The sequence below is a fragment of the Cupriavidus oxalaticus genome (assembly GCF_004768545.1).
Lineage (GTDB): Bacteria > Pseudomonadota > Gammaproteobacteria > Burkholderiales > Burkholderiaceae > Cupriavidus > Cupriavidus oxalaticus_A.
This window is the reverse complement of sequence record NZ_CP038635.1, coordinates 565930-622120: the sequence shown is the minus strand read 5'-3', so window position 1 is coordinate 622120 and position 56191 is coordinate 565930. Positions and strand designations below refer to the sequence as shown.

At 67.9% G+C, this 56191-nt stretch carries 50 protein-coding genes (2 of these 50 running past the window's edge); 32 read left to right on the top strand and 18 right to left on the bottom strand.

Annotated elements, in window-relative coordinates; translation table 11 throughout:
* Nucleotides 1-586, top strand: the 3' portion of a protein-coding gene (locus E0W60_RS13695; protein WP_135704593.1) for a glycosyltransferase family 2 protein. The gene continues 308 nt to the left of window position 1, outside the view; the window shows 586 of its 894 coding nt (coding positions 309-894); the start codon falls outside the window, past its left edge; the stop codon is at nt 584-586.
* Nucleotides 587-592: 6 nt separating this feature from the next.
* On the opposite strand, the gene E0W60_RS13690 is transcribed toward E0W60_RS13695, so the two are convergent.
* On the bottom strand, nt 593-3286 hold the full coding sequence (locus E0W60_RS13690) for an ABC transporter transmembrane domain-containing protein (RefSeq protein ID WP_135704592.1): 2694 nt from the start codon (nt 3284-3286) through the stop codon (nt 593-595).
* A 171-nt stretch (nt 3287-3457) separates the two neighbouring features.
* On the opposite strand from E0W60_RS13690, the gene E0W60_RS13685 reads away from it, so the two are divergent.
* Nucleotides 3458-4063: a UdgX family uracil-DNA binding protein gene (locus E0W60_RS13685; protein ID WP_135706213.1), complete on the top strand. Its 606-nt coding sequence runs from the start codon at nt 3458-3460 to the stop codon at nt 4061-4063.
* 6 nt (nt 4064-4069) lie between these two features.
* Here the strand turns inward: E0W60_RS13685 and E0W60_RS13680 are convergent, their stop codons facing one another.
* Entirely contained in the window at nt 4070-4375 is a 306-nt protein-coding gene (locus E0W60_RS13680; protein WP_135704590.1) for a hypothetical protein, read from the bottom strand.
* A 263-nt stretch (nt 4376-4638) separates the two neighbouring features.
* Here E0W60_RS13680 and E0W60_RS13675 point away from each other — a divergent pair, with 263 nt between their 5' ends.
* Both E0W60_RS13675 and E0W60_RS13670 read left to right on the top strand, forming a co-directional pair.
* Nucleotides 4639-5049, top strand: a complete 411-nt coding sequence (locus tag E0W60_RS13675; protein ID WP_133093855.1) for a hypothetical protein — start codon at nt 4639-4641, stop codon at nt 5047-5049.
* A gap of 96 nt (nt 5050-5145) precedes the next feature.
* On the top strand, nt 5146-5688 hold the full coding sequence (locus tag E0W60_RS13670; RefSeq protein WP_135704588.1) for a DUF4142 domain-containing protein: 543 nt from the start codon (nt 5146-5148) through the stop codon (nt 5686-5688).
* Between the two features lie 89 nt (nt 5689-5777).
* Here the strand turns inward: E0W60_RS13670 and sodB are convergent, their stop codons facing one another.
* Both sodB and xseA read right to left on the bottom strand, forming a co-directional pair.
* A complete protein-coding gene (sodB, locus tag E0W60_RS13665) occupies nt 5778-6356 on the bottom strand; it encodes a superoxide dismutase [Fe] (RefSeq protein WP_133093854.1) in 579 nt (192 codons plus the stop codon).
* 246 nt (nt 6357-6602) lie between these two features.
* Nucleotides 6603-7988, bottom strand: coding sequence for an exodeoxyribonuclease VII large subunit (gene xseA, locus E0W60_RS13660; RefSeq protein WP_135704586.1), 1386 nt, complete (start codon nt 7986-7988; stop codon nt 6603-6605).
* Between the two features lie 1076 nt (nt 7989-9064).
* Between xseA and E0W60_RS13655 the strand changes: the two genes are divergently transcribed.
* The 7 genes from E0W60_RS13655 to E0W60_RS13625 all read left to right on the top strand — a co-directional run bounded on the left by E0W60_RS13655 (nt 9065) and on the right by E0W60_RS13625 (nt 14569).
* Nucleotides 9065-9685 carry a MotA/TolQ/ExbB proton channel family protein gene (locus tag E0W60_RS13655; RefSeq protein ID WP_133093852.1) on the top strand — a complete coding sequence of 207 codons (621 nt, stop codon included), beginning with the start codon at nt 9065-9067 and terminating at the stop codon, nt 9683-9685.
* Between the two features lie 18 nt (nt 9686-9703).
* Entirely contained in the window at nt 9704-10150 is a 447-nt protein-coding gene (locus E0W60_RS13650; protein WP_133093851.1) for an ExbD/TolR family protein, read from the top strand.
* A 241-nt stretch (nt 10151-10391) separates the two neighbouring features.
* Nucleotides 10392-11501 (top strand): tetraacyldisaccharide 4'-kinase, encoded by a 1110-nt coding sequence (lpxK, locus tag E0W60_RS13645; RefSeq protein ID WP_133093850.1) that lies wholly within the window; start codon nt 10392-10394, stop codon nt 11499-11501.
* Nucleotides 11482-11688: a Trm112 family protein gene (locus E0W60_RS13640; RefSeq protein ID WP_133093849.1), complete on the top strand. Its 207-nt coding sequence runs from the start codon at nt 11482-11484 to the stop codon at nt 11686-11688. Before lpxK ends, E0W60_RS13640 begins: the two co-directional genes overlap by 20 nt.
* Before the next feature lie 39 nt (nt 11689-11727).
* Nucleotides 11728-12537 (top strand): 3-deoxy-manno-octulosonate cytidylyltransferase, encoded by an 810-nt coding sequence (kdsB, locus tag E0W60_RS13635; RefSeq protein WP_135704584.1) that lies wholly within the window; start codon nt 11728-11730, stop codon nt 12535-12537.
* 394 nt (nt 12538-12931) lie between these two features.
* Nucleotides 12932-13597, top strand: coding sequence for an adenylate kinase (gene adk / locus E0W60_RS13630; protein WP_133093847.1), 666 nt, complete (start codon nt 12932-12934; stop codon nt 13595-13597).
* A gap of 213 nt (nt 13598-13810) precedes the next feature.
* Nucleotides 13811-14569, top strand: a complete 759-nt coding sequence (locus E0W60_RS13625; RefSeq protein ID WP_133093846.1) for a 3-hydroxyacyl-CoA dehydrogenase — start codon at nt 13811-13813, stop codon at nt 14567-14569.
* Between the two features lie 14 nt (nt 14570-14583).
* Here the strand turns inward: E0W60_RS13625 and E0W60_RS13620 are convergent, their stop codons facing one another.
* Nucleotides 14584-15501, bottom strand: a complete 918-nt coding sequence (locus E0W60_RS13620) for a LysR family transcriptional regulator (RefSeq protein WP_133093845.1) — start codon at nt 15499-15501, stop codon at nt 14584-14586.
* A 92-nt stretch (nt 15502-15593) separates the two neighbouring features.
* Between E0W60_RS13620 and E0W60_RS13615 the strand changes: the two genes are divergently transcribed.
* Nucleotides 15594-16619: a bile acid:sodium symporter family protein gene (locus E0W60_RS13615; RefSeq protein ID WP_135704582.1), complete on the top strand. Its 1026-nt coding sequence runs from the start codon at nt 15594-15596 to the stop codon at nt 16617-16619.
* Between the two features lie 56 nt (nt 16620-16675).
* Here the strand turns inward: E0W60_RS13615 and E0W60_RS13610 are convergent, their stop codons facing one another.
* Together E0W60_RS13610 and tsaE are read right to left on the bottom strand one after the other, a co-directional pair.
* Nucleotides 16676-18175, bottom strand: a complete 1500-nt coding sequence (locus E0W60_RS13610) for an N-acetylmuramoyl-L-alanine amidase (RefSeq protein ID WP_133093843.1) — start codon at nt 18173-18175, stop codon at nt 16676-16678.
* The gene (gene tsaE / locus E0W60_RS13605; protein WP_135704580.1) at nt 18169-18702 is read right to left on the bottom strand and encodes a tRNA (adenosine(37)-N6)-threonylcarbamoyltransferase complex ATPase subunit type 1 TsaE; all 534 of its coding nucleotides are present in this window, start codon (nt 18700-18702) and stop codon (nt 18169-18171) included. The genes E0W60_RS13610 and tsaE overlap by 7 nt, the downstream gene beginning before the upstream one ends.
* Before the next feature lie 16 nt (nt 18703-18718).
* Here tsaE and queG point away from each other — a divergent pair, with 16 nt between their 5' ends.
* A complete protein-coding gene (gene queG, locus E0W60_RS13600; RefSeq protein ID WP_240745927.1) occupies nt 18719-19945 on the top strand; it encodes a tRNA epoxyqueuosine(34) reductase QueG in 1227 nt (408 codons plus the stop codon).
* On the opposite strand, the gene E0W60_RS13595 is transcribed toward queG, so the two are convergent.
* Entirely contained in the window at nt 19938-20831 is an 894-nt protein-coding gene (locus E0W60_RS13595) for an AEC family transporter (protein ID WP_135704576.1), read from the bottom strand. The genes queG and E0W60_RS13595 overlap by 8 nt on opposite strands.
* A 185-nt stretch (nt 20832-21016) precedes the next feature.
* On the opposite strand from E0W60_RS13595, the gene E0W60_RS13590 reads away from it, so the two are divergent.
* From E0W60_RS13590 to E0W60_RS13560, 7 genes are all read left to right on the top strand, one after another.
* A complete protein-coding gene (locus tag E0W60_RS13590; RefSeq protein ID WP_135704574.1) occupies nt 21017-21694 on the top strand; it encodes a chalcone isomerase family protein in 678 nt (225 codons plus the stop codon).
* A gap of 134 nt (nt 21695-21828) precedes the next feature.
* Nucleotides 21829-22797 (top strand): tripartite tricarboxylate transporter substrate binding protein BugE, encoded by a 969-nt coding sequence (locus E0W60_RS13585; protein ID WP_135704572.1) that lies wholly within the window; start codon nt 21829-21831, stop codon nt 22795-22797.
* A gap of 108 nt (nt 22798-22905) precedes the next feature.
* On the top strand, nt 22906-23397 hold the full coding sequence (locus E0W60_RS13580; RefSeq protein WP_135704570.1) for a methylated-DNA--[protein]-cysteine S-methyltransferase: 492 nt from the start codon (nt 22906-22908) through the stop codon (nt 23395-23397).
* Nucleotides 23394-24350, top strand: a complete 957-nt coding sequence (gene xerD, locus E0W60_RS13575; protein WP_135704568.1) for a site-specific tyrosine recombinase XerD — start codon at nt 23394-23396, stop codon at nt 24348-24350. Before E0W60_RS13580 ends, xerD begins: the two co-directional genes overlap by 4 nt.
* Nucleotides 24351-24384: 34 nt before the next feature.
* Nucleotides 24385-24876 (top strand): Cys-tRNA(Pro) deacylase, encoded by a 492-nt coding sequence (gene ybaK, locus E0W60_RS13570; protein ID WP_135704566.1) that lies wholly within the window; start codon nt 24385-24387, stop codon nt 24874-24876.
* A 155-nt stretch (nt 24877-25031) separates the two neighbouring features.
* Complete coding sequence (plsY, locus tag E0W60_RS13565; protein WP_133094214.1) at nt 25032-25640, top strand: glycerol-3-phosphate 1-O-acyltransferase PlsY; 609 nt, start codon at nt 25032-25034, stop codon at nt 25638-25640.
* Nucleotides 25641-25794: 154 nt separating this feature from the next.
* Nucleotides 25795-27447 (top strand): amidase, encoded by a 1653-nt coding sequence (locus E0W60_RS13560; protein ID WP_240745925.1) that lies wholly within the window; start codon nt 25795-25797, stop codon nt 27445-27447.
* Between the two features lie 215 nt (nt 27448-27662).
* On the opposite strand, the gene E0W60_RS13550 is transcribed toward E0W60_RS13560, so the two are convergent.
* Both E0W60_RS13550 and E0W60_RS13545 read right to left on the bottom strand, forming a co-directional pair.
* Entirely contained in the window at nt 27663-28934 is a 1272-nt protein-coding gene (locus E0W60_RS13550; protein WP_133093834.1) for an ATP-binding protein, read from the bottom strand.
* A gap of 67 nt (nt 28935-29001) precedes the next feature.
* A complete protein-coding gene (locus tag E0W60_RS13545) occupies nt 29002-29745 on the bottom strand; it encodes a response regulator (RefSeq protein WP_135704564.1) in 744 nt (247 codons plus the stop codon).
* Nucleotides 29746-30085: 340 nt separating this feature from the next.
* Here E0W60_RS13545 and E0W60_RS13540 point away from each other — a divergent pair, with 340 nt between their 5' ends.
* From E0W60_RS13540 to E0W60_RS13525, 4 genes are read left to right on the top strand one after another with little or no spacing between them, the layout of a single operon-like run.
* On the top strand, nt 30086-31606 hold the full coding sequence (locus E0W60_RS13540) for an MdtA/MuxA family multidrug efflux RND transporter periplasmic adaptor subunit (protein ID WP_135704562.1): 1521 nt from the start codon (nt 30086-30088) through the stop codon (nt 31604-31606).
* A 9-nt stretch (nt 31607-31615) separates the two neighbouring features.
* A complete protein-coding gene (locus E0W60_RS13535) occupies nt 31616-34738 on the top strand; it encodes an MdtB/MuxB family multidrug efflux RND transporter permease subunit (RefSeq protein ID WP_135704560.1) in 3123 nt (1040 codons plus the stop codon).
* A 2-nt stretch (nt 34739-34740) separates the two neighbouring features.
* A complete protein-coding gene (locus tag E0W60_RS13530) occupies nt 34741-38037 on the top strand; it encodes an efflux RND transporter permease subunit (RefSeq protein WP_135704558.1) in 3297 nt (1098 codons plus the stop codon).
* A gap of 17 nt (nt 38038-38054) precedes the next feature.
* Entirely contained in the window at nt 38055-39596 is a 1542-nt protein-coding gene (locus E0W60_RS13525; protein WP_240745924.1) for an efflux transporter outer membrane subunit, read from the top strand.
* Here the strand turns inward: E0W60_RS13525 and E0W60_RS13520 are convergent.
* Complete coding sequence (locus E0W60_RS13520; protein WP_133093829.1) at nt 39593-40495, bottom strand: LysR family transcriptional regulator; 903 nt, start codon at nt 40493-40495, stop codon at nt 39593-39595. The two genes, E0W60_RS13525 and E0W60_RS13520, sit on opposite strands and share 4 nt — an antisense overlap.
* 113 nt (nt 40496-40608) lie before the next feature.
* Between E0W60_RS13520 and E0W60_RS13515 the strand changes: the two genes are divergently transcribed.
* From E0W60_RS13515 to E0W60_RS13485, 7 genes are all read left to right on the top strand, one after another.
* Nucleotides 40609-41064, top strand: coding sequence for a PACE efflux transporter (locus tag E0W60_RS13515; protein WP_133093828.1), 456 nt, complete (start codon nt 40609-40611; stop codon nt 41062-41064).
* Nucleotides 41065-41201: 137 nt separating this feature from the next.
* Complete coding sequence (locus E0W60_RS13510; RefSeq protein WP_135704556.1) at nt 41202-42455, top strand: flavin-dependent oxidoreductase; 1254 nt, start codon at nt 41202-41204, stop codon at nt 42453-42455.
* Between the two features lie 52 nt (nt 42456-42507).
* Nucleotides 42508-43677 carry an ABC transporter substrate-binding protein gene (locus tag E0W60_RS13505; protein WP_133093826.1) on the top strand — a complete coding sequence of 390 codons (1170 nt, stop codon included), beginning with the start codon at nt 42508-42510 and terminating at the stop codon, nt 43675-43677.
* Entirely contained in the window at nt 43674-44276 is a 603-nt protein-coding gene (locus E0W60_RS13500; protein WP_135704554.1) for a MarR family winged helix-turn-helix transcriptional regulator, read from the top strand. Before E0W60_RS13505 ends, E0W60_RS13500 begins: the two co-directional genes overlap by 4 nt.
* 44 nt (nt 44277-44320) lie before the next feature.
* A complete protein-coding gene (gene dacB, locus E0W60_RS13495) occupies nt 44321-45946 on the top strand; it encodes a D-alanyl-D-alanine carboxypeptidase/D-alanyl-D-alanine endopeptidase (protein WP_135704552.1) in 1626 nt (541 codons plus the stop codon).
* Between the two features lie 191 nt (nt 45947-46137).
* Nucleotides 46138-46953 (top strand): AzlC family ABC transporter permease, encoded by an 816-nt coding sequence (locus E0W60_RS13490; RefSeq protein ID WP_135704549.1) that lies wholly within the window; start codon nt 46138-46140, stop codon nt 46951-46953.
* On the top strand, nt 46950-47273 hold the full coding sequence (locus E0W60_RS13485; protein WP_135704548.1) for an AzlD domain-containing protein: 324 nt from the start codon (nt 46950-46952) through the stop codon (nt 47271-47273). Before E0W60_RS13490 ends, E0W60_RS13485 begins: the two co-directional genes overlap by 4 nt.
* A 36-nt stretch (nt 47274-47309) precedes the next feature.
* Here the strand turns inward: E0W60_RS13485 and E0W60_RS13480 are convergent, their stop codons facing one another.
* The 7 genes from E0W60_RS13480 to E0W60_RS13450 all read right to left on the bottom strand — a co-directional run bounded on the left by E0W60_RS13480 (nt 47310) and on the right by E0W60_RS13450 (nt 55002).
* Nucleotides 47310-48299, bottom strand: coding sequence for an L-threonylcarbamoyladenylate synthase (locus E0W60_RS13480; RefSeq protein WP_133093821.1), 990 nt, complete (start codon nt 48297-48299; stop codon nt 47310-47312).
* Between the two features lie 13 nt (nt 48300-48312).
* A complete protein-coding gene (locus tag E0W60_RS13475; protein ID WP_133093820.1) occupies nt 48313-49557 on the bottom strand; it encodes a 5-(carboxyamino)imidazole ribonucleotide synthase in 1245 nt (414 codons plus the stop codon).
* Nucleotides 49558-49598: 41 nt separating this feature from the next.
* A complete protein-coding gene (gene purE / locus E0W60_RS13470) occupies nt 49599-50096 on the bottom strand; it encodes a 5-(carboxyamino)imidazole ribonucleotide mutase (RefSeq protein ID WP_135704546.1) in 498 nt (165 codons plus the stop codon).
* A gap of 85 nt (nt 50097-50181) precedes the next feature.
* Nucleotides 50182-51090, bottom strand: coding sequence for a phosphoribosylaminoimidazolesuccinocarboxamide synthase (locus tag E0W60_RS13465; protein ID WP_133093818.1), 909 nt, complete (start codon nt 51088-51090; stop codon nt 50182-50184).
* A gap of 104 nt (nt 51091-51194) precedes the next feature.
* The gene (fba, locus tag E0W60_RS13460; protein ID WP_133093817.1) at nt 51195-52259 is read right to left on the bottom strand and encodes a class II fructose-bisphosphate aldolase; all 1065 of its coding nucleotides are present in this window, start codon (nt 52257-52259) and stop codon (nt 51195-51197) included.
* 50 nt (nt 52260-52309) lie between these two features.
* Entirely contained in the window at nt 52310-53746 is a 1437-nt protein-coding gene (pyk, locus tag E0W60_RS13455) for a pyruvate kinase (protein ID WP_133093816.1), read from the bottom strand.
* Between the two features lie 59 nt (nt 53747-53805).
* Complete coding sequence (locus E0W60_RS13450) at nt 53806-55002, bottom strand: phosphoglycerate kinase (RefSeq protein ID WP_135704544.1); 1197 nt, start codon at nt 55000-55002, stop codon at nt 53806-53808.
* Between the two features lie 370 nt (nt 55003-55372).
* On the opposite strand from E0W60_RS13450, the gene E0W60_RS13445 reads away from it, so the two are divergent.
* A protein-coding gene (locus E0W60_RS13445) for a helix-turn-helix transcriptional regulator (protein ID WP_135704542.1) crosses the window boundary here: on the top strand, nt 55373-56191 show its 5' portion. It continues 288 nt past the right edge of the window; the window shows 819 of its 1107 coding nt (coding positions 1-819); it begins with the start codon at nt 55373-55375; the stop codon falls past the right edge of the window.

Sequence of the window (56191 nt, the reverse complement as noted above, 5' to 3'; positions counted from 1 at the left end):
GTGGACGCCGGGCTCGCTCGCCACCGCCTGTGCCATGTTCCGCGACCATCCGCGCGTGGCCGCGCTGACCGCACGCATCCTCGTCGGCGAATGCGCACGCGAGGATCCCGCCTGCGCGCGCATGGCCGACAGCCCGCTGCCGTCGGCCATGCTGCCTGGGCGCGCCATCCTCGGCCTGATGGCTGGCGCCACCGCGTTCCGCACCGAAGCATTCCGCCAGGCCGGCGGCTATCATCCGCGCTTCTTTATCGGCGGCGAAGAAACCTTGCTGGCGCTGGACCTCGCGGCGAGCGGCTGGCACCTGGTCTACGCGCCGCAACTGGTGGTGCACCACCATCCCAGCCCGCTGCGCGACGGCGGCCGGCGCCGCTCGCTGCTGGCGCGCAATGCGGTGTGGGCGGCCTGGCTGCGGCTGCCGTGGCGCATGGCGCTGGAGGAAACGGCGGCTGAGTTGCCGGGCCTGCTGCGTTCGCAGGGGTGGCGCGGCATTGCGGAGGTGCTGAAGGGGATGGCGTGGGTGATGCGCGAGCGGCGGGTGATACCGCGGGAATTGGCCGCGTTGAGGCGGGATTTGCGGGGGCGGTGAAAGCCCTCATCCAGGCTCCTGCTCCGCCCGCGTCGCCAGCGACCTCAGCGCCGCCACCAGCTCGCCGATCCGCACCGGCTTTGACAGATGCAGCTGGAACCCCGCCATCATCGCGCGCATGCGGTCCTGCGGCTCGGCGTGTCCCGATAGCGCGATGGCCGTCATGCGCCGCCCCAGCGGCACCTGCATCTGCGCTTCCAGCCGGCGCACGCGGCGCAGCACGGTGTAGCCGTCTTCCTCGCCGAGCGCCAGGTCGCACAGCAGCACCTGCGGCCACTCGGCCTGCGGCGTCGCCGCCAGCAACCCGATCACTTCGTCGCCGCGCTCCTGCGCGATCGCATGCGCGCCGTAGTCTTCAAGCGCGGCGCTCAGCACCTCGCGCGTGGTTTCGTCGTCGTCCAGCAGCAGCACGCGCATGCCCTTGAGCGCTTGCGTGTCGGGCACTTCGAGCGCCTCGGGCGTGCCGGGCGCCGGGGCGCGCCGCGGCTCCGGCTCCTGCACCGCGCGCATCGGCATCAGCAACTGGCACGCATGAGCGCCGGGATCGGCGGTCAGCGTCACGCCGTGCTCGCCCAGCCATTCGCGCAGTCCCTCCACGTCTTCCAGCGGCCCCTGCTGCGGCGACGCCGACACGCGCAGCCCGGCCTGCCCGTCGTGCCGTTCCAGACGCAGCTCCAGCCGCCCGCCCGGTTCCGTGGTGGCAATCATCTGCTGGCAGAGTTCCCAGATGGCCTTCTGCAGCACGCCGGGATCGCCGGTCACGCGCAGCTCGGCTTCGCTCTGCACCGTGAACAGGTTGACGTGGCGCTCGGCGATGGTCTCACGCAGGCCATCGACCACGCTGGCCACCAGCGTCTCCAGCCGCACCGGCTGCAGCGCCAGGCGCCGCTCGGCGCGCTCCAGTTCGCGCTGCTGCTGCTGCAGCTGCCACATCTGCGTGTAGATGCCGCCGCGCGCCAGCAGCGTGGCGTGCGAGCCCTGCTCGACGATGCGGCCGTGCTCCATCACCAGGATCTGGTCGGCATCGACGATGGTGGAAAGCCGGTGCGCGATGATCAGCGCGGTGCGGCCGCGCGCCACCGCCGACAGCTCCTGCTGGATCGCGCGCTCCGAGCGCGTGTCCAGCGCCGAGGTGGCCTCGTCGAACACCACCAGTGGCGGGCGCTTGAGCATCGCGCGCGCGATCGCCACGCGCTGCCGCTCGCCCCCGGACAGGCGCACGCCGCGCTCGCCGACCTGGGTTTCGTAGCCGTCGGGCAGGCGATCGATAAAGGCATCGAGCTGCGCCGCGCGCGCCGCCGCGACGATATCGGCGCGGGTCGCGCCTTCGCGGCCGTAGCCGATGTTGTAGGCGATGGTGTCGTTGAACAGGATGGTGTCCTGCGGCACGATGCCGATCATCTCGCGCAGGCTGCGCTGCGTCACCAGCCGCAGGTCCTGCCCGTCGATGCCGATGCTGCCGCTATCGGGCTGGTACAGGCGGAACAGCAGCCGCGCCAGCGTCGACTTGCCCGAGCCGCTGCCGCCGACCACCGCCACGGTCTGCCCCGCCTGCGCGCGGAAGCTGACCTCCCACAGGGTCTGGTGGCTGGGGTCGTAGCTGAAGTTGACGCGGTCGAACACGATCTCGCCGCGCGTCACGCGCAGCGGCCGCGCCCCCGGCGCGTCGTCGTCCTCGCCGGGCCTGCCGCGCGCGTCGAGCAACGCGAACAGGCGCTCGACGTTGGTCATGGCGTCGTTCGACTCGCGGAAGATAAAACCCAGCGTATTGAGCGGCAGCACCACCTGGATGATGTAGGCATTGATCAGCACCAGGTCGCCCACCGACAGCGAACCCTGGATCACGCGCTGCGTGGCCAGCAGCATCACCGCCGCCACGCCGAGCGCAATGCATACGCTCTGGCCGATATGCAGCGTCGACAGCGCGTACTGGTTCTCGACGCTGATGCCGACCCAGCGCCGCAATATGTCGGATAGCCGCCGTGTCTCGAACGACTCGCGCGCGAAGAACTTGACCGTGTCGTAGTTGAGCAGGCTGTCGACCACCTTGCTGTTGGTGGTGGCCTCCACCGCATTGACCTTGCGCTGCACGCGCATGCGCCGCTGCGTGTAGTACCAGGTAAAGGCCGAGTACAGCACGAACACGCCCAGGATGATCGCGGCGAACGCGCCGCCATAGGCGCCGATCATGATGGCCAGCACGGAGACGATTTCCATCAGCGTCGGCACGATGGTGAAGACTGCCACGCCCAGCAGGAAGCCGATCGCCGCTGTGCCCTTCTCCAGGTCGCGGATCACGCTGCCGGTGGCGCGCCTGGCATGGAAGCGCGCGCCCAGCGCGTGCAGGTGCGCGAAGGTGCGCTCCATGAACGCTGCCACTGTGCTTTGCGTGACATAGGCGAAGACCACGTCGCGCAGTTCGCTGAAGGCATTGCCCATCAGCCGCAGGATCGCGTAGGCCAGCACCAGGAACACGGGCATGGCCACCAGCCCGAGCCGCGCCGCATCGGTGCCGGCCGCGGCCGGCGCGACTTCGTCGACCACGAGCTTGAGCAGCAGCGGCACCGCCACCGCGCAGGCCTTGGCCAGCAGCAACAGCGATACCGCCACCACCACGCGCAGGCGGAAACGCCATATCGCGCGGAACAGTTCGGCGGCAATGCGGCGGCGGGACGGGGGCGCGATCGGTTGCTGGGGCATGCGTGCTGGGAATCGGCGTTCAGGTCAACGGAGGAAGCGGCGGGACCGGCCGCCTCCGAGGTGTTGGGGCGAGGCAAATTCCGTACCGGTGCGTAGCGCCCGCGGCGCATGGCGCGGAACCTGCTGCGCACCGGCTAGCGGCGCCATGCGTCCCACTGCCAGACATCGATGATGCCCGAGCGCAAGAAGCCACCAGTCAGCCGTGCCGAACTGAACGAATGCCGGCGTTGCCCGCTATGGCGCAATGCCACTCAAGGCGTGCCCGGTGCCGGCGCGGCGCACGCGCGCATCATGCTGGTGGGCGAGCAGCCCGGCTCGCAGGAAGACCTGCAGGGCTCGCCGTTCGTGGGTCCCGCGGGACAGCTGCTGGACGATGCGCTGGAGCGTGCCGGACTGGACCGCGACAAGCTGTTCATGACCAATGCGGTCAAGCATTTCAAGTTCGAATTGCGCGGCAAGCGGCGGCTGCACAAGTCGCCGGGCCAGCTGGAGATCGAAGCGTGCCACCTGTGGCTCGAGCGCGAGCTCAAGCAGGTGGATCCGCGGATCATCGTCGCGCTGGGCGCCACCGCCGCGCGCGCGGTGCTGGGCCGCAAGAGCGTGACGCTGGGCACGATGATGGACACGCCGGTCGAGCACGAGGGCCGGCTCGTCATCGCCACCTATCATCCGTCGTTTGCGCTGCGCCAGCGTTCCGACGACGCGCGCGCGGCCGCATTCGATCGCATCGTGCGCAGCCTGCAAGCAGCCGCGCGGCTGGCGCGCGGCGAAGGCTAGCCGGCCTCAGGAACGGTTCACCGTGGGCGGCGCATCGGGATCGCGGCTGCCCGGGTCGAGCAGGTCGCGCTTGCCGACGCCGGGCGGGAATTCGCCGCGGCCGGGCTTCTCTTCGCTGCGCGGCGCGCGTGGGCTCGAGGATGGGTCCGCGGCCTTATCCTTTCGATGCGAAGCCGCATGCTCCCAGTCCGCAGCGGCGCGTTCGCGCGCACGCTGGTTTTCCGCCGCGTTCTCCCGCAGTTCGCGGTCATCCAGCCCCTGCCGCTTGTCGAGCGAGGGGTTGCCCGACGTGTCGTGCTTGCTTTGCTTCATGGCGCCTCCTGAGCATCAGGCCGCGGCGCGGCCACTCCAGCATGGCGCGCAACTTTCATTCCACGGCGGCACTGCTGCAGCGGGCCGGACACATGCATGCGCCGCGGCACCGCACGCCGCGGGTGACGCCTGTAAGAAGCGCCAGTGCTTGTAGAAAGTGCGATGCAGCGGGTGGCCACGGCGACACGGGCCGTCGTCGTATCCGTGGCCCGGCAAATGCTTTGCACAACAACAGCAGGACAACATCACTCCAGGAGAAACCAATGCGCATCCGCCTTGCGTCCGCTGTGACATCCACTTCCCGCTTTGCCGCGGCCGCCGCGCTGCTGTCGCTGCTGGCCGGCGGCGCGCTGGCCCAGAAGACAGACAGCACCGGTGTGCGCACCGACAAAGGGCCCATCGGCAGCCAGACCATTCCGCCGCCGGGCGCCGCGGTGGCGCCATCCAGCACGCCGGGTGCCACGCCGACCAATCCAGGCGGGCTCGCGCGCGAGCTGGGCGACGTGCCGAAGGAACCGCATACGGCTGGCGGCCTGCCCGGCCGCGACAAGCCCAAGCCGGCATCGGAAAGCGCCGGCAAGGCCGACCGCGATGGCTTGCACGGCAAGCCGCGCACCGGCAGCGGCGGCGCCAGCATCGACCAGACCCGCGTGCCCGATTCCAAGGGACGCTGACATCGATTCGAGCTCGCGGCGGCCTTTTCCGCAGACATCACGACGGCGGGCTGATGGCGTAGAACGGACAACCCAGACAGGATTGAGGAGGCCATCATGACGCGACCGGTCTATAAGACGATGCTGGCGGCGATTGCGCTGCTGCTTGCCACCGGCGCCCATGCGGCGCCGTTGTCGGACAAGCCGGGTACCGCGATGGCGCCGGACAAGGATGCGCTGTTCCTGCGCGACGCGGCCGAGGCCGGCGCGCTGGAGATCGAGGCCAGCAAGCTGGCGCAGACACGCGCAAGCGGCGAAGCGGTCAAGACGTTTGCCGCGCAGATGATCCGCGACCATCAAGCCGCGGACGAGAAGCTGCGTCAGCTGGCGAGGAAACTCGGCATCCAGCTGCCGGCGTCGCCGCCCGAGGTAAAGAAGCAGGAACTGGAAAAACTCGGCAGGCTCAGCGGCGGCGCGTTCGATAGCGCCTACGCCCGCCAGTTCGGCGTCGATGCCCATCAGGAGGCGGTGGCGCTGTTCCGCAATGCCGCTGACGAAGCCAAGGACGACAGCGTCAAGGCATTCGCGCGGCAGACGCTGCCGACGCTGAACCACCACCTCGAGATGGCGCGGCAGCTGGCATCGCAGGCGAAGCAGTGAGCGGCGAAACACACGCGTCAATCAAACGCCAAACAAAAAGCCCCGGAATTTCCGGGGCTTTTTTTTGCTGCTGCAAGGATGACCGGGGCTCAGGCGAAGTTCTTGCCGGCGAAGTCCCAGTTCACGACGTTCCAGAATGCCTCGACGTACTTCGGACGGGCATTGCGGTAGTCGATGTAGTAGGCGTGTTCCCACACGTCGCAGGTCAGCAGCGGCTTGGCATCGGTGGTCAGCGGCGTCGCGGCGTTGGAGGTGGACACCAGGTCCAGCGAGCCGTCGGCCTTCTTCACCAGCCAGGCCCAGCCCGAACCGAAGGTGCCGACGGCAACCTTGGTGAATTCTTCCTTGAACTTGTCGAACGAGCCCCACTTGGCGTTGATGGCATCAGCCAGCGCGCCGGTCGGCTGGCCGCCGCCGTTGGGCTTCAGCGAATCCCAGTAGAAGGTGTGGTTCCACACCTGGGCAGCGTTGTTGAAGATGCCGCCCGACGACTTCTTGACGATCTCTTCCAGGGTCGCGTTCTCGAACTCGGTGCCCTTGATGAGGTTGTTCAGGTTGGTGACGTAGGTCTGGTGGTGCTTGTCATGATGGAACTCCAGCGTCTCCTTGGAGATGTGCGGAGCCAGGGCATCATGCGCGTACGGAAGCGGGGGGAGCTTGTGTTCCATTGTTCTGTCTCTGTGGGTTGGGGTTGTAGGGTCCGGAATTGCCGATTGTAGGGGACTTGGAATACCCGCGCAAACCGCAGGCCTATGCCCCTGCTTCGATGTTAGTTTGTCTGGCGGCGGGTTTCCGGGGCGATTGAGAAAGGCGCCGGTTTGCTCCCGTCTCCCGCTGAGGGGAGAGGGAGAACACCTTGCCTGGGCAAGCTCGGGCCGCTCGGGAGCACCCAAGACCATGCTTTTCTTCGTGCCTCAGAAATCGCCCAGCTTCGCCTGCACGCCGGCAATCGACAGGTCGGCCACGCCCTCGGCCAGATGCGCCTCGACCACGCTGCCCGGGCGGATCTCGGTGGGCGAGCGCAGCGCACGGCCGCGCTGGTCGAGCAGCACCGCGTAGCCGCGCTCGAGCGTGCGCTGCGGTGCCAGCAGCTCCAGCGCACCGGCGGCGCGCGCCAGGCGCTGTCCGGCGCGCTCGTGGCCGCGAGTGGCGGCGGCCTGCAGCCGCTGCCATAGCCGTGCCAGGTCCGCCTGTGCCGCGGCGGTGTCGGGGCGGCATGCGCTCCAGCGCATCGCCAGCACCTGCTGGCGATGCCGCTGCGACACCACGGTGTCGCGCAATGCCGACCGCAAGTGTCGGGCCAGATTGTCGACGCGCGCGCGGCGTTCCTGCAGCTGCGCCTGCGGGCTGCGCACGCGCCGCGCCAGCCAGTCCAGGTGCTGGGCGCGCAGGTCAAGCGCGCGGCGCATCGCCTGCGCCAGCGCGTCGCGGCCGCGCAGGGTCTGCGCCAGCAGGTGCGAGCGGTCGGGGCTGACCAGCTCGGCCGCGCCGGTCGGCGTGGGCGCGCGCACGTCGGCGACGAAATCGGCAATGGTGAAGTCGGTCTCGTGGCCGACGCCGGAAATCAGCGGCAGTGCGCAACGCGCGATCGCATGCGCCACCACCTCTTCATTGAACGACCACAGGTCTTCGATGCTGCCCCCGCCGCGGCACAGGATCAGCACGTCGCAGTCGCGGCGCGCATCGGCCAGGTCGATCGCGTCGGCGATCTTCTGGGCCGCCCCGGCCCCCTGCACCGGTACCGGATAGACCACCACCGGCACATGCGGCGCGCGCCGGCGCAGCGTGGTCAGCACATCGCGCAAGGCGGCTGCCTGCAGCGAAGTGATGACGCCGATGGTGCGCGGGTGCGATGGCACCGCCCGCTTGCGCTCCGGTGCGAACAGGCCGGCCTGCGCCAGCTTTTCCTTCAGCCGCAGGAAGGCTTCGTAAAGGTTGCCCAGGCCGGCGCGGCGCATCGCCTCCACGCCGAGCTGCAGTTCGCCGCGCGCCTCGTACATCGTGACCACGGCGCGCACCTCGACCGCCTCGCCCTCGCGCGGCTGGAAGTCGACATGCTGGTTGCGGCCGCGGAACATCACGCAGCGGATCTGGGCACGCGCATCCTTGAGCGAGAAATACCAGTGGCCGCTGGCCGCGCGGGTGAAGTTGGAGATTTCTCCGCGTACCCAGGCCAGCGGGAAGCTGCGCTCCAGCAATCGGGCGATAGTGTGGTTTAGCTCACCGACAGGAATGACTTCGCGGCCACCGCGGGGGCTGGTGGAGGAAGCGTCACGCGAAAAGCTGGTCAGGTCGGGCATGGCGCACGCCGGTCAAGCGGCGTTGATGGGACATGTCCACAGCATAACTGGTCTGTCAAGGGGGTAGCAGTGATGGGCCGATGCTGCCCGGCGAGCCGCATCACTTCGTACAACTCTTTGATTTCTATGAGATTTATGATTGAAATAAAAATTAGGCAATATAACCAATTCTCTTTTGCATCAACCACTTAGCGGGCGCCAATGGGGCTTGTTCACAAAGTTATCCACAGGATCTCTGGATAAAACGCGCCGTTTACCCGACTTTTTCGCTGATTATTACCTCAAGCGTGGCCGGCATCACGCTGCGGGGCGGCGTAGGCGGCATGTCAAGCCATGCGCCCGCACTGCACCATGTGGAACGTCGAATAGCGAGGCGCCGCCTATTTTTTAGGCAGCGAGCAACGACCCTAATGAAATCAATGGGTTAGCCCACCTCTCCAGACTTTATCCACAGGCCATCCACAATTCTCTCCCTGCCGGGTGTGGAAAAGCTCGGGTATACCCATGCATCGCACCATCGGGCGGTCGTGCAGCACATCAGGAAGCATTTGCCTATTTTTTCAGCAATCACATGCCAGGCTTTTAAAATCAAGGACTTAGGTGGATTCTCCGACACCTGTCCACAACCGCTCCACAATTCTGTCCCGCAATGGTGTGGATGACCGCGTCACATCGTGCGCGATCGCACCGACAAGGGATGCAGCAGCAGCAAACACGCCTTTCTCCGGTGTGCGGCAAGCGTCGCGAGCGCCCGGGACGGACCTGCTTAATTTTTAAGCAGATCCACGCTTCCTCTTGCGAATCAAGCACTTGCATCGCTTGTCCGGCGGCTTTCCACAATCGATCCACAATTCTGTCCCTGCGCCCTGTGGAAAGTCGCCGCCAACATCGGCCGGCACCGATGCGCGCCCGAGACAGCCGGCCCGGCCGTCGCTTGCCGCGCGGCAGGCCGCGGGGTAGAGTTGCGCCTGATTTTTCAGAGCAATGCCGGAGTGCGCTGCCTGCTGACGCGCCTCAAGGCATGCCGACCAGCTGGTTGGGGTTTCTTTATTGGGTTGTCGATCCCGGGGGTCCAATTGTTTTCCATCATTCAAGCGGCCGGCTGGCCGATCTGGCCGCTGTTGCTGGCCTCGGTCCTCGCGCTGGCGCTGGTCGTCGAACGCTTCCTGTCGCTCAAGCGCAGCAAGGTGCTGCCGCCGCGGCTCTATGACGAAGCGCTGGCCGCTGCGCAGCAGCGCCGCGCCACGCCGGAAGTGGTCAACACGATCGAACAGAATTCGCCGCTCGGCCGCGTGCTGGCCGCCGGCCTGCGCCACGTGGTGCTGCAGCCGCACACCTCGCGCGACGCCGCCAAGGATGTGGTCGAGGAAGCCGGCCGTGCGGTCGCGCATGAGCTGGAGCGCTACCTGAACGCACTCGGCACGATCGCCTCGGTGGCGCCGCTGATGGGGCTGCTGGGCACCGTGATCGGCATGATCGAGATCTTCGGCAGCCAGGGCGGCACCGGCGCCAACCCGGAGCAGCTGGCGCACGGCATCTCGGTGGCGCTGTACAACACCGCCTTCGGCCTGATCGTGGCGATCCCGGCGCTGATCTTCTGGCGCTACTTCCGCCGCCGCGTTGACGACTACGTGGCCGAGCTGGAATTCCGCGCCACCGCGTTCCTGGACGCGATCCTGCCGCAGCGCCGCAGCTGATCACGGACCCGCCACGCCATGCGATTCCGTTCCCGCCAGCGGCGCGAAGAGCCGGAGATCAACCTGATCCCGCTGATCGACGTGCTGCTCGTGATCCTGATCTTCCTGATGATCACGACCACGTACTCGCGCTATACCGAGCTGCAGATCCAGCTGCCCACCGCCGACGCCGAGCGCGCCCAGCAGCGGCCGCAGGAAATCGTGGTGTCGGTGTCGTCGCGCGGGGTCTACTCGATCAACAAGAAAGTGCTGGAGCAGAAGGATGTAACCAGCCTCGCCGACCAGCTGCGCGCCGCGTCCGGCCCCGCCGGCGCCGGGGGATCCGGCAATGGCCAGCCGCCGGTGGTGATCGTCAACGCCGACGCGCAGGCCAGCCACCAGGCGGTGGTCAACGTGATGGAAGCCGCGCGGCTGGCCGGGCTGTCGCGCCTGACCTTCGCCACGCAGAGCTCGCAGCCGCGCTGAGCTCCGGCATCGTCGTTGTCCCGCGGAAGCGGGGAACGGCGGCCTTGCCTGCGGGCGCGAAGCCAGCCTGGCCGGGCTTGCCCCATGCGCTGCGCAGTGCCCATAATGGGTGGATCCGCCGGTCCTTGCCGATCCTCCCTTTCGGTCCCTTCCAGTCCCTTTGGGTCCCTTTTCGGGGGCACGGGATCCCGGGCGCACTACAATCCCATCCCATCCACGACCTGAACGACTCGCCGCGTCCATGCCCGCTCCCCGCCATGCCCTCGCCGACTTCGTGACCGCCCAGTGGCAGCGCCGCGGCTGGTTTGCCTGGGTCATGCTGCCGTTCTCGCTGCTGTTCGGGCTGGTCGCCCGCGTGCGCCGGCACGGCTACCGGCGTGGCTGGTTCAAGTCCACGCGGCTGCCGATGCCGGTGGTGGTGGTGGGCAACGTGACCGTGGGCGGCACCGGCAAGACGCCGGCGGTGATCGCGCTGGCCCACGCGCTGACCGAGGCCGGCCTGCGTCCCGGCGTGGTGTCGCGCGGCTATGGCGTCGAGCTCAAGCATCCGCGCCGGGTCAAGCCGACCTCGCAGGCCAGCGACGTCGGCGACGAGCCGCTGCTGATCGCGCGCGCCACCGACGTGCCGGTGTGGGTGTTCCCGGACCGCGCGCTGTGCGCGCAGACCATGCTGGTGTCGCACCCCGGCGTCAACGTGCTGCTGCTCGACGACGGCCTGCAGCACTACAAGCTGCAGCGCGATTTCGAGATCGTGATGTTCGACACGCGCATGGGCGGCAATGGCCTGATGCTGCCGGCCGGCCCGCTGCGCGAGCCGCTGACGCGCCCGCGCGACGCCACGCTGATCAATGATCCCAACTTCCGCGCCACGCCCGACCGCCCCGGCGTCTACGGCATGCGGCTGGAGCTGGAAGACGCCTGGCAGCTGAACGACCCGACCATGGCGCGGCCCGTTGCCGCCTTTGCCGGGCGGCGCGTGCTGGCCGCGGCCGGCATCGGCAACCCCGAGCGCTTCTTCGCCAGCCTGCGCGGCGCCGGTCTGTCGCCGAAGACGCTGCCGCTGCCCGACCACTATGACTTTGCCGAAGACCCGTTCACCGGCAACGCCGACGCGCTCGATGCCGACGTGATCCTGATCACCGAGAAGGATGCCGTAAAATGCGAGCGCTTCGACGACCCGCGCATCTGGGTCGTGCCTACCAGGCCGGTGATCGACGCTGGCCTGATCGACAAAATCCGCAGCGCCGTGCTGGCGCATATCAACACCGCACCGACCGCGCAGTCGGCGGCGGCCACGTCCGGCGGCGCCGGGCGCAACGAGGAACACCGAGATGGACAACCGGCTGCTTGAAATCCTGGTCTGCCCGCTGTGCAAGGGCAAGCTGGAATACGACCGCGCCGCGCAGGAACTGATCTGCCACGCCGACAAGCTCGCATACCCGATCCGCGACGGCATCCCGGTGATGCTCGCCGACGAAGCGCGCCAGTCGGTGCCGGGCCGTGCCATCGACCCCGACGCGCCGGTGAATGGCAACTGAGCGCCACCGCGGGCAACTGAAGCTAACCAAGCCAGCACCATGACCGTTCCGGCCTTCACCGTCGTCATCCCCGCGCGGCTCGCTTCGACCCGCCTGCCCGACAAGCCGCTGGCCGATATCGGCGGGCGCCCGATGGTCGTGCGCGTGGCCGAACGCGCCCATGCCTCGTCCGCCCGGCGCACCGTGGTCGCCACCGACGCCCCGTCCGTGGCGCAGGTCTGCGCGAACCACGGCATCGAAGCCGTGCTGACCCGCGCCGACCACCCCACCGGCACCGACCGCCTGGCCGAAGTGGCAACGCAACTCGCCCTGCCCGACGACGCCATCGTGGTCAACGTGCAAGGCGACGAGCCGCTGATCGACCCCACGCTGATCGACGAGGTGGCGCTGCACCTGTCGCGCCACGCCGACTGCGCCATCGCCACCGCGGCCCACCCGCTGCACGATATCGCCGAGGTCTTCAATCCCAACGTGGTCAAGGTCGTGTGCGACGCCGCCGGACGCGCGCTGTATTTCTCGCGCGCGCCGATCCCGTGGGCGCGCGACGCGTGGGCGGGTGTGCCGGCCGTGCCCGCCGCGATGGCCCTGGTCCCGCTGCCGGCCATGCCGGTGCTGCGCCATATCGGCCTGTACGCCTATCGCGCCGGCTTCCTGCGGCGCTTCCCGACCCTGGCCGCCGCGCCGCTCGAGCAGACCGAGGCGCTGGAGCAACTGCGCGCAATGTGGCATGGCGAGCGCATCGCCGTGGTGGAAACCGCTGCCGCCCCGGCGCCCGGCGTCGACACCCCGGCCGACCTGGAGCGCGTGCGCGCGCTGTGGGCCGAGTCGATGGCGCAGGACGGGCCCTGATCGCCACCCCACCCTGATCGACAACCTGGGCGCCAGCCACTCCGGCCAGCCGCCCGCTCAGGTTCAAACTGCTGCAACCTGAACCGGGGGGCGGATTTCAGGCCGAATCGGCGCCGCCTCATGGCATAATGCTTGCCGATACAGAGCCGCCCCGGCTGTGCGCCAACGCGCCGCCGGCCAAGGCTCGGTGGGGAGATAAAGATAGAGCCCGACTGGTGCGCCGCGCCGCCATCCCCCTGGCAGCCGCCGCCGGACGTCCGCGTGGGCATGATGTGCCTGCGCCAAATGCCGTCAGTATCCGAACAAGACAGCTAGTAAGTCTTGCGTCAAGTTGCGGCATTACCCTCCTTCTGATCTCCCGCCACACCAGATTCAAAACTCTGAGGACCCGTAAATGCGTTTGATCCTGTTGGGCGCACCCGGCGCCGGCAAAGGCACGCAAGCCAAGTTCATCTGCGAGAAGTTCGCCATTCCGCAAATTTCCACCGGCGACATGCTGCGCGCGGCGGTGAAGGCCGGCACCCCCCTGGGCGTGGAAGCCAAGAAGGTCATGGACGCGGGCGGACTGGTGTCGGATGACATCATCATCGGCCTGGTGAAAGACCGGCTGAAGCAGGACGACTGCAAGAACGGCTACCTGTTCGACGGCTTCCCGCGCACCATCCCGCAGGCCGAAGCCATGAAGGAAGCCGGCGTGGCAATCGACTACGTGCTGGAAATCGACGTCCCGTTCGATGCCATCATCGAGCGCATGAGCGGCCGGCGCGTCCACGTGGCCTCGGGCCGCACCTACCACGTCAAGTACAACCCGCCGAAGGCCGAAGGCATCGACGACGAAACCGGCGAAGCGCTGATCCAGCGCGACGACGACAAGGAAGAGACGGTCAAGAAGCGCCTGGACGTCTACTCCCAGCAAACCCGCCCGCTGGTCGACTACTACTCGGACTGGGCCGCCAAGGGCGACCCCAGCGCCAAGGTAGCGCCGCCGAAGTACCGCAAGATCTCCGGCGTCGGCAACGTCGACGAGATCACCGCGCAAGTGTTTGACGCACTGAAGTAAGCCAGACAATACAACGCAAAAAGCGGCCCAAGGGCCGCTTTTTCTTTGGGGCTGCGCGCTGCGCAGCCGCAGGCGTTCCTACATTGAACCGTGCATATCAAATATCCACCAGATATCAGCACGGGCCAAACCCCCTTGCACAACAACCTCCACCCCGTACAATAGTTGACGTTTACGTAAACGGAAATCAACCCCAAAAGGAGACACCGCAAAATGCAAATCAAAGACAACGTCTTCATCATCACCGGCGGCGCCTCCGGCCTGGGCGCCGGCACGGCAAAAATGCTGGCTGAAGCCGGCGCCAAAGTCATCATCGCGGACCTCAACGAGCAAACCGGCCAATCCCTCGCCACCGAACTGAACGGCCAGTTCATCCGCTGCGACGTCACCTCCGAAGCCGACGGCCAGGCCGTGGTCGCCGCCGCCCAGGCACTGGGCCGCCTGTCGGGCCTGATCAACTGCGCCGGCATCGCCACCGCCAACAAGACGGTAGGCAAGAACGGCCCGCATCCGCTGGATGCCTTCGACAAGACCATCCGCATCAACCTGATCGGCACCTTCAACATGATCCGCCTGGCCGCCGCCGCCATGGTCCAGAACACTCCCGACAGCGAAGGCGAGCGCGGCGTGATCATCAACACCGCCTCGGTGGCGGCCTTCGACGGCCAGATCGGCCAGGCCGCCTATGCCGCCTCCAAGGGCGGCGTGGTCGCCATGACCCTGGCCATCGCCCGCGACCTGTCCCGCGACGGTGTCCGCTGCATGACCATCGCCCCGGGCATCTTTGAAACGCCCATGCTGCTCGGCATGCCGCAGGAAGTGCAGGACGCCCTCGGCAGGATGGTTCCGTTCCCCCCGCGCCTGGGCCGTCCGGCGGAGTACGCCAAGCTGGCCCGCGCGATCATCGAAAACACGATGCTGAACGGCGAAGTGATCCGTCTCGACGGCGCGATCCGGATGCAGCCGAAGTAATCAAGCGCCGGCGCTCAGGCCGCTGCGCCCATCGCGGGCGCCTCGACGCGCAGCGTCAGGCGCCGCACCAGCGCCCACACCGCCGCCGCGGCGGGCGACAGCGAGCGGTCCTCGCGCCGGACCATGACGATGCTGCGCTCCTCGCGCGGCACCAGCGGCCGCCACACCAGCGGCGATGCGGCGGGCAGCGGCAGCGAGAAAGAGGGCAGCACGGAGGCGCCAATGCCGGCCTCGACCATGCCGAACACGCTGGCCGAGTGCCCGAGTTCCTGCACCACCTGCGGCGCCACGCCGTGGCGGCCGAAGATGCGGTCGATCAGCGGCCGGCTGCCCGAGGCAAAGTCCAGCAGCACCAGCCGCATGCCATGCAGCGCCGACCACGGCACCGTGGCCGACTGCGCCAGCGGATGGTCGCGCCGGCAGACAAAGCAGAACGGGTCGGTTGCCACCGGCTCCACCGCCAGCCCTTCGCGCACCAGCGGATCGATCAGCACGCCGAAATCGACTGCGCCGGCGCGGACCTGCTCGAGGCCGTCGGCCTGTACGTTGTCGCGCACAATCAGCCGGATATCGGGGTATTGCGCGGCGCAGGCGGCGACATACATCGGCATCAGCCGCGCGGAAATGGTTGGAGCTCCAGCTATTACGACACGGCCGCGATAGCGTTCGCCTAACTGCCTCGTTTCTTCGAGGGTGTCGTCGAGCTGCCCCAGCAGCCGCTCCAGCGCCGGCACCAGCGCATGGCCGGCATCGGTCAGCACCACCTCACGCGTAGTGCGGTCGAGCAGCTTGACGCCAAGTGCCTCTTCCAGCTCTGCGACGCCGCGGCTGACCGCCGGCTGGGTCAGTCCCACCACCTCCGCGGCGCGGCTGAAACCGCCGCTGCCGGCCACCGCGAGGAAGACGCGCAGCTGGCGCAGTGTGTAATTCATGCAACGACCGGATAAATAGATTCTATAAATGAATTTGCATTCTAGACCCGGCTAGCGTCCAATACTAGGCAAAACCCTAACCAACCGCAGTCATGTCTCGTCTTTTTGCCAAGCTCAAGAAACTTTATGACCTGATCGACGGCTTCGTCCTCGTCATGCTGACCGCCATCGCCATTGCCCTGGCGGCCCCGGAGATCGGCACCGGCAAGGGCCCGCTGCACCTGGGCCTGGTCACCAGCGTGGGCGTGGCACTGGTCTTCTTCCTGCATGGCGCGGCACTGTCGCGCGACAAGCTGGTGTCTGGCGCCAAGAACTGGCGCCTGCATATGTTCGTGCAGTCGTTCACCTACGTGGTCTTTCCGGTGGTCGGCGCGCTGCTGATGCTGGCCCTGCACAACACGCTGCCGGCGGACCTGCTGCTGGGTGTGTTCTTCCTGTGCGCGCTGCCTTCGACGGTGTCGTCGTCGGTGGCCATGACCTCGATGGCGCGCGGCAACGTGTCGGGCGCGATCTTCAATGCCACCATCTCGGGCCTGATCGGCATGCTGGTCACGCCGGTGCTGATGGGGCTGGTGATCAGCGCCAGCGGCGCCTCGATGCCGCTGGGCAAGGCGCTCACCGGCGTGGCGCTGCAGTTGTTGCTGCCGTTCGCGCTGGGCCAGCTGCTGCGCCCGCTGATCGGCAACTGGCTGGCGAAGAAGAAGCAGATCACCACCAAGATCGACCGCGGCGTGATCGTACTGATCGTCTATTCATCGTTCTGCGATGCCACCGCACAGGGCCTGTGGCACCAGTATGAGTGGCAGACCATTGGCGCGGTGATGCTGATCGCCGCGGTGCTGCTGTTCGTGGTGCTGGGCTTCACCACGCTGACCGCCCGCCGCATGGGTTTCTCGGTCGAGGACGAGATCACCGCGGTGTTCTGCGGCTCGAAGAAGAGCCTGGCCAACGGCATCCCGATGGCAAAGATCCTGTTTGCCGGGCATCCCGCGCTGGGGCTGCTGGTGCTGCCGCTGATGGTCTATCACCAGCTGCAGCTCATTGTCTGCTCGGTGATCGCGGCGCGCTACGCCAACCGGGATGCGCTGCTGGAGGATCGCGCGGCGGCGCGGGCGTAAGATGGCGCAGTCGTAAAAAAACCGGGGCATGCCCCGGTTTTCTTCGTCCATCCCGGTCACACCGACGGGTTCTTCGACAACGGCGGATTCTTCGCGAAGTAGGCCTTGATCCCGCGCAGGATGGCATTGGCCAGCTGTTCCTGGTGCGCGCTGTCGTTGAGCTTGCGCTCCTCCGCCGGGTTGCTGATAAACGCGGTTTCGATCAGGATCGACGGGATGTCCGGCGCCTTCAGCACCGCAAACCCGGCCTGTTCCACGTGCGCCTTGTGCAGCCGGTTGATGCCGCCGATCTCGCCCAGCACGGACTTGCCGACCTGCAGGCTGTCGTTGATCTGCGCGGTGGTGGACAGGTCCAGCAGCACGCGCGCGACCTGCGCATCCTTGTTGCCCATGTTGGCGCCGCCGATCAGGTCGGAGGCGTTTTCCTTGTTGGCCAGCCAGCGCGCCGCGGTGCTGGAGGCGCCGCGCTCGGACAGCGCGAATACCGAAGCACCATTGGCTTCCGGCGACAGGAAGGCATCGGCGTGGATCGACACGAACAGGTCGGCCTGCACCCGGCGCGCCTTCTGCACGCGCACGTTCAGCGGCACGAAGAAATCGGCATCGCGCGTCATCATCGCGCGCATATTGGGCTGGGCGTCGATCTTGGCGCGCAGCCGGTGCGCGATCTGCAGGACCACGTCCTTCTCGCGCGAACCAGCGGCGCCGATCGCGCCGGGGTCTTCGCCGCCGTGGCCCGGATCGAGCGCCACCGTCAGCAGGCGGCGCATCTTGAACGGGCGCTCGGCAGTCGGGTTGTCGCGCGCGACGGGCGGCACCACGGGGGCATCGGGCTTCGGCACCACCGGCGCAGACGGCTTGGGCCGGGTGGCAACCACCGGCGGCGGCGGCGCGGTGGTGGCCGGCACTTCGCCCTTCTCGTCGAACTTGCGCACCAGCGCGCCGATGGCATCTTCCTCGGCACCGGCCGGGGCGCCGGCGATGCTGTCCGGACCCGGGGCCGGGTCCGAGGTGGCGAAGCGGCGCTGCTTGTCCTCGGTGTCGCGCACCAGTTTCCACAGCGGGTCGGGCGGGTTGACCGGGTACAGGTCGAACACCAGCCGGTTGCGGTAGCTGCCGATCGGCAGCAACGTGAACACCTGGGGCGCCACGTTCTCCTTCAGGTCGAACACCATCCGCACCACGCGCGGGCGGTTCTGGCCGACGCGCACGGTCTGGATATACGGGTCGTTGGGCGTGATCTTGGCCACCAGCTCGCGCAGCGTGGGCGACAGGTCCAGGCCATCGATATCCACCACCAGCCTGTCCGGATCGCGAATCATCTGGTGCACCGCGGACAGCGGCGCGTCGGATTCGATGGTGACGCGGGTGTAGTCCTCGGCCGGCCATACGCGCACCGCGACGATGCCGGCGCCGAACGCGATCTGCGGACCGGCAAGCGTCAGCACGGCAGTGCCCGCGCCCAGCTTCAGCGCCTGCGCCATCCATTTGCGGCGCGCCTGCAGCAGGCCGTCGGGTCCATCGGGGCGGTCGGTGGCAAGTCGCTTGATCAGCATGCGTTCAGCAGGGTAAGTCCAGTGGGAGTATAGGCGCGCAAGGTCGCCATGCGCCGCTCGCCGGCATCATCGGCGGGCATTTCGCTGTCGGCCGGCCGTGCCGTGTCCGATTGGAGCAACACGTGCAGGTCGGGTTCCCCCAGCAGGCGCCCCGCCTTCTCCGGCCATTCGACCAGGTTAAAGGCCGGTTCGGCGAAACAGTCGCGAAAACCCGCGTCGATCCACTCCTCCGGATCGGCGAAGCGGTACAGGTCGAAGTGGTAGACCGTCAGCGGCGACCCGTCGGCGCGGGCCACCTCGTAGGGCTCGCACAGCGTGTAGGTGGGGCTGCGGACCTTGCCGGCATGGCCGAGCGCGCGCAGCACCGCGCGCGACAGCGTGGTCTTGCCGGCGCCGAGGTCGCCGGACAGCTGCACATGCACCGCGCGCGGCGGCATGGCCTGCACCGTGGCGGCCAGCGCGGCGCCCAGGCGCGCGGTGGCGGCTTCGTCGGGCAGCGTCAGGGTGCGTTCTTCGAGCAAGGGCATTGCGTACAATTCAGGGATGATCGACCCAGCAGTCAAGCCGCCGGCCAGCGCGCCAGGCGCGCACAGTGTTCCCGCAAACGCTCCAGGGCAATCCGGCCAGGCCGGGCACGCCAACCCTGAGGAGCTGGCGGCGCTTGCGGAGTCCATCCGCGCATGGGGCGCCGCGCTGGGTTTTGCGTCGGTGCGCATCGCCGACGTCGATCTTGGCCATGCCGAGCCGGGGCTTCTGGCATGGCTGGAGCAGGGTTACCACGGCGACATGGATTATATGGCCAACCACGGCTTGCGGCGCGCCCGTCCGGCCGAACTGGTGCCGGGCACGGTACGCGCCATCGTGGCGCGCATGCCCTATGTCCCCGCCAGCGAGACCCCGCCGGGCGCGCCCGACTGGCGCCGGCGCGAACTGGCGCGGCTGGGCGATCCGGCCACCGCGGTGGTGTCGCTGTACGCGCGCGGCCGCGACTATCACAAGGTCCTGCGCAGCCGTCTCCAGCAGCTCGCCAGCCGGATCGAGGCCGAAATCGGCAAGTTCGGCTACCGCGTCTTTACCGATTCCGCGCCGGTGATGGAAGTGGCGCTGGCCAGCCAGGGCGGACTCGGCTGGCGCGGCAAGCATACGCTGCTGCTCGACCGCGACGGCGGCTCGATGTTCTTCCTGGGCGAGATCCTGGTCGATATCCCGCTGCCGGCCGATGCGCCCGAAACGGACCACTGCGGCAATTGCCACCGCTGCCTCGACATCTGCCCCACGCGCGCGATCGTCGCGCCCTACCGGCTCGATGCGCGCCGCTGCATCTCCTATCTGACCATCGAGCACAAGGGCCCGATCCCGGTCGAATTCCGCGCGCCGATGGGCAACCGTGTCTACGGCTGCGACGACTGCCAGCTGGCCTGCCCGTGGAACAAGTTCGCGCACGTGGCCAGCGTACCGGATTTCGACGTGCGCAATGGCCTGGACACGCCCGACATGGTGGCGCTGTTCCAGTGGACCGAAGACGAGTTCAACCAGCGCCTGGAGGGCAGCCCGATCCGCCGCATCGGCCATGAGCGCTGGCTGCGCAACCTGGCGGTGGGGCTTGGCAACAGCCTGCGCGCCGCGCTTTCCGGCACGCGCGCGGAAGACGCCGCCCTGGCCGCGCGCATCCGCGAAGCGTTGCAGGCGCGGCGCGATTCCGCTTCGCCGCTGGTGCAGGAGCATATCGACTGGGCACTCGCGCAGGGCGAGCCCGCACGCACTAGCTGACCAGGGCCAGCCACAGCGGCGTGGTAACGATGGCACCCACCGTCATCACCGATATCGTGGCCGCCACCATGGGTCCGTTGCCGCCCATGCGCACCGCCAGGATATAGGCGCTCGACGCGGTCGGCAGCGAGGCATACAGCACCACGATCTGGTACTGCAACGCGGTCAGCGGCAAGTACCGGCCCACCAGCCACGCCGTGCACGGCATCGCCAGCAGCTTGACCCCGGTCCACCACGCCACCGGCCCCGCCGTTCCGGTCGCCCCGCTCATCTGCAACCCGGCGCCCACCGTCATCAGCCCCAGCGCGGTCGAGGCCGAGCCAAGCCGGTTCAGCGTCATCGCCACCACCTCGGGCGGGTGCAAGCCCAGCAGGTTGGTCACGAGGCCGCCTGCGGTGGCCAGGATCAGCGGGTTGCGCGCCAGTTCCTTCCACAGCGCGGTCTCGCCGTGCCGGGCCAGCGCCCACACCGCCGCCACGTTGCACAGCGGCACGGTACAGCCGACGATCACCGCCATCAGCGCGAGCCCTTCGCTGCCGCCCAGGCGCGACGCCAGCGCCAGGCCGATGTAAGAGTTGAAGCGAAAGGCGGTCTGCAGGCCCGAGGCAAAGCTCAGCGCATCGGGCTTCAGCACCCACTTGACGGCGTAGCCGCCGGCCATGCCGACGGCCATCGCCAGCAGCGCCAGGCCCAGCATCGCCGAGGTCGAGGAAAAATCAAAGACCGCGGCATTGGTCGACTGGAGCAGCAGCGCCGGGAACAGCACAAAGTAGACCAGCCGCTCCACCCCGCCCCAGAAGGCGCGGTCGAACGGGGAATAGCGCACCAGCAGCCAGCCGATCAGGATCAGGCTGAAGTCAGGCACCAGCAGGAGAGCAGGAGACATTGTCGTTGTTGTTGTAATGGCGAGGGCACGGCGCGGTAACTGCCCGGCGTCCCGTCGCGATCCCGGCCGCATGGGGGATGCAAATAACGGCTGGCGATCTGGAATGTGCAGACTAGGGCAGATACGGATAGGTATTTTTCCAGATTTAGGTCAGCATGGCATGCCAAGTTGTACGCCCTGCCGCCATGTTGTCCCGCATCCGTTCCGCGCCGCCGGGCCCGGACACCCGCCTTCGCTCCCGTTCACGCCCTGGCCTGCCAAGCGGCCTGACCAGCCGCCTGCGCTCGCGCGCGGCCGCCCTGCTGGTGATGCTGTGCACCACCACCGCGGCCGTTGCCATGCCGGCGCGCGCGGTCGAGATGGAGGGAATCCGCTTCGATGACGCCGCGCGCGTGGGCGGCAAGGAACTGCAGCTCAACGGCGCCGCGCTGCGCGCGGGCTTCCTGACCAAGGGCTACGTGGCCGCGCTGTACCTGCAGGAAAAGGCCCGCAATGCGACCGTGGTACTCGGCACGCCCGGCGCCAAGCGGCTACAGTTGCGCATGCTGCGCGAGGCCGAACCGCCCGCCTTTGCCCGCGCCATCCGCCAGGGCATCCGCGACAACCACAGCGAAGCGCAGGTGCAGGGCCTGGCCGCGCGGCTGGTGCAGTTCGAGCGCACCCTGGGCGAGGTCGGCAACGCGCACAAGGGCGACGTGATCAACCTGGACTTTACCCCGCAGGCGGGCACCGTCGTCGCCATCAACGGCACGCCGCGCGGCCGCCCGATCCCTGGCGAAGACTTCTACCAGGCCGTGCTGCGGGTGTTCCTGGGCGACCGTCCGGTCGACCAGGACGTCAAGCGCGGACTGCTCGGCGGATAACGCGGCAGCCCTCCTTTACGCTGCGGCCGCCCTCATTTACGCTGCCGCCGCCGTGCCTGTACCTGTGGCACCGCGACGGTTTCTTTGCTTCCGGGCAGCACCCTGCCCGGACTTCTGACGGGAGACATGATCTCATGCAAGCTGGCAAACTCGCTCTGACCCTGGCCCTGGCCGCGGCCGCCACCACGGCGCACGCCCAGAGCTTTCCGACCAAGCCGATCCGCCTGATTATTCCGTTCGCACCGGGCGGCACCACCGACATCGTCGGCCGCGGCGCCGCTGACCAGATGAGCCGCATCCTGGGCCAGCCGGTGGTCGTGGAAAACCGCGCCGGCGGGGGCGGCTCGATCGGTGCGGACGCGATCGCCAAGGCGGCGCCGGACGGCTACACCATCGGCATCTCGACGGTGTCGACCATGGCCGTGAACCCGGCCTGCAACCCCAAGCTGTCGTACGACCCGATCAAGGACTTCAAGCCCATCACCAACCTGGCCAACGTGGCCAACGTGATCGCGGTGAACCCGAACTTCCCGGCCAAGACCTACAAGGAATTCCTGGCCGTGCTGAAAGCCAACCCGGGCAAGTACTCTTACGCGTCATCGGGCACCTGCGGCTTCGGCCACATGCTGGGCGAGCAGTTCAAGGTCTCGACCAAGACCTTCATGGTCCATATCCCGTACCGCGGCGCGGGCCCGGCGCTGAACGACGTGCTGGCCGGCCAGGTACCGATCATGGTGGACAACCTGCCCTCGTCGATGCCCTACATCAAGGCCGGCAAGCTGCGCCCGCTGGTGGTGGCCTGGAACAAGCGCCTGGACTCGCTGCCGGACGTGCCGACCTTCGGCGAAATGGGCCTGAAGGAGCCGAACGACCCGGCCTGGTACGGCCTGGTGGCGCCTGCCGGCACGCCTGACGACGTCATCAAGAAGCTGAACGAGGCCGCGGTCAAGGCCCTGCAGGACAAGGGCTTCCAGGAGCGCCTGCGCACCGCCGGCGCCGAGCCGTCGGGCAATACGCCGGCGCAGCACGCGGCCGAGATCAAGAAGGAGTTCGACAAGATGAAGAACCTGGTGAAGGTGCAGAACATCAAGCTGGAGCAGTAATCCGGCCGCAGCATCGCATTCGCCACTGAAGGCCGCCAGCCAGGGCGGCCTTTTTTCTCGCCGGCGCAAAAAGCACTAAAATCCAGCATCCGCCCCAGCCAGACCGCCATGCCCGCCATTTACGATGCCATCCTCCCTGCCCCGTTCGGCAAGGTCGGCGTGCGCACGGACGGCACACGCATCCGGGCCATCGTGTACCTGCCCGGGCACGTCGAGGCACGCGCGCCGGCCGATGCGCAGGCGCGGGAACTCGTGGCCCGGCTCGAAGCGCAGCTCGAGGCCTACTACGCCAACCCCGACGCGCGCTTTGACCTGCCCCTGGCACCGGCGGGCAGCGATTTCCAGCAGCGCGTCTGGCAGGCCATCGCCGCCGTGCCGCGCGGCGCCACCACGACCTACGGCACTATTGCCGGGGCCATCGGCGCGATGCCGCGCGCGGTGGGCCAGGCCTGCGGCCAGAACCCGTTCCCGATCGTGATTCCCTGCCATCGCGTGGTCTCGGCCCGCGGCATCGGCGGCTTCTCCCATCATGCCGAAGATGGTTTCCACCTCGACGTCAAACGCTGGCTGCTGCGCCATGAGGGCGCCATGCTGATATGAGCCCCGTGACACGCACGGCAGCGGCGGACGCACCGCCAGACCTCGCCACGGCCCCCAGCGATGCCGACGCGGCGCTGGTCGGCCGCTTCTGCGATGCGCTGTGGCTGGAAGACGGCCTGTCGCAGAACACCATCGACGCCTACCGGCGCGACCTGACCCTGCTGGCGCGCTGGCTGCGCCACGAAGGCTGCGGCGAGCTGCCGGCCGTGGACGACAGCGTGCTGTCGGCCTACTTCAACGCGCGCCACACGCAGACGCGCGCGTCGTCGGCCAACCGCCGGCTCGCGGTGTTCCGGCGCTTCTACCAGTGGGCGCTGCGCGAGCACGTCGTCGAGGCCGATCCCTGCCTGCTGCTGCGCCCCGCCAAGCAGCCGCCGCGCTACCCCAAGACCCTGACCGAGGCGCAGGTCGACGCGCTGCTGGAAGCGCCCGACACCGGCACGCCGCTGGGCCTGCGCGACCGCACCATGCTGGAGCTGATGTACGCCAGCGGCCTGCGCGTGTCCGAGCTGACGCAGATGAAGACCATCGAGATCGGACTGAACGAGGGCGTGGCGCGCGTGGTTGGCGGCAAGGGCGACAAGGAACGGCTGGTCCCGTTCGGCCAGCAGGCTGCCGACTGGCTGCGCAGCTACCTCGCCAGCGCGCGTCCCGCGCTGCTGGCCGGGCGCGCCTGCGACGCGCTGTTCGTCACGCAGCGCGGCGAGGGCATGACGCGGCAGGCGTTCTGGCACCTGATCAAGCGCCACGCGCGCGATGCCGGCGTGCACGCGCCGCTGTCGCCGCACACGCTGCGGCACGCCTTTGCCACGCACCTGCTCAACCACGGCGCCGACCTGCGCGTGGTGCAGCTGCTGCTCGGCCATGCCGATATCTCCACCACGCAGATCTACACCCACGTCGCGCGCGAGCGCCTGCGCGAGCTGCACCAGCAGCACCATCCGCGTGGGTGAGTGAAACTTAGCGACACTTAGCGGCACCATCGCCATGAGCAAGAACAAGCACGTCTCCGAAACCCCCGCCACCCAGTTCCTGCGCAAGCAAGGCGTGGACTTCGGCGAACACCCCTATGAATACGTCGAGCATGGCGGCACCGGAGAATCGGCGCGCCAGCTCGGCGTTCCCGAGCACGACGTGGTCAAGACCCTGATCATGGAAGACGAGCGCGCGCAGCCGCTGGTGGTGCTGATGCACGGCGACTGCTCGGTCTCGACCAAGAACCTGGCGCGCCAGACCGGGCGCAAGAGCGTGCAGCCGTGCAAGCCGGAAGTGGCGCAGCGCCACAGCGGCTACATGGTCGGCGGCACCTCGCCGTTCGGCACGCGCAAGCGCATGCCGGTGTATGTGGAGGCCACGGTGCTGGAGCTGGAACGCATCTACATCAACGGTGGGCGGCGCGGCTACCTCGTCAGCCTGGACCCGAAGCTGCTGCGGGGACTGGTCGATGCACAACCGGTCCAATGCGCGCTGCCTGACTGAGGCACTGGCCAGGCGCCCCAGTCGCCACCTGGGCGACACCTGGCGACACGCGCATGGCGGCCGCGCATGCCAATCCGGGAAGTCACGGACGTGGTGAAGGCGCCGCCGCGCTACAATCCCGCCAGCTTGAAAACACCCCACTGCACATGGCTAACCTGCCTAACCTGATATTCGCCCTCGCCGCCTACCTGATCGGCTCGATTTCCTTTGCCGTTGTCGTCAGCAAGCTGATGGGGCTGCCGGATCCGCATTCATACGGCTCGGGCAACCCGGGGGCGACCAATGTGCTGCGCACCGGCAACAAGAAGGCCGCGATCCTGACGCTGATCGGCGATGCGCTGAAGGGCTGGCTGGCGGTGTGGCTGGCGGCGCGCTTCGGCCCGGCCTACGGGTTGAACGAGACCGGCCTGGCCATGGTGGCGCTGGCGGTGTTTCTCGGCCACCTGTTCCCGGTGTACCACCGCTTTGCCGGCGGCAAGGGCGTGGCCACGGCGGCCGGCATCCTGCTGGCGGTCGACCCGATCCTGGGGCTGGGCACGCTGGCCACCTGGCTGATCATTGCGTTCTTCTTCCGCTATTCGTCGCTGGCGGCACTGGTGTCTGCCATCTTCGCGCCGTTCTTTTATGTGCTGATGAATGGCGTGGATGTGATGACTGGTGCCATCTTCGTGATCAGCGTGCTGCTGATCGCGCGGCACCGGCAGAATATTGCCAAGCTGCTGGCCGGCAAGGAAAGCCGGATCGGGGACAAGAAGAAGGTCTGAGCATTACACTGCCAGCGCCGGCGTCCGGCGCGCGCTTTCCGCGGCCGGGCCCTGCCACGGCGGGTCTTTCCCGCTGATCCACGGCGGCGGGCCTGTCTCCGCCGTCCCATCGCGGCCGGCCACGTACCGGCCCGTGCCAGGAGAATGCAAGCCGATGAGCGAAGCGCTTTGCTTTCTTTCCGCTGCCGAGCTGCAGGCCGGCATCCGCGGCAAGGACATCTCCCCGGTCGAACTGATGGACGCCGTGCTGGCCCGTGCCGCACGGCTGCAGCCCGGGCTCAACTGCTTCATCACGCTATGCGCCGACGAGGCCATGGCCGCCGCCCGCGCCGCCGAGCAGGACGTGATGGCTGGCCGGCCGCTCGCTCCGCTGCATGGCAGCCCGTTCACCGTCAAGGACATCGTCAACACGCGCGGCGTGCGCACAACCTTTGGCGCCGTACCGATGCGCGGCAATGTGCCGGGCGAAGACGCTGTCGCAGTGGCCCGTCTACGCGCGCAGGGAGCCATCCTCGTCGGCAAGACCACTACCCCGGAGTTCGGCCCCAAGTGCCTGACCGATTCGCCGCTGTTTGGCCGCACGCGCAATGCCTGGCACGCGCAGCGCACCAGCGGCGGCGCCGCGGTGGCAGTCGCGAGCGGCATCGCACCGCTGGCGGTAGCGACCGATGGCGGCGGCTCGACCCGCATCCCGGCGGCCTGCAACGGTGTGGTCGGCATCAAGCAGAGCCAGGGCGTGATCCCGCACAGCCAGGCGCAGGACCTGTTCGGCAACCAGACCCATGTCACGCCGACCACGCGCACGGTGATGGACACCGCGCTGATGATGCAGGCGATGGCCGGCGAGCATCCTTGCGACCCCTGGTCGCTGGGCGTGCCGGCCGCCGATTATGTGGCAGCCGCACAGCCCCACGGCGACCTGCGCGGCGTACGCATCCGCTATTGCCTGGCGCCGCCGGGCCACGCGGTGGCCACAGATGTGGCGGCGGCGTTCGAGGCCAGCCTGGAGCGGCTGCGCGAACTGGGCGCCGTGCTGGAGCCGTTTTCCGGCGACGGCTTTGAAGTCGAGCCGATCTGGCGCGCCATCAACCATACGGTCTGGCGCACCCGCTTCGCGCCGATCGTGGCACAGCATCGCGAGGCCCTCAGCGCAACCTTCGTGCGCCAGGTGGAATCCGCCGCGCACGTGACCGGCATGGAATACCAGCAGGCCATGTTCGAGCGCTCGAAGCTGTTCCTGCGCGTGCAAGGCCTGCTGGCGGATGCCGAACTGCTGGCGATGCCCACGCTCACGCGCACGGCCCTGCCGCTTGACCAGGACCTGTTCGGCCAGATCGAGATCGACGGCCAGCTCTACGACAATGTGCGCGCGAGCTGGTTTCCTTGGACCATGCCGTTCAACATGACCGGCCATCCGGCGATCAGCCTGCCCTGGCAAGACGGTGTTCATCGGGCCATCGCCGCTGTTCACGATCTTTCCGCTGACCTACAAGAAGCTCGGCTACGACGCCGACAAGCCTCTCGCTCTTCGCTGCGGCGGGCATCTGGTAGCTATTTGATATGCCCTGGTTTCGCCCCTGAAGGGGCGAGTCACTTTTGCCCGAGCGGCAAAAGTAACCAAAAACGCGTTTACGGCCCTGCGGGCGGCCACTCTTATCGTAGTGGGCTACGGCTTTCGTACGGGGCTTGGCTTCGTTGCAGGGCAGGACTGCCTGACGCCCTGGTGCGCCACGGTGGCTCGGGATTGACGCCATTGTTGAACGAGCCCAGAGCTGTTGGGTGGCCCCTGCTGCTAGCGGCAACGTAGGAACGCCTACGGCTGCGCTGCGCGCCGGCAGCATCTCAGGTCAGGGGCTCTGGCGCGGAACGCGTCGCTGCTCCCCTCTCCCGCTTGCGGGAGGGGGGCAGGGGTGAGGGCCGGAGCCTCCACGAAGTGCATCCGGTCAATTCCGTCAGACCGGGCGGAGGGCGGAACCGGGCATATCAAATTCCACCAGATGCCGAGTCGCAGCAAAACCGAACTTAAGCCCCCACCGCCCCAAACACCATCTCGACCCTAAACCCGCCCCCGTCGGCATTGACGAGATTGAGCTTCCCCCCAGCCTGCCGCACCAGCCGATCCACAATCGCCAACCCCAACCCGGAATGCGCATTCCCGCCCCGGGCCGGATCGAGGCGCACAAACGGCAGCGTGACGCGTTCCTTGTCCTCTTCAGGAATCCCGGCCCCCTGGTCTTCGACCACCAGCACATAACCATCAGCCGTACGCGTCGTAGCAATGCAAACCGGCGGCTTGCCGTAGGCATAAGCATTGTCAACAAGATTCCCGATAATCCGATCCAGCTGCGTAGCGATCATCCGGAACCCATCCCCCGCCCCCAGCGACAACACCACCTGCCGCTCCTGCTCGGCCAGCGAAGCCGCCAGTTCATTGACCCGCCGGTCCACCGGCACTGGCCGCGCCGTCGATTCACTGGTCTGTGCAAAGCTCAGGAACTGCTCAACGATCGCCTGCATCGAATCCACGTCGCGCGTAACCCCCGCCGCGGCCTTGGGATCGGACAGCATTTCGGCACGCAGCCGCAGCCGCGCCAGCGGCGTCTTCAGGTCATGCGCGATCCCGGCCAGCATCGTATTGCGCTCCTGGTCGATCCGCGCCAGGTCGGCCACCATGCGATTGAAGCGCTCGATCAGCTGGCGCAGCTCATGCGGCCCGCGTTCGCGCAAGGGCGGCACCGCGCGCTGGCGCGACAGCAGCTCGGCCGCGTTGGCCATGTCCCGCACCGGCCGCTGCAGCTGCCACGCGATCAGCAGCGCGAACACGATGGCCACGCCCACCACCAGCATCACGCCCGGCACCAGCCGGTTGTCAGGCGGCGGGTTGTGGACCCAGAGAATCGGCATCGCGATCCAGTCATCGCGGCTGGGCAGCTTGATCCAGATACGCGGCGTGGTCTCGTCCTCGAGCCGGACCTCGGTGCCCTGCGGCAGCCGCGAAATGAACTGCTCGACCAGGCGGCGCGAGCGGCCGCCCTTGGGCGCGGTGGCGTGCTCATCGGCGCTGGCGGTATCGGCGGTCTCCACCAGGCTGGGCAGCTTGGCCGGCGGGTGCGCATCGAGCGCGCGCTCGATGCTGTCGAGCTGGAACAGCATCTGCTCCACGGAATAGTCGACCTGCTGCTGGCGCCGGTCCATGCGCAGGATGGCCAGCCACGAGAAGTGGCTGATCACGAGCACGGCCGCGATCAGCAAGGCAATGCGGCCGAACAGGGTGTCGATACGTCGCAACTTCATCGGGAAGCAGGCTCGGGTGGCACGCGGCGGCACGTAAAGGCGATAAAACGGCCGGCCGCCGCGTGCTTTAATCGGAAAGCTCGGCGGGAATCTCTTCCGCTTCGTCGGGCACGAAGGTGTAGCCGCGGCCGCGCACGGTCTGGATATAGCGCGGGCGCTGCGCGTCTTCGTCGAGCAGCCGGCGCAGGCGCCAGATCTGCACGTCGATGCCGCGGTCGCTGATGCCGCTGGCGCTGCCGTACATCAGCTCGACGATACGCTCGCGCGATAGCACTTCGAGCGGATGCATCAGCAGCAGCTTGAGCAACGCGAACTCGGTATCGCTGATCGACAGCGGCTGGCCGGCGCGGCTCAGCGTGCGCTGGCGGAAATTGACGCGGAACGGGCCAAACGCGACCGATTCGCGGTCCTCCGGCGCCGCCGCGGGGCGGGCCAGCTTGCGGCGCAGCACGGCGTTGATGCGCGCCAGCAGCTCGCGCGGCGAGAAGGGTTTGCCGAGGTAGTCGTCGGCGCCGATCTCCAGGCCGACGATGCGGTCGATCTCGTCGCTGCGGGCAGTAAGCAGGATCACCGGGATGTCGTCGTTCTTGGCGCGCAGGTTGCGCAGCGCGGTCAGGCCGTCGACCTTGGGCATCATCAGGTCGAGCACGATCAGCGCTGGCCGCTCGCGCTCCAGGCGCGCCTGCAGGCCGTCGCCGTCGTGCAGCACCGAGACGGCAAAGCCCTGCTGGGTCAGGTACTCGCGCAGCAGGTCGCGGAGTTCGGGATCGTCGTCGACGACGAGGATCTGGGTAGGCTGGTTCGTTCGCATAGGCACATGATAGTCAGCCCGCGCGGCGCACACGCCGGATCGGCCGGGCGGTTTTGTTTCCGGAGGTTACACCTGGGGCGCTGGTAATCCTCTGTAATAAAAGCGCCGGGCGCCGAAATACGGGCGTCCGCGCCCGCACATTATCCTTGCCGCATGACTTGCCAACGGCGCCGCCCAATGCGCGCCGCACGGCACTTGCCGGCACGCCGGCGGCCGCCGGGCGCGCTGCCCCCCGCGGCCGGCCGGCGCCCATTGCGTTGCGGCATACTGCTGCATCCATCGTCACTTGCCAGCAGAACACCGCGGCGCGCCCGGGCGCGCCGTTCCCAGGATTGCGGACATGTCCAACCCCGAACAAGGCCAACCTAACCCTCCCCCATCCCCGTCTTCCCGTCCGCCCCTGCCGCCCGGCGGCACCCCACCGCGCAGGAGCCGGCGCCGGCTGTATGCCGGGCTGCTGGTGCTGCTGCTGGCCGGAGGCGGCTGGTACTGGTATGCGCACCGCGGCGACGCCCCCAAGGGCACCGCGGGCGGCCCGGGCGGCCCGGGCGGCGCCGGCGGACCCGGTGCGGGAGGTCCTGGCGGTCCTGGCGGGCCAGGGGGCCGCGCCGGCATGCCGCGCTCGCCGGTCGTGGTCGCCACCGTGGCCCAGCGCGACATGGACGTGGTCCTGAACGGGCTGGGCAACGTGACCCCGGTCTCTAACGTGACCGTGCGCGCGCAGGTGTCCGGCCCGCTGCTGAAGGTGCTGTTCAAGGAAGGCCAGATGGTCAGGGCCGGCGACGTGCTGGCCGAGATCGACCCGCGCCCGTTCCAGGCCGCGCTCGACCAGGCCGTGGGCCAGCTGGCGCGCGACCAGGCCCTGCTGCAGAACGCGAAGCTGGACCAGCAGCGCTACCGCACCCTGCTGGGCCAGGATTCGATCTCCAAGCAGCAGGTCGATACCCAGGACGCGCTGGTGCGCCAGTACGAAGGCGTGGTCAAGACCGACCAGGGCAACGTGGCCAATGCGCGCCTGCAGCTGGGCTACACCAGGATCGTGGCGCCGGTGTCGGGCCGCATCGGCCTGCGCCAGGTCGATCCGGGCAATATCGTCAACACCAGCGACGCCAACGGCATCGCGCTGATCACGCAGATCCAGCCGATCGCCGTGATGTACACCATCCCCGAGGACAACCTGCCGTCGGTGCTGAAGAAGCTCAACGCCGGCGAAAAGCTGCCGGTGCAGGCGTGGGACCGCCAGGTGCGCAACCAGCTGGGCGAAGGCACGCTGCTGACCACCGACAACCAGATCGACACCACCACCGGCACGGTCAAGCTCAAGGCGGTCTTCCCCAATGAAGACGGGATGCTGTTCCCGAACCAGTTCGTCAACGTGCGCACGCGCGTCGACACGCTCAAGGACGCCACCGTGATTCCGGTGGCGGCGATCCAGCGCGGACAGCAGGGCACGTTCGTCTACACCGTCGACGACGCCAACAAGGTCAAGGTCCAGGTGATCACCCTCGGCCCGGGCGATGGCAGCCGCAATGCGGTGCTCAAGGGCCTGGAGCCCGGCCAGCGCGTGGTGGTGGATGGCGCCGACCGGCTCAAGGAAGGCATGACGGTCGAAGCAGTCGACCCGGCCGCGCGTGCCGCGGCGACGGTGCCGGCCAGCCAGCCGCGCGGGCGCGGCCGACGCAACCGCGACGGCGCTGGCTGGGGCGGTGCCAGCGCGCCGCATGGCGATGCCAGCGGCGCGGCCGCGGGCGGCGCTTCCGGCGCTTCCGGTGCTTCCGGCGCGGCCGGCGAGCATCGGCGCCAGCGTGAAGGCGGCGCCAGCGCTCCAGGTGCGGAAGGCCCGCGCCGCCAGCAGCAGTAAGGACCGCGCATGAACCCATCACGCCTCTTCATCCAGCGCCCGGTCGCTACGGCGCTGCTGATGCTGGCCATCCTGCTCTCCGGGCTGGTGGCCTACCGGCTGCTGCCGCTGTCGGCGCTGCCGGAGGTCGACTACCCGACGATCCAGGTCACCACGCTCTACCCCGGCGCCAGCCCCGACGTGATGACTTCGTCGGTGACCGCGCCGCTGGAGCGGCAGTTCGGCCAGATGCCCGGCCTGAAGCAGATGTCGTCGTCCTCGTCGGGCGGCGCCTCGGTGATCACGCTGCAGTTCGAGCTGACGCTGCCGCTGGACGTGGCCGAGCAGGAAGTGCAGGCCGCCATCAATGCCGGCAGCAACCTGCTGCCGTCCGACCTGCCGATGCCGCCGGTCTACAGCAAGGTCAACCCGGCCGACGCGCCGATCATGACCATCGCCATGACGTCCGACACCATGCCGCTGCCCAAGCTGCAGGACATGGTGGATACGCGCGTGGCGCAGAAGATCTCGCAGATCCAGGGCGTGGGCCTGGTCACCATCAGCGGCGGGCAGCGCCCCGCGGTGCGCATCCAGGCCAACCCGGCCGCGCTGGCATCGCTCGGCATGTCGATCGACGACCTGCGCACCGCGATCGGCTCGGCCAACGTCAACGGCGCCAAGGGCAGCTTCGACGGCCCGCAGCGCGCGTCGACCATCGACGCCAACGACCAGCTGCGCTCCGCCGACGAATACCGCCAGATCATCCTCGGCTACAAGAACGGCGCGCCGATCCGCATCACCGACGTGGCCGAGATCGTCGACGGTCCCGAGAACAGCCGCCTGGCCGCGTGGGCCAACGACAAGCCCGCGATCGTGCTGAACATCCAGCGCCAGCCCGGCGCGAACGTGATCGAGGTGGTCGACCGCATCAAGGCGCTGCTGCCGCAGCTGCAGAACGCGCTGCCGGCGTCGGTCCACGTGCAGCTGCTGACCGACCGCACCACCACCATCCGCGCCTCGGTCGAGGACGTGCAGTTCGAGCTGCTGCTGGCGATCGCGCTGGTGGTGCTGGTGATCTTCCTGTTCCTGCGCAATATCCCCGCCACCATCATCCCGGGCGTGGCGGTGCCGCTGTCGCTGGTGGGCACGTTCGGCGTGATGTACCTGTCGGGGTTCTCGATCAACAACCTGACGCTGATGGCGCTGACCATTGCCACCGGCTTCGTGGTCGACGATGCGATCGTGATGATCGAGAACATCATGCGCTACATCGAGAAAGGCGATTCGCCGATGCAGGCGGCGCTCAAGGGCTCGAAGCAGATTGGCTTCACCATCATCTCGCTGACCTTCTCGCTGGTGGCGGTGCTGATCCCGCTGCTGTTCATGGGCGACGTGGTCGGCCGGCTGTTCCGCGAGTTCGCGATCACGCTGGCGGTATCGATCCTGATCTCGGCGGTGGTGTCGCTGACGCTCACGCCGATGATGTGCGCGCGGCTGCTGCACCATGTGCCGGAAGAGAAGCTGTCGCGCTTCCACCGCGCCACCGGCCGCTTCTTCGACAACGTGATCGAGCGCTACGGGCGCGCGCTGGACTGGGTGCTCGATCGCCAGAAGGCAACGCTGGTCGTGGCCGTGGCCACGCTGGCGCTGACCGTGCTGCTGTACCTGCTGGTGCCCAAGGGCTTCTTCCCGGTGCAGGACACCGGCGTGATCCAGGGCATCACCGAGGCCGCGCAGACCACCTCCTTCGGCGCCATGGCGCGCAAGCAGGAAGCGGTGGCCAAGGTGGTGATGCAGGACCCGGCGGTGGCGAGCCTGTCGTCGTTCATCGGCGTGGATGGCAGCAACACCACGCTCAACGCCGGGCGCATGCTGATCAACCTCAAGCCCAAGGGCGAGCGCGACCCCATCGACGTGGTCACGCAGCGCCTGCAGCATGCGGTGCAGAGCCTCGGCGGCGTCTCGCTGTTCACGCAGCCGGTGCAGGACCTGACCATCGAGGACAAGGTCTCGCGCACGCAGTACCAGTTCACGGTGGAAGATCCCGATCCCGAGACGCTGGCCGCGTGGGTGCCGAAGCTGGTGGAGCGCCTGCGCCAGGAGCCGGAGCTGCGCGACGTCACCAGCGACCAGCAGAACAACGGCCTGCGCGCCTATGTCGATATCGACCGCGACGCCGCGGCGCGCTTCGGCATCACCACCGCGGTGATCGACAGCGCGCTGTACAGCGCCTTCGGCCAGCGGCTGGTGTCGACCATCTTCACGCAGTCGAGCCAGTACCGCGTGGTGCTGGAGACCATGCCGGAGTTCCGCAAAAGCCCGCAATCGCTGGCCGAGCTGCGCCTGCCCTCCTCTTCCGGCGGACAGGTGCCGCTGGGCGCGTTCGCGCGCATCACCGAGCGCACCGGGCCTCTGGTGATCAACCACCAGGGGCAATTCCCCGCGGCAACGATCTCGTTCAACCTGGCGCATGGCGAATCGCTCGGCGCCGCGGTCGACAAGATCACCAGGGTGGAGCAGGAGCTGGGCCTGCCGATCTCGATGCAGACCAGCTTCCAGGGCGCGGCGCTGGCGTTCCGCGCGTCGCTGTCGAACACGCTGTGGCTGATCCTGGCCGCGGTGGTGACGATGTATATCGTGCTGGGCGTGCTGTATGAAAGCACCATCCACCCGGTCACGATCCTGTCGACGTTACCGTCCGCAGGCGTGGGCGCGTTGCTGGCGTTGCTGGTGGCGGGGATGGACCTGGGCATCATCGCCATCATCGGCATCATCCTGCTGATCGGCATCGTCAAGAAGAACGCGATCATGATGATCGACTTCGCGCTCGAGGCCGAGCGCGAAGGCGGCATGACGCCGCGCGACGCGATCTTCCAGGCCTGCCTGCTGCGTTTCCGCCCGATCCTTATGACCACCATGGCGGCGCTGCTGGCGGCGCTGCCGCTGATGCTGGGCTCCGGCATCGGCAGCGAGCTGCGCCAGCCGCTGGGCGTGACCATGGTGGGCGGCCTGCTGGTCAGCCAGGTGCTGACGCTGTTCACCACGCCGGTGATCTACCTGGCCTTCGACCGCGTGGCGACGCGCGTGAAGGGCTGGCGCAAGCGCCGCTTCGGTGATCCGGAGGAAGGCGGCACGGGCGAGGAGCCGGTCTGACAATGAATCTTTCGGCTGCCTTTATCCATCGCCCGGTCGCGACCGCGCTGCTCACGCTCGGCATCCTGCTGGCCGGGCTCGCGGCACTGCGGCTGCTGCCGGTGTCGCCGCTGCCGCAGGTGGACTTCCCGACCATCTCGGTATCGGCGTCGCTCCCTGGCGCCAGCCCGGAAACGATGGCCGCCACCGTGGCGACGCCGCTGGAGCGCGCGCTCGGTACCATCGCCGGCGTGACCGAAATCACCTCCAGCAGCTCGCTCGGCTCGACCCGCGTGACGCTGCAGTTCGACCTGTCGCGCAATATCGACGGCGCCGCGCGCGACGTGCAGGCCGCGATCAACGCTTCGCGCGCGACGCTGCCGACCAGCCTGCCCAACAACCCGACCTACCGCAAGGTCAACCCCGCCGACGCGCCGATCATGATCATCGCGCTGACCTCGCCGACGATGACGCGCGGACAGCTCTACGATGCGGCCTCGACCATCCTGGCGCAGAAGCTGTCGCAGGTGGAAGGCGTGGGGCAGGTCACCATTGGCGGCGCCTCCTTGCCGGCGGTGCGGGTCGAACTGAACCCGACCGCGCTGAACAACTACGGCATCTCGCTGGAGGACGTGCGCAACACCATCAGCGCGACCAACGCCAACCGGCCGCTCGGCACGCTGGAAAACGCCAGCAACAACTGGCAGGTCTACGCCAACGACCAGATGATGAAGGCGGAAGACTACATGCCGCTGATCATCCGCTACGCTACGCCGGGCACCTACTCGTCGGCGTCGGCGGGCGCGCTGATCGCCAGCACCGCCAATGCGACCGCCAGCGGCGGCGTCAGCACCAAGGTGGTCAACGGCGTCACCGTGACCACGCTGACCACCAGCAGCGGCACCACAACCATCACCAGCGGCGCCACCGGGGGCACCAGTGCCACCAGCGGGCCGAATTCGTTCGCGGTGCCGGTGCGGCTGCGCGACGTGGCCAACGTGGTCGATTCGGTGCAGGACATCCGCAACGCGGGCTCGGCCAACGGCAAGCCGTCGGTGCTGCTGGTGCTGAACCGCTCGCCCGGCGCCAATATCATCGAGACCGTCGACCGCGTGCGCGAGATGCTGCCGAACCTGCAGAAGATGATCCCGGCGGCGATCTCGATGGACGTGATGATGGACCGCACCCCCACCATCCGCGCCTCGCTGCGCGAGGTCGAGCACACGCTGATGATCTCGGTGGCGCTGGTGATCATGGTGGTGTTCATCTTCCTGCGCAACGTGCGCGCGACGCTGATCCCCAGCGTGGCGGTGCCGGTCTCGCTGATCGGCACCTTCACGGTGATGTACCTGGCCGGGTTCTCGCTGAACAACCTGTCGCTGATGGCGCTGACCATTGCCACCGGCTTCGTGGTCGACGATGCCATCGTGGTGCTGGAGAACATTTCGCGCCATATCGAGGAGGGCATGAAGCCGCTGGCCGCCGCGCTGCGTGGCGCGCGCGAGGTCGGCTTCACGGTGCTGTCGATGAGCCTGTCGCTGATCGCGGTGTTCATTCCGCTGCTGATGATGGGCGGCATCGTCGGGCGCCTGTTCCAGGAGTTCGCGATCACGCTGTCGGTGGCGATCCTGGTGTCGCTGGTGGTGTCGCTGACCACCACGCCGATGATGTGCGCGCGCATGCTGCGGCCGGCGGAACCGGAGCAGCAGGGACGCTTCTTCCGCGCCACCGAGCGCATGTTCCGGTGGCTGCACGATGGCTATGCGCGTTCGCTGTCGACCGCGCTGCGCTTCAGCCCGCTGGTGTGGCTGGTGCTGATCGCCACCATCGCGCTCAACGTGTACCTGTACGTGATCGTGCCCAAGGGCTTCTTCCCGCAGCAGGACACGGGCCGGCTGATCGGCTTTATCCGCGCCGACCAGGCCACCTCGTTCCAGGCCATGCGCGGCAAGCTCGACAGCTTTATCAGGATTGTGCAGTCGGATCCGGCAGTTGAAAACGTGACCGGCTTTACCGGCGGCTCGCAGCGCAACACCGGCCAGATGTTCGTCACGCTCAAGCCGCTGGCGGAGCGCAAGGAGTCCGCCGACGCCATCATCGCGCGGCTGCGCGGCAAGCTGGCCAAGGAGCCCGGTGCGAGCCTGTTCCTGCAGCCGGTGCAGGACATCCGCATCGGCGGGCGGCAGAGCAGCTCGCAGTACCAGTTCACGCTGCAGTCCGACGACCTCGAAGTGCTGCGCACGTGGGAGCCCAAGGTGCGCGCGGCGCTGTCCAACCTGAAGGGGCTGGAGGACATCGACACCGACACCAACGACAAGGGGCTGCAGACCTCGGTGATCATCGACCGCGATACGGCGTCGCGCCTGGGCGTGACCGCGCAGCAGGTGGATGCGGTGCTGAACAACGCCTTCGGCCAGCGGCTGGTGTCGACCATCTACCATCCGCTCAACCAGTACCGCGTGGTGATGGAGCTGAGCCCCGAGTACCTGCAGGGCCCGAACGCGCTCAAGGACATCTACGTCGTCACCGGCAACGGCAACCGCGTGCCGCTGTCTGCCTTCGCGAGCGTGATCCCGACCAGCACGCCGCTGGGCGTGAACCACCAGGGGCAGTTCGCGGCATCGACGATCTCGTTCAACCTGTCGGAGGGGACCTCGCTGTCGCAGGCGACCGATGCGATCAACCGCGAGATGGCGCGCATCGGCGTGCCGGAAACGCTGCGCGCCAACTTCCAGGGCGGCGCCAAGGCGTTCCAGGACTCGCTCAAGAGCCAGCCGATCCTGATCCTGGCGGCGCTGATCACCATCTACATCGTGCTGGGCGTGCTGTATGAAAGCTATGTCCACCCGCTCACCATCCTGTCGACGCTGCCGTCGGCGGGCGTGGGCGCGCTGCTGGCGCTGATGGCGTCGAGGACGGACTTCAGCATCATCGCGCTGATCGGCGTGATCCTGCTGATCGGCATCGTAAAGAAGAACGCGATCATGATGATCGACTTCGCCATCGACGCCGAGCGCCGCGACGGGCTGTCGCCGCGCGAAGCCATCTACCGCGCCTGCCTGCTGCGTTTCCGCCCGATCCTGATGACGACCATGGCCGCGCTGCTGGGCGCGGTGCCGCTGGCGATCGGCCGCGGCGACGGCGCCGAGCTGCGCGCGCCGCTGGGCATCTCGATTGTCGGCGGCCTGGTGGTGAGCCAGCTGCTGACGCTGTACACCACGCCAGTGGTCTACCTGACGCTGGACCGCTGGCGCCTGAAGGTCAAGGCCTGGCGCCAGCGCCGCCGCGGCGGCACGCCTGACCAGCCGGCCGCCGTCTGAATTTACAGAGATTCCACATGACTGTGTTTCACCCTGTGTTTAGCGCTGTGTTTAGCCGATTGCTGACCCATGCCCTGCCGCTGCCGCTGGCGTGCGCGTTGCTGCTGGCCGGCTGCGCGGTGGGTCCCGACTACAAGCGTCCCGATGCGCCGGTGCCGGAAGCTTTCAAGGAAGCCGCCGGTACCAATGCCGATGCCGATACCACAGCCGATGCCAATGCCTGGCGCGGCGACTGGAAAACCGCCGAGCCGCAGGATGCCATCACGCGTGCCGACTGGTGGACGGTCTTCGGCGATCCGCAGCTCGACACGCTGATGCCGCAAGTGCAGATCTCCAACCAGAACATCAAGGCGGCCGAGGCGCAGTACCGCCAGGCCGTGGCCGCGCTGCAGGCGGCGCGTGCCGGCTTCTTCCCGGTCGTCGATGCGCAGGCCGGTGCGTCGCGCGCGCGCGGCGCCAGCGGCAATACGCTCAACGGGCAGAGCCTGACGCTGGGCGCGACCTGGGAGATCGACGTGTGGGGCCGCGTGCGCCGCCAGGTGGAAAGCAGCGAAGCCAGCGTGCAGGCAAGCCAGGCCGACCTGGCATCGACGCTGCTGTCGACGCAGGCGACACTGGCGCAGAGCTATTTCCTGCTGCGCGTGGCCGATGCGCAGAAGGCGCTGCTCGACCGCACCGTGGCCGATTACCAGAAGTCGCTGCAGCTGGTGCAGAACCAGTACGCCGCCGGCACCGCGCAACGCTCAGACGTGCTGCAGTCGGAGACCCAGCTCAAGAGCGCGCAGGCGCAGCAGATCGACATCCAGATCACGCGCGCGCAGCTGGAGCACGCCATTGCCGTGCTGGTCGGCAAGCCGCCCGCGGCGCTGTCGCTGGCCGCGGACGATTTCCGCCAGGCCCCGCCGCGCGTGCCGGGCGCGGTGCCATCGGAACTGCTGGAGCGCCGGCCCGACATCGGCGCTGCCGAGCGCCGCATGGCGTCCGCCAATGCGCAGATCGGCGTGGCGCAGGCGGCCTACTACCCGACGCTGTCGCTGTCGGCCAGCGGCGGCCTGACCGCCAGCACGCTGGCGCGCTGGATGTCGCTGCCGGACCGCATCTGGTCGATCGGCGGCGGGCTGGCCGGCACGCTGTTCGACGGCGGCCTGCGCAGCGCGGCCAAGGCGCAGGCCGTGGCCGCCTACGACCAGACCGTCGCCAATTACCGCCAGACCGTGCTGTCCGCGTTCCAGGAAGTCGAAGACAACCTTGCCGCGCAGCGGCTGCTGGAGCAGGAAGCGGTGGTGCAGAACGACGCGCTGCGCTCCGCGCGCGAGGCGCTGGTGCTGGTCAACAACCGCTACCGCGCCGGCACCGCGGGCCTGCTCGACGTGCTGACCGCGCAGACCGCCGCCTACACCGCCGAGCGCACCGCGCTGTCGATTGCCGGGCGCCAGTACACGGCGGCCGTGGTGCTGATCAAGGCGCTGGGCGGCAACTGGCATCAGCAGGCGCTGGAAGGCGCCACCGGCAGCAGGCCCGCCGGCGCCGCACCCGCCACCACAGTCGGCCAGCGCTAGGCGCCGCGCTGCGGCGCATTCGGCAACGGCTGCGCGCAGATGCGCTCGCGCAGCCAGGTGGCGGCCTTGCCCAGCGGCCGCTGCTTGTGCCACACCAGTTCCATCGCCACCGGCCAGTCCTGCTGCTGGAACGCCAGCGGCGGCGACACCAGCTGCGCCGCGGCCGGCGAGTTGGCCACCACGTGCCACGGCACGAACGCCCAGCCGAGCCCGCGCTTGACCAGCTCGACGATGACCCACTGGCTCTCCACCCACCACACATCCGCCGCCACGCGCAGGCGCATCTTCTCTTCGCTGTCGGTACGCGTGGCGACCATCAGCTGGCGGTAGCGCTTCAGCTCTTCCCAGTCCACGCGCTGCGACGCCAGCGGATGGTCGGGCGCACACAGGATCTGCATCGGCATCCAGCCCAACGCATGGAAACCCAGTTCGGGCGGCAGCACCTCCTGCCGCCACATGATGCCGAGATCGGCGCCGCCCTCGAGCACCAGCCGGCTCACGTCTTCCATCAAGGGGAACAGCACTTCCAGCTCGACCGCCGGGAAACGGCCGGAGAACGCTTCGAGCAGCTGGCCCAGCGTTTCCTCCGGGTAGAGCTCGTCGACGGCGAGCACCAGCCGCGTCTCCACGCCCTCGCCCAGGCTCTTGGCCACGCCGCGGAAGTGCTCGCAGCGTTCCAGGATCACGCGCGCTTCCGCCAGCAGCCGCTCGCCGGCCGGGGTCAGCACGGGATAGCGGCCGGCGCGGTCGAACAGCGCGTTGCCGACATCGATCTCCAGGTTCGACACGGCGGCGCTCACCACTGACTGGGCCTTGCCGAGCCGGCGCGCGGCGGCGGAAAAAGAACCCGCCTCGGCGGCAGCGACGAAAGCCTGGAGTTGCTCCAGTGAGAGACTCATACGGCGCCCTTCTGCGACATCTATCGGTTCTGACGATAGTATCCAACTTGGCAATCCCTGCAAAGCAGATAGACTTGGCCGGGTCTGAATTATTGCCTCGCAGGAGGAAAATCATGCGCACTACCCGCGACCGGATCCGCCACGCCGTTGGCTTCGAGGTTGTCGGCCTGCTGATCTTCGCGCCGCTGGCCAGCTGGGCCTTCGGCTACGAGCTGCACCAGATGGGCCTGATCGGCGCGGTCGCGTCGCTGATCGCGACCGGCTGGAACTACCTGTACAACCTGCTGTTCGACAAGGCCATGCTGCGTTGGACCGGCCAGCTGCGCAAGTCGGTCGTGGTGCGGGTGCTGCACGCCATCCTGTTCGAGGTGGGCCTGCTGGTGGTCTTCCTGCCGGCGCTGGCGTGGTACCTGAATATCAGCCTGCTCGATGCGCTGATCATGGATATCGCCGTGGCCGTCTTCTACATGGTCTACGCGCTGGTGTACAACTGGCTGTACGACATCGTGTTCCCGGTGCCGTCCCTGAAGCACGCTGCCGCCCGGCCGGACGGCGCTGCGGCCGGCTGAGGCCGGGTTTTTCCTGACCCCGGAGCAGGCACTCCGGGGTGTTTCCCCGCCTTGCCGTGCGGACGCGAATTGTTATACTCAATAACAAAATTCGACGGACCGGGTGCGCAGCTGCGCGCCGCAAGCGGGGAGACAACATGAAGATCGCAATCGCCGGCGGCGGCATCGGCGGGCTGACGCTGGCGCTGCTGTGCCACCGCCACGGCATCGACGCCGAAGTCTGGGAAGCCAGCGAATCGCTGCGCCCGCTGGGCGTGGGCATCAACCTGCTGCCGCACGCGGTACGCATCCTGTCCGAGCTCGGCCTGCGCGACGCGCTGGCCGAGCTTGCGATCGAGACCTCGTCGCTCTCCTACTACAACAAGCTGGGCCAGCGCATCTGGCACGAACCGCGCGGGCTGGCGGCGGGCTACGACTGGCCGCAGTTCTCGATCCATCGCGGCGAGTTCCAGATGCTGCTGCATCGCACCGTGGTCGAGCGGCTGGGTGCCGATGCGGTCCACACCGGGCATGCGTTCGAGACCGTGCTCGATACCGGCGCGCGCGGGCCGGCGCGTTTCGTGCTGCGCCGCCGCGGCGATGGCGCCGAGGTGGAAGCCAGCGCCGACGTGCTGGTCGGCGCCGATGGCATCCACTCCGCGGTGCGCCACCACTTCTACGCCACCGGCGATGCACCGCGCTTCTCGCGCCGCATGCTGTGGCGCGCGGTCACGGAGGCGCCCGCCTACCTCGACGGACGCTCGATGTTCATGGCCGGCCACCAGGACCAGAAGTTCGTCGCCTATCCCATCTCCGAGCCGATGCGCCGGCAGGGTCGCTCGCTGGTCAACTGGATCGCAGAGTTGCGTGTGCCCGACAGCGTGCCTGACACGCCGCCGCGCAGCGACTGGAACAAGCAGGTCGACAAGTCGGTGTTCCGCGCGCAGTTTGCCGGCTGGCAGTGGGACTGGATCGACATTCCCGCGCTGATCGATGGTGCGGCGGCGATCTACGAATTCCCGATGGTCGACAAGGACCCGCTGCCGCGCTGGACCTTCGACCGCGTCACGCTGCTCGGCGATGCCGCACACCCGATGTACCCGATCGGCTCGAACGGCAGCGCGCAGGCGATCCTGGATGCGCGCTACCTCGTCGACAGCCTGCTGGGCACGCAAGATACGCCTTACGCGCTGCGCGAATACGAGGCCGAGCGCCTGCCGCGCACCGCGGGCATCGTGCTGCGCAACCGCATGAACGGGCCGGAGCAGGTGATGCAGCTGGCGGAGGAACGCGCGCCGCAGGGGTTCAACGATATCGGGCAGGTGATCCCACGCGCCGAGCTGGAGGCGATTTCGCTGCGGTACAAGCAGCTGGCGGGGTTCGACCGGCAGTCGATGCAGGGCGGGCGATAGCGTCGCGGTCCGCCAGGCCACAACCAAAAATAAACCATCAAGAGGAGACAACATGGCGCCCCTGAACCTCACCCCGATCACCCGGCTCACCCGCCTCACCCACCTGACGCTGGCCGCCGCCCTCGCTTTCGCCGCCAACGCCGCACTGGCCGACATTACCGTCGGCGTCAGCCTGTCGACGACGGGGCCGTCCGCTTCGCTCGGCATCCCGCAGAAGAACTCGATGCCGTACCTGCCGCAGAAGATCGGCGGCGAGGCCGTCCGCTACATCGTGCTGGACGATGCCTCCGATCCCACCCAGGGCGCCAAGGTCGCGCGCCGCTTCGTCTCCGAAGACAAGGTCGATATCATCCTCGGCTCATCCGCGGTCGCCCCGTCGATCGCCATTGCCGAGGTCGCCGAGGAAAGCCAGACCGTCCAGCTTGCCTTCTCGCCGATCGAGCTCAAGCCCGGCCGGGGCGCCTGGACCTTCCGGCTGGCGCAGCCGGTGCGGCTGATGGCCAACGCCGTCGCCGCCACCGCCAAGACCAGAGGCGTCAAGACCATCGGCTTTATCGGCTTTGCCGACGCCTATGGCGAGACCTGGCTGAAGGATTTCACCGCCGCCGCCACCGCCAACGGCCTGCGCCTGATCGCCACCGAACGCTATGGCCGCGCCGATACCAGCGTGACCGCGCAGGCCATCAAGCTGATCGCCGCCAAGCCCGACGCCATCCTGATCGCCGGCGCCGGCACCGGTGCGGCGCTGCCGCATACCACGCTGCGCGAGCGCGGCTACGGCGGCGCCATCTACCAGACCCACGGCGCCGCCACCAAGGACCTGATCCGCATCGGCGGACGCCTGGTCAATGGCGCGATCCTGCCGGCGGGCCCGGTGATCGTGCCGGAGCAGCTGCCAGCCGGCGACCCGGTGCGCAAGCCGGGACTCGACTACGTCACCCGCTACGAGAAGCAATATGGCGCCGAATCGCGCACGCAGTTCGGCGCGCATGCCTACGATGCCGGACTGGTGCTGGAGCGGATCGTGCCGGTGGCGCTGAAAAGCGCCAAACCGGGAACGCCGGCCTTCCGCCAGGCGCTGCGCCAGGCGCTGGAGAGCGAAAAGGACATCGTGGTGTCGCACGGCGTGCTCAATTACAGTGGGCAAGACCACTATGGCTTTGACCAGCGCGGCCGCGTTATGCTGACAATCGACAACGGCAACTGGAAACTACTGCAATGATCCCTAACGCATCCAGTGCATCCCGTGCATCCGGTGCACCCGACGCACCCGCCGCGGCAGGCAAGACTGGCAGCTCGCACACCGCCAGCGCGCGGCGCAAGCCGCGCGAGCCGCTTGCGCCGGATCCGGCGGTGGCCGACGCCGGCTTCGATCCGCATGTGCCCAATATCGACTATGGCGTGCTCGACAGCCTGATCGGCTACGCCATCCGCCGCGCGCAGATCCGCATCTACGAGGATTTCGTGCTGTCACTGTCGCAATGGCAGATCACCCCGCCGCGCTTCTCGGCACTGGTGATCATCTCGCGCAATCCGCACCTGAAGCTGACCGAGCTGGCGCGCATCCTGGGCATCGCGCGCTCGGGTGCGGTGCTGCTGGTCGATGCGCTGGAAGAGATGAATCTGGTCGCGCGCCGCCCGGCGGCGGGCGACCGGCGCGCCTACAGCCTGGTGCTGACGCCGTCGGGCCGCAAGACGCTGGACGCTGCCACCCGCGCGGTGGTCGAGCATGACGCGCATGTGGGCAGCGCGCTGTCCGACAGCGACCAGGCCACGCTGAAATCGCTGCTGTCCCGGCTGGCGCCGCCGCGCGCGGGCTGAGCGCCACGCTGCTGTCATCCGGCAGGCGCTTGCCATGCGTTAACATGGCCGCCATGCCAAGAACAACCGCCACGCGTACCGCATCGCGAACTGGCGCGCTGCTGCGCCGCCTGTCGCCTCTTCTTGCCGCCGCCTTGCTGATGGCCGGTGGGCCCGTCATCGCGCCGGCGCTGGCCAGGCCGCCGGCCAAGGTACAGAAATCCCAGAAGGTCCAGAAAAGCGCGAAAGCACAGAAGGACCAGATTGCCGGCAAGGCGGCAAAGGCCACGCCTTCCGCCGATGCCGGCCTGGTGCGGGCCGGCGTGCCGGCGCAAGTGGCCGCGGCCCTGCGCCGCGCCGGCGTGCCGGCTTCGGCCGCGAGCTTCTACGTAGTCAAGCTGGGCGCACCCAGCGCGCGCACCAGCTGGAACGCGCAGCAGCCGATGAATCCGGCCTCGACCATGAAGCTGGTCACGACCTTCGCCGGCCTGCAGCTGCTGGGACCCGACTACCGCTGGCAGACCGCGCTCTACGCCGACGCGCAGCCCGGCTTCGACGGCACCGTCAACGGCAATGTCTACCTGCGGGGCCGCGGCGATCCCAAGCTGGTGCCGGAGGAAATGGCCAAGCTGGTCGCCAGCGCCCGCGCCGGCGGCGCCACCGCCATCAACGGCGACCTGGTGCTGGACCGCAGCTACTTTGCCGATGGCCTGGACGGCAACGGCACCATCGACGGCGAAGTGCAGCGCGCCTACAACGTCGGCCCCGATGCCCTGCTCTATGCCTTCAAGACGCTGTCGTTCACGCTGACGCCGGATCCCGTCACGCAGACGGTGGCGGTCAGCGTCACGCCGGAGCTGGCGCAAGTCAAGCTCGACAACCAGCTGGCGTTGACCAACGGCCGCTGCGGCGACTGGCAAAGCCGCGCCACCCCCAGCGTGCAGCCGCAGGCCGACGGCACCGTGCTGGCATCGTTCGCCGGTGACTATTCGAGCGACTGCGGCGAGCACGTGCTCAATATCGCCACGCTGTCGCACGCGGAATTCACCTGGGGCGGCTTTGTCGCCGAATGGCAGCGCGCCGGCGGGCGTTTTACCCGCCTGCCCGCGTTGCGCAGCGGCAAGGTGCCGCGCGGCGCGGTGCTGCTGGCGCGCCACTATGGCCTGCCGCTGTCCGACATCGTGCGCGACATCAACAAGTTCTCCAACAACGTGATGGCGCGCCAGCTGTTCCTGACCATCGGCGCCGAGCTCGACCGCGGCGGCCCGGCCAGCCCCGAGCGCTCGATCCGCGTGGTGCGGCGCTGGCTCGCGAAGCAGGGGCTGGACATGCCCGGGCTGGTGCTGGACAACGGCTCCGGACTGTCGCGCGAGGAACGCATCAGCGCCTACGACATGGCGCGCCTGCTGCAGCAGGCGGCGGCCAGCAGCGTGGGCCCGGCGCTGGTCGATTCGCTGCCGGTGCTGGGCGTCGACGGCACGCTGCGCAACCGGATGACCGGCGCCAATGCGGCCGGCAGCGGCTACCTCAAGACCGGCACGCTGGCCGACGTGCGTGCGCTGGCCGGCTATGTCGACGCGGAAGACGGCAGCCGCTACGTGCTGGTGAGCATGATCAACCACCCCAACGCCTCGCAGGCGCGGGAGGCGCACGACGCGCTGATGCAATGGGTGTATCGCGGCGCGCCCTGAGATTGCGCCGGCATTGGCGGATCGGCCACCCCGCGTGGCCTGCCGCCAACGCCGGCGCGGCATTTTGTTAAGCGCCCACTTACCAGGATGCGTTCCGACCCTATAATGCCAGGGTGCCGGCCGCGTCCTGCGGCGGCAGCTTTCCGGGCCAGCCCCCGGCGCCGGGCCTGCATTGCCCCCTTTCCTCTGACATGACTTCCCGACAACCCTCGGTGTGGTTGCGCTTCTGGCATCGCTTCGCACCCGCCGAACGCGACGGCTTCATGGCCGGCGTACGCCGCTTTGCCCCCTCCCTTCCCGCGGTGTTTTCCTGGGGGCTGGTGACCGGCGTCGCGATGAGCAAGTCGGTGCTGACCGTGCCCGAAGCCATCGGCATGTCGCTGCTGGTCTATGCCGGCTCGGCGCAGCTGGCGGTGCTGCCGTTGTTCGCCGCCGGGCTGCCGCTGTGGACCATCTGGCTGACCGCGGCCATGGTGAACCTGCGCTTCGTCATCTTCAGCGCCGCCATGCAGCCGCACTTCAGCTACCTGACACTGGCGCGGCGCACGGTGCTGGGGTTCTTCAACGGCGACCTGCACTTCGTCTACTTCCTGCAGAAGTATTCGACGCCGGGCTATGAGCCTGGCAAGGAAGGCTACTTCTGGGGCATGGCGCTGACCAACTTTGCGATGTGGCAGGTGTCGTCGATCCTCGGCATCGTGCTGGCGAGCCTGTTCCCGGACAGCTGGGGGCTGGGGCTGGCGGGCACGATGGCGCTGATCCCGGTGATGATCGCCACCATCAATTCGCGCTCGACGCTGATGGCTGTGGTGATTTCGGCGGTGTTGGCGTTGTTGTGCTTTGACCTGCCGTACCGGCTCGGGCTGGTGGTGGCGGTGGTCGGTGCGATTGCTGCGGGCATGGCGACCGATGAACTGGCGGCGCGGGCTACGCTGCGGGGTATCCGCAAGCGCAAGTCCCCGCCGATTGGCAATGCGGCTGACGCACCGCCAGGAGACCGCGCATGAGCCATGCCGAGATCTGGATCGCGCTGGTTGGCATGGCGGTGGTCACGGTGCTGACGCGCGCGTTGTTCCTGATGGCCGGCGAGCACGTGTCGGTGCCTGACCGCATCCAGCGGGCCCTGCGTTATGCGCCCGCAGCGGCGCTGGCGGCGATCATCCTGCCGGACCTGATGACCTGGCAGGGGCATTTCACCGTGGCGCTGTCGAACTACAAGCTGGTGGCAGGGGTGGTGGCCACCGCGTTCTACCTGCTGACGCGGCGGATGGTGGGGATGATTGCTGTGGGGATGGCGGTTTATACGGTGTTGCGGTTGTTGGGTTGAGGACTGGCGCATTGGAAATGCCAGCCGGAACCCGCTTCAGCCACCAAACGCCGCAGCCGCCCGCTCCAGCCGATCCCGCACCCCGGCCCAATCCTGCCCTTCAGGCAACGTCTCGAACACCAGCTGCGAATAGCCCTGCTTGTCGAGCTTGCGCAACAACCGATACAGCTCCTGCGCATACGCGGCAGCATCCGCGGGCGCCTGCACCCAGGTGCAGCGCTGATCCGCCAGCGGCGCTCGTCCCACCCAGGCCACACGCGCAGCCGCAGGCAGAGCGGCAAGCCGCGCGGCAGCCGCCTGCGCATCCGCCAGCAACAAGGGCGTGTGCGGAGCGTAGTGCGCCTTCAGGGTGCCTGATGCGCGTGGCGCGGCAGCATCGGGCGGCATCGGCGCTTCGCCCAGCACCTGCGCCAGCATTCCGACCGTGATGGCACCGGGACGCAACAGGACCGGCCCGACGCCGGCGTCCAGGCGCGACAGATCGACGATGGTCGATTCGATCCCGACCTCTACCCCATCGCCTTCCAGCACATAGACCGCGTCGCCGAACTCTTCGCGCACATGCTGCGCGGTGGTCGGGCTGACCTGCCCGAACTTGTTTGCCGAAGGCGCCGCAATACCGCCGCGACCGCGCTTGAAGCGCGCCAGCAGCGCCTGCGCCACCGGATGCGACGGGCAGCGCAAGCCGATGCTGTCCTGCCCGCCCGCCACCGCGGCATCGATATGCGAAGCGCGCTTCAGGATCAGCGTCAGCGGCCCCGGCCAGAATGCATCGATCAGCTTCTGCGCGGCTTCCGGAACCTCGTCGGTCCAGTAGCTGATATCGGCGCCGTCGACCACATGCACGATCACCGGGTGGTTGGACGGCCGTCCCTTCAGCGCGAAGATGCGGCCGACCGCCTCGGGATTCTCGGCATCGGCGCCCAGCCCGTAGACCGTCTCGGTCGGGAAAGCGACCAGTTGCCCCGCCTCGAGCAGGCGGACGGCTTCATCGAGTTCAGCAGCCGTGGGCGTGCGCGGCGACATCGTGTTCCTTGCGTCAGAGCGGGATATGCAGTGCCTGCGCGGCGGCGGTAAAGGCAGCGTCGGCTGCCTCGGCATGCTCGCCGATGCAGTTGACGTGGCCCATCTTGCGCGACGGGCGCGCATCGTTCTTGCCGTACAGGTGCAGCTTGGCGCCCGGCTGCGCCACCACCTCGTCCCACGCGGGGGTGCGTTCCAGCCCGAACTCGAACCACACATCGCCCAGCAGGTTCAGCATCTTGCCGGCCGAGTGCTGGCGCGTGCTGCCCAGCGGCAGGCGGGCCATGGCGCGCACCTGCTGCTCGAACTGGCTGGTCTCGCACGCATCCATGGTGATGTGGCCCGAGTTGTGCGGGCGCGGCGCCATTTCGTTGGCGACCAGCGAACCGTCGGTCAGCACGAAGAACTCGATGCACAGCACGCCGACATAGCCCATTTCCGTGGCGATGGCGGCAGCCGCGGCGCGGGCGCGGTCGGCGATCTCGTGCGAGACGCTGGTCGACGGCATTTGCGTCGAGAACAGGATGCCGTCGCGGTGCACGTTTTCGGCCAGCGGCCAGGTCGCGGTGGAACCGTCCGCGGCGCGCGCGGCCAGTACCGAGACTTCATAGGCCAGCGGCAGCATCCGTTCCAGCACGCACGGCACGTGCTGCATCGCCTTCCATGCGGCACGCACGTCGTCGCGCGTCTTCACGCGGGCCTGGCCCTTGCCGTCGTAGCCCATGCGCGCGGTCTTGAGGATGCCGGGCAGCACGTGGTCGGGCAGCTGGTCGACATCGGCGTCGTGCTGGATCACCCAGTGCGGGGCCGTCGGCACGCCGGTGCGCTCGGCGCAGGCGGCAAAGAACTTCTTCTCGCCGATGCGGTTCTGCGCGATCGAGACGCAGTAGCCGCGCGGCGCGACAAACGAACCCAGTTGCTCCAGGCGGTCCAGCGACAGCGACGGCACGTTCTCGAACTCGGTGCTCACCGCCTGGCACAGCTTGGCCATCTCGGCCAGCGCGGCCTCGTCGGTGTACTGGGCGCAGATATGCTTGTCGGCCACCGCGCCCGCCGGGCTGTCCTGGTCGGGATCGAGCACGCATACGCGATAGCCCATCGCCTGCGCCGCATGCGTGAACATGCGGCCGAGCTGGCCGCCGCCCAGCATGCCCAGCCACGCGCCGGGCAGGATGGGCGCGTCGGGACGGTCGACGCCGAATTCGGCGCGCGATTCCGGCGTGTGGGCTTCGGAGAGGTAGGGATGGATATCGGTCGGCATTGCTCGGTTCCGTGTGGGTCCGGAGAATTACTGCGGCAGCATTACAGCGGCAAAGTCATGGCGCGCGCGGCTTCGGTCTGCTTGGCGCGGAAGGCTTCCAGCGCGTCGGCCAGGGCGTCGTCGGTGGTCGCCAGCGTGGCGATGGCATGCAGCGCGGCATTGGCGGCGCCCGCTTCACCGATGGCGAAGGTGGCGACCGGCACGCCCTTGGGCATCTGCACGATCGACAGCAGCGAATCCTCGCCGCGCAGGTACTTCGACGGCACGGGCACGCCGAACACCGGCACGATGGTCTTGGCGGCGATCATGCCCGGCAGGTGCGCGGCACCGCCGGCGCCGGCGATGATGGCGCGGATGCCGCGGCTGCGCGCGGTCTCGGCATAGCGGAACATGTCGTCGGCCATGCGGTGCGCGGACACCACCTGGGCTTCGAACGGCACGCCGAAATCCTTCAGCATGGCCACCGCGTGCTGCATCACGTCCCAGTCGGAACTGCTGCCCATCACGACGCCGACCAGCGGCTTGTCTTGCTTGCTCACGTTTGATCCTTGCTTGTTTGCTCCCCTCTCCCGCTTGCGGGAGGGGGGAACACCATTGGCTTTTGAAAAGCCGGTGGCAACGAAATTACTTCAGCTCTTCGCCCGTCAGGCGCGTCAGCGCCTCACGATACTTCGCCGCGGTCTTCTCGATCACGTCATCCGGCAGCTGCGGCGCCGGCGCGGTCTTGGGCCACGGCTTGCCGTCGATGCGCACCGCTTCCAGCCAGTCGCGCACGAACTGCTTGTCGAACGACGGCGGGTTGGTGCCCACCTGGTACGAATCGGCCGGCCAGAAGCGCGACGAATCGGCGGTCAGCACTTCGTCCATCAGCGTCAGCACGCCGTTGTCGTCCAGGCCGAACTCGAACTTGGTGTCGGCGATGATGATGCCGCGCGTGGCGGCAAATTCGGCCGCTTCCTTGTACAGGCGGATCGAGATCTCGCGCATCTGGCGCGCCAGCGCGATGCCGATGCGGGCCTCGACCTCGGCGAACGAGATGTTCTCGTCGTGCTCGCCCATCTCGGCCTTGGCGGCCGGGGTGAAGATCGGCTCGGGCAGCTTCTGCGAATTCTGCAGGCCGGCCGGCAGCGCGATGCCGCACACCTTGCCGGTGGCCTGGTAGTCCTTCCAGCCGCTGCCCGCGAGGTAGCCGCGCACCACGGCTTCGACCAGGATCGGCTTCAGGCGCTTGACCACCACGGCGCGGCCCTTGACCTGCTCCACTTCCTCCGGCGCGACCACGGTTTCGGGCGCGATGCCGGTCTCATGGTTCGGCACGATGTGCGCCAGCTTCTTGAACCAGAAGTCGGCCATCTGGTTCAGCACGCGGCCCTTGTCGGGGATCGGCTCGCCCATGATGACGTCGAACGCCGACAGGCGGTCGGTGGTGACGATCAGCAGCTTGTCATTGCCGACGGCGTAGTTGTCGCGCACCTTGCCGTGGCCCAGCAGCGGCAGCGAGTTGATGGAGGACTGGTAGAGAGCGTTGGACATGATGGTTCCGATAAAACGGCGAAGCCGCCGGGCGCAACATGCGTGCCGCGGCGGCCGGAACTGCGATCCGCCTTCCACTTGCGCGGAAGGCGGACACGGGACAATTACTGCACGACCTGCGCCAGCTTGCCCGACTTGTACTGCTGCGCGACGTCGACCAGCGTGACCGGCTTGATCTTGCTGGCCTGGCCTTCGCAGCCGAAAGCGATGTAGCGCGCCTTGCACACTTGCTTGGCGGCTTCGCGGGCCGGCTTCAGGTATTCGCGCGGGTCGAACTTGCTCGGGTTCTCGACAAAGAAGCGACGGATCGCGCCGGTCATGGCCAGGCGGATGTCGGTATCGATGTTGATCTTGCGCACGCCATACTTGATGGCTTCCTGGATTTCCTCGACCGGCACGCCGTAGGTTTCCTTCATGTCGCCGCCGAACTTGCGGATTTCTTCCAGCAGTTCTTGCGGAACGGACGACGAGCCGTGCATCACCAGGTGGGTGTTGGGGATGCGGGCGTGGATTTCCTTGATGCGGCTGATCGCCAGGATGTCGCCGGTGGGCTTGCGGGTGAACTTGTACGCGCCGTGCGAGGTGCCGATGGCGATGGCCAGTGCGTCCAGCTGGGTGGCCTTGACGAAGTCGGCGGCCTGCTCCGGATCGGTCAGCAGCATGGAGTGGTCCAGCACGCCTTCGGCGCCGATGCCGTCTTCTTCGCCGGCCTCACCGGTTTCCAGCGAGCCCAGGCAGCCCAGTTCGCCTTCCACGGTCACGCCGACGGCGTGGGCCAGTGCCACCACCTTGCGGGTGACGTCGATGTTGTAGTCGTACTCGGCCGGGGTCTTGCCGTCTTCGCGCAGCGAGCCGTCCATCATCACCGACGAGAAGCCCAGGTCGATCGCGCCCTGGCAGATCGCCGGCGACTGGCCGTGGTCCTGGTGCATCACCACCGGAATATGGGGATAAGCCTCAACCGCGGCTTCGATCAGGTGGCGCAGGAAATGCTCGCCGGCGTATTTGCGGGCGCCGGCCGAGGCTTGCATGATCACCGGAGCGTTGACCTCGTCGGCCGCCTGCATGATGGCCTGCACTTGCTCGAGGTTGTTCACGTTGAAGGCCGGCAGGCCGTAGCTGTTCTCGGCTGCGTGGTCCAGCAGCTGGCGCATCGAAACGAGTGGCATGTCTAACTCCTAAATAAAAATGGGATGTCTCTGTATTTTTCTGTCGGCGCTCAATGCCCCACCCTGACGATCTTCAGGGTGTTGGTTCCGCCCGGCTGCCCCATCGGCTCGCCGATGGTCAGCACGATGAAATCGCCGCGCTGCACCACGCCCTGCGCCAGCAGCAGCTCTTCGGCCTGCTCCAGCGCGGTGTCGCGGTCGGCGCTGGATTGCAGCGGCAGCGGCACCACGTTGCGGTACAGCTGCATCTTGCGCTGCGAGGCCAGGTTGGGCGTCATGGCGTAGATCGGCACATGGATGCGGTGACGGCTCATCCACAGTGCGGTGGCGCCGGAATCGGTCAGCGCGGCAATCGCCTTCACCTGCAAATGATAGGCGGTGAACAGCGCACCCATCGCCACCGACTGGTCGATGCGCGAGAAGGTCTGGTTCAGGAAGTCGGTGTCGAGCTGCACCACCTCGGACTTCTCGGCCTCGATGCAGACCGCGGCCATGGCCTCGACGGTCTCGACCGGGTAGCGCCCGGCGGCGGTCTCGGCCGACAGCATCACCGCGTCGGTGCCGTCCAGCACGGCGTTGGCCACGTCCGACACTTCGGCGCGCGTCGGCACCGGGTTGACGATCATGCTTTCCATCATCTGCGTCGCGGTGATGGTGAGCTTGTTGGCTTCGCGCGCCAGCTTGATCATGCGCTTCTGCAGCGCGGGCACGGCAGCGTTGCCGACTTCAACGGCGAGGTCGCCGCGCGCCACCATGATGCCGTCGGACGCCTGCAGGATTTCTTCCAGCACGCCCGGGTGGATGGCCTCGGCGCGCTCGATCTTGGCGATCATGCGGGCCTTGTGGCCGTGCGGCTGGCCGGCCACGGCGGCCAGCTGGCGCGCCATTTCCATGTCGGTCGCGTTCTTGGGGAAGCTGACCGCGACGTAATCCGCGCCCAGGGCCATGGCGGTCTTGATGTCGTCCATGTCCTTGGCCGTCAATGCCGGCGCCGACAGGCCGCCACCCTGGCGGTTGATGCCCTTGTTGTTGGACAAATCACCGCCGATGCGCACGGTGGTAAAGATCTCGGTGCCCAGCACCCGGTCCACCACCAGCACGATCAGGCCGTCGTTGAGCAGCAGCAGGTCGCCCGGGCCGACATCGCGCGGCAGGTCCTGGTAGTCCAGGCCGACGCGTTCTTCGTTGCCGAGCTGGCAGGCGGAATCGAGGACAAAGGGGTCGCCCGGCTTGAGCGTGATCTTGCCATGCTCGAACTTGCCGACGCGGATCTTGGGGCCCTGCAGGTCGGCCATGATCGCGACTTCGCGGCCGCACGCCTGCGCGGCCTCGCGCACCAGGCGTGCGCGGTCGATATGGTCCTGCGCGCTGCCGTGCGAGAAATTCAGCCGCACCACGTCGACCCCCGCGGCAATCATGCGCGTCAGGATCTCCAGCGAGCTGGAAGCGGGGCCGATGGTGGCGACGATCTTGGTGGAACGGGTCATGCGCGGGTTTCCTTGGTGAAGGACGGGGGCCCGGCACGGCGCCAGGCCCGGCGGATGCTTCAGCCTGCTGCGCGCTGTTCCAGCACTTCAAAGGCGGGCAGCTTCTTGCCTTCCAGGAATTCCAGGAACGCGCCGCCGCCGGTGGAGATGTAGCCCACGCGGTCGGCAATGCCGTACTTGGCGATGGCGGCCAGCGTGTCGCCGCCGCCGGCGATCGAGAAGGCCTTGGATTCGGCGATAGCCTGCGCCAGCACCTTGGTGCCGTTGCCGAACTGGTCGAATTCGAACACGCCCACCGGGCCGTTCCAGACGATGGTACCGGCGGCCTTCAACTGCTCGGCCAGCAACGCGGCGGTTTGGGGGCCGATGTCCAGGATCATGTCGTCGTCGGCCACATCCTTCACATCCTTGACGGTGGCCGCGGCGGTCGCGCTGAATTCCTTGGCGCAGACCACGTCGACGGGAATGGGCACCGAGGCGCCGCGCCTGGCCATGATATCGATGATGGCCCTGGCATCGCCGACCAGGTCGGCTTCGGCCAGCGACTTGCCGATCTTCAGGCCGGCGGCCAGCATGAAGGTGTTGGCGATGCCGCCGCCGACGACCAGGTTGTCGACCTTGTCGGCCAGCGACTTCAGGATGGTCAGCTTGGTCGAAACCTTGGAGCCGGCCACGATCGCCACCAGCGGACGCGCCGGCTGGCCCAGCGCCTTGCCCAGCGCGTCGATCTCGGCGGCCAGCAGCGGGCCGGCACAGGCGATCGGGGCATACCTGGCGATGCCATGGGTGGTGGCCTCGGCGCGGTGCGCGGTGCCGAAGGCGTCGTTTACATATACGTCACAGAGCTTGGCCATCTTCTGGGCCAGCTCGTCGCTGTTCTTCTTCTCGCCCTTGTTCACGCGGCAGTTTTCCAGCAGCACCACCTGGCCGGGCGCGACCTCGACGCCGTCGACCCAGTTCTGCACCAGCTTGACCGGCTTGCCCAGCAGCTCGGACAGGCGCGTGGCGATCGGCGCCAGCGAGTCTTCCGGCTTAAACTCGCCTTCGGTCGGGCGGCCCAGGTGGGAGGTGACCATCACCGCTGCGCCGGCGGCCAGGCAGGCCTCGATCGCGGGCACCGAGGCGCGGATGCGGGTGTCCTCGGTGATATTGCCGGCGTCGTCCTGCGGCACGTTCAGGTCGGCGCGGATAAACACCCGCTTGCCGGAGATTTTGCCTTGGGAAATCAGATCGGAAAGACGCAGGACAGTGGTCATGACGGTGAAAGGCGCGAGATTTCGCTGAAAAATCGGGAAAACGGGATTTTACCTGATCGCGGTCGACGCTTTGGCGATTCCGGGTCGCAATGGTTTTGCAATGTGCGCCAGCACGCACAATACGGTTCCTTGCCGGGCTGACCGATTCCCTGCCTCCCCACGAAAGAAGGGGCCGGGGAATGTCCCCCTGATCCCCCGAGTGCGGTAATGTATGCAACGTCTGCTTAAACAGACACGCACTGACACCAGAGCCGGTCCAGCAAAACGGCCAGGACAACACCAGGCGGATAACAAAAAGGCAGGCCGGCGTGCGCGTGGGCGCACAGCCGGCGCCGCGCATTGTCTTGTCGCGAATGCAGGGGGTAATCAGATGAAAGAAGCCGACATGCACGGAGCGATCCGTGGCTTGTACGAGGGCATTCTCGATCCCGGTGCGTGGCAGCAGAGCCTGCGCACCCTGACCGATATGGCCGGATCGGCGCACGCCTCGATGATGGTCTGGGACACGGTACGCGACCAGGTCACCGTCAATGAAATTGTCAATCCGGTGGTGGAGTTGTTCACCGAGTACGAATCGGATTTCCAGACCATCGACCCGGCCAAGCAGTTCGCACCGCGGCTGCAGCCCGGCGCGTGGTACGTCGACGCGCGCGAGCTGGGCGAAGGCGCCATGGCGCGCCACCCGTTCTACCGCGATTTCTTTCACCGCTATGACCTGCGCTCGTACGTGGCATGCCTGGTCGCGCGCCAGCCGCACTACGAAGTCTATTTCTCGATGCAGCGCGGACGCACGCAGCCGCTGTTCTCGACCGACGACACCCGCGGCATGGACTGGATCATCCCGCATATGCGCAGCGCCATGGCCATGCGCGACCGCACGCTGGGCCTGACGGTGCTGGCGCGGCTGTCGTCGCAGCTGGTGGAGCGGCTCAACTTCGCGCTGCTGGTGTTTTCGCCGCAGCGCCAGGTGCTGCTGGGCAACCGCGCCGGCGAACGCTGGGTGCGGCGCCTGGACCCGGCGGGCAAGGTCTCTGACTGGACCCTGTCACGCCCGTTCGGCGAAATGCTGGCCGCGGCTTGCGATCCGCAGCGCGCGGTGGCCGCCCAGGCCGCGCGCGCCACCGACGGCAACGGCAGCAGCGCGCAGGTGATCGTGCTGCCGCTGCCGCCCTCGCACGCCTTTGCCGCG

What these genes read in the sequence shown, in the direction of transcription:
- E0W60_RS13690 (WP_135704592.1), bottom strand. Translation starts at nt 3,286, where the DNA reads ATGCCCCAGCAACCGATCGCGCCCCCGTCCCGCCGCCGCATTGCCGCC.
- E0W60_RS13685 (WP_135706213.1), top strand. Translation starts at nt 3,458, where the DNA reads ATGCCCGAGCGCAAGAAGCCACCAGTCAGCCGTGCCGAACTGAACGAA.
- E0W60_RS13680 (WP_135704590.1), bottom strand. Translation starts at nt 4,375, where the DNA reads ATGAAGCAAAGCAAGCACGACACGTCGGGCAACCCCTCGCTCGACAAG.
- E0W60_RS13675 (WP_133093855.1), top strand. Translation starts at nt 4,639, where the DNA reads ATGCGCATCCGCCTTGCGTCCGCTGTGACATCCACTTCCCGCTTTGCC.
- E0W60_RS13670 (WP_135704588.1), top strand. Translation starts at nt 5,146, where the DNA reads ATGACGCGACCGGTCTATAAGACGATGCTGGCGGCGATTGCGCTGCTG.
- sodB (WP_133093854.1), bottom strand. Translation starts at nt 6,356, where the DNA reads ATGGAACACAAGCTCCCCCCGCTTCCGTACGCGCATGATGCCCTGGCT.
- xseA (WP_135704586.1), bottom strand. Translation starts at nt 7,988, where the DNA reads ATGCCCGACCTGACCAGCTTTTCGCGTGACGCTTCCTCCACCAGCCCC.
- E0W60_RS13650 (WP_133093851.1), top strand. Translation starts at nt 9,704, where the DNA reads ATGCGATTCCGTTCCCGCCAGCGGCGCGAAGAGCCGGAGATCAACCTG.
- lpxK (WP_133093850.1), top strand. Translation starts at nt 10,392, where the DNA reads ATGCCCGCTCCCCGCCATGCCCTCGCCGACTTCGTGACCGCCCAGTGG.
- E0W60_RS13640 (WP_133093849.1), top strand. Translation starts at nt 11,482, where the DNA reads ATGGACAACCGGCTGCTTGAAATCCTGGTCTGCCCGCTGTGCAAGGGC.
- kdsB (WP_135704584.1), top strand. Translation starts at nt 11,728, where the DNA reads ATGACCGTTCCGGCCTTCACCGTCGTCATCCCCGCGCGGCTCGCTTCG.
- adk (WP_133093847.1), top strand. Translation starts at nt 12,932, where the DNA reads ATGCGTTTGATCCTGTTGGGCGCACCCGGCGCCGGCAAAGGCACGCAA.
- E0W60_RS13625 (WP_133093846.1), top strand. Translation starts at nt 13,811, where the DNA reads ATGCAAATCAAAGACAACGTCTTCATCATCACCGGCGGCGCCTCCGGC.
- E0W60_RS13620 (WP_133093845.1), bottom strand. Translation starts at nt 15,501, where the DNA reads ATGAATTACACACTGCGCCAGCTGCGCGTCTTCCTCGCGGTGGCCGGC.
- E0W60_RS13615 (WP_135704582.1), top strand. Translation starts at nt 15,594, where the DNA reads ATGTCTCGTCTTTTTGCCAAGCTCAAGAAACTTTATGACCTGATCGAC.
- E0W60_RS13610 (WP_133093843.1), bottom strand. Translation starts at nt 18,175, where the DNA reads ATGCTGATCAAGCGACTTGCCACCGACCGCCCCGATGGACCCGACGGC.
- tsaE (WP_135704580.1), bottom strand. Translation starts at nt 18,702, where the DNA reads ATGCCCTTGCTCGAAGAACGCACCCTGACGCTGCCCGACGAAGCCGCC.
- queG (WP_240745927.1), top strand. Translation starts at nt 18,719, where the DNA reads ATGATCGACCCAGCAGTCAAGCCGCCGGCCAGCGCGCCAGGCGCGCAC.
- E0W60_RS13595 (WP_135704576.1), bottom strand. Translation starts at nt 20,831, where the DNA reads ATGTCTCCTGCTCTCCTGCTGGTGCCTGACTTCAGCCTGATCCTGATC.
- E0W60_RS13590 (WP_135704574.1), top strand. Translation starts at nt 21,017, where the DNA reads ATGTTGTCCCGCATCCGTTCCGCGCCGCCGGGCCCGGACACCCGCCTT.
- E0W60_RS13585 (WP_135704572.1), top strand. Translation starts at nt 21,829, where the DNA reads ATGCAAGCTGGCAAACTCGCTCTGACCCTGGCCCTGGCCGCGGCCGCC.
- E0W60_RS13580 (WP_135704570.1), top strand. Translation starts at nt 22,906, where the DNA reads ATGCCCGCCATTTACGATGCCATCCTCCCTGCCCCGTTCGGCAAGGTC.
- xerD (WP_135704568.1), top strand. Translation starts at nt 23,394, where the DNA reads ATGAGCCCCGTGACACGCACGGCAGCGGCGGACGCACCGCCAGACCTC.
- ybaK (WP_135704566.1), top strand. Translation starts at nt 24,385, where the DNA reads ATGAGCAAGAACAAGCACGTCTCCGAAACCCCCGCCACCCAGTTCCTG.
- E0W60_RS13560 (WP_240745925.1), top strand. Translation starts at nt 25,795, where the DNA reads ATGAGCGAAGCGCTTTGCTTTCTTTCCGCTGCCGAGCTGCAGGCCGGC.
- E0W60_RS13550 (WP_133093834.1), bottom strand. Translation starts at nt 28,934, where the DNA reads ATGAAGTTGCGACGTATCGACACCCTGTTCGGCCGCATTGCCTTGCTG.
- E0W60_RS13545 (WP_135704564.1), bottom strand. Translation starts at nt 29,745, where the DNA reads ATGCGAACGAACCAGCCTACCCAGATCCTCGTCGTCGACGACGATCCC.
- E0W60_RS13540 (WP_135704562.1), top strand. Translation starts at nt 30,086, where the DNA reads ATGTCCAACCCCGAACAAGGCCAACCTAACCCTCCCCCATCCCCGTCT.
- E0W60_RS13535 (WP_135704560.1), top strand. Translation starts at nt 31,616, where the DNA reads ATGAACCCATCACGCCTCTTCATCCAGCGCCCGGTCGCTACGGCGCTG.
- E0W60_RS13530 (WP_135704558.1), top strand. Translation starts at nt 34,741, where the DNA reads ATGAATCTTTCGGCTGCCTTTATCCATCGCCCGGTCGCGACCGCGCTG.
- E0W60_RS13525 (WP_240745924.1), top strand. Translation starts at nt 38,055, where the DNA reads ATGACTGTGTTTCACCCTGTGTTTAGCGCTGTGTTTAGCCGATTGCTG.
- E0W60_RS13520 (WP_133093829.1), bottom strand. Translation starts at nt 40,495, where the DNA reads ATGAGTCTCTCACTGGAGCAACTCCAGGCTTTCGTCGCTGCCGCCGAG.
- E0W60_RS13515 (WP_133093828.1), top strand. Translation starts at nt 40,609, where the DNA reads ATGCGCACTACCCGCGACCGGATCCGCCACGCCGTTGGCTTCGAGGTT.
- E0W60_RS13510 (WP_135704556.1), top strand. Translation starts at nt 41,202, where the DNA reads ATGAAGATCGCAATCGCCGGCGGCGGCATCGGCGGGCTGACGCTGGCG.
- E0W60_RS13505 (WP_133093826.1), top strand. Translation starts at nt 42,508, where the DNA reads ATGGCGCCCCTGAACCTCACCCCGATCACCCGGCTCACCCGCCTCACC.
- E0W60_RS13500 (WP_135704554.1), top strand. Translation starts at nt 43,674, where the DNA reads ATGATCCCTAACGCATCCAGTGCATCCCGTGCATCCGGTGCACCCGAC.
- dacB (WP_135704552.1), top strand. Translation starts at nt 44,321, where the DNA reads ATGGCCGCCATGCCAAGAACAACCGCCACGCGTACCGCATCGCGAACT.
- E0W60_RS13490 (WP_135704549.1), top strand. Translation starts at nt 46,138, where the DNA reads ATGACTTCCCGACAACCCTCGGTGTGGTTGCGCTTCTGGCATCGCTTC.
- E0W60_RS13485 (WP_135704548.1), top strand. Translation starts at nt 46,950, where the DNA reads ATGAGCCATGCCGAGATCTGGATCGCGCTGGTTGGCATGGCGGTGGTC.
- E0W60_RS13480 (WP_133093821.1), bottom strand. Translation starts at nt 48,299, where the DNA reads ATGTCGCCGCGCACGCCCACGGCTGCTGAACTCGATGAAGCCGTCCGC.
- E0W60_RS13475 (WP_133093820.1), bottom strand. Translation starts at nt 49,557, where the DNA reads ATGCCGACCGATATCCATCCCTACCTCTCCGAAGCCCACACGCCGGAA.
- E0W60_RS13465 (WP_133093818.1), bottom strand. Translation starts at nt 51,090, where the DNA reads ATGTCCAACGCTCTCTACCAGTCCTCCATCAACTCGCTGCCGCTGCTG.
- fba (WP_133093817.1), bottom strand. Translation starts at nt 52,259, where the DNA reads ATGCCACTCGTTTCGATGCGCCAGCTGCTGGACCACGCAGCCGAGAAC.
- pyk (WP_133093816.1), bottom strand. Translation starts at nt 53,746, where the DNA reads ATGACCCGTTCCACCAAGATCGTCGCCACCATCGGCCCCGCTTCCAGC.
- E0W60_RS13450 (WP_135704544.1), bottom strand. Translation starts at nt 55,002, where the DNA reads ATGACCACTGTCCTGCGTCTTTCCGATCTGATTTCCCAAGGCAAAATC.